This is a genomic window from uncultured Rhodococcus sp. (assembly GCF_963525155.1).
Taxonomy (GTDB): Bacteria; Actinomycetota; Actinomycetes; order Mycobacteriales; family Mycobacteriaceae; genus Rhodococcus_F; species Rhodococcus_F qingshengii.
In genome coordinates this window covers 1-57,187 of the sequence record NZ_CAURKP010000015.1, presented here as the reverse complement: position 1 = coordinate 57,187, position 57,187 = coordinate 1, and the positions used below count along the sequence as shown (strand labels likewise).

The window sequence follows — 57,187 nt, the reverse complement described above, 5'->3', positions numbered from 1 at the left end:
GTCCTTCCCGCCGCTGGTGATGACCGACATCCTGACGGCTTCGCTCGAACTGTTCGACGAGAATGGTTACCACGGCACGACGGTGCGCCAGATTGCCAATCGTGTCGGGGTAACCGTTCCCGCGCTCTACTATCACCACGCGAACAAAGAGGCAGTTCTCGTCGCTTTGTTCGAGGTCTCGATGAGTGAGCTGAATACCAGAACCGAAGCGGCAGAAGCGGAGGCCGGCGAAAATCCGGTACGACGCTTCGCCTTGGTGGTGGAGGCGATTGTTCTCTATATGACCCACCGGTCGCGGCATGCTGCGTTGGACACCGAGATCCGGCATGTCTCACCGGAAAGTCGAAGTCGGTACGCCGCCAGTCGTAAGCGGCTCGAGTTGCTGATGCGCAGGATCGTCGACGACGGTGTGGCATCGGGAGATTTCGCGGTCACCGATACCGAAGAGACCGTCCGGGCAATACTCGGTATGGCGCAGTCACTGCCGCGTTGGTTCCAGACCGGCGGTCCGATGTCACCGTCGCAATTGGCGGAGAAGTACGTCGATATCGCTTTTCACACGGTCGGATATCGGCCGTAACGTGCATCGCTCGTGAACGACGGGGGGCAACAGGCCGAAAACCTGTTGCCCACCTTCAGTATTCATACTTCGGCATTCACTCGGTGTCAGAGTCGCGTAACTTCGAGTCCGCCCTCGTGGTAGTCGGCGCGAAGGCGTTTCTTGTCGAACTTGCCGACGCTCGTCTTCGGGACTTCCTGGACCACGGCCCAGTTCTCGGGCAGCTGCCACTTGGCAACCTTGTCCGAAAGGTACTGTTGCAGTTCGGACATGGTGGTTTCGGAACCGGCGCGAAGGACAACCGCAACCAACGGGCGCTCGTCCCACTTCTCGTCCGGCACGCCGATGACGGCAGCTTCGGTGACGTCGGGGTGACCCATGACGGCGTTCTCGAGGTCGACCGAGGAGATCCATTCGCCGCCGGACTTGATGATGTCCTTGGAGCGGTCGGACAGGCTCAGGAAGCCGTCGGCCGTGATGGATCCGACGTCACCGGTCTTGAGCCAGCCGTCGTTGAACTTGTCTTCCGCGTCGACGCCGTAGTACGACCCGGTGATCCAAGGGCCGCGCACTTCGAGCTCACCGACGGAAACTCCGTCGTGTGCAACAACTTTGCCGTCGTCGTCGATGAGTCGTGCCTCGACGGATGCCGGGAAGCGGCCCTGAGAGTAGCGGTACTTCCACATCGCGTCGCCGGTGACACCGGCCGGCGGGCGGGCAACGGATCCGAGCGGGGAGGTTTCGGTCATGCCCCAGGCATGCAGGACCGAGACGTTGTGATCGGCTTCGAATGCGTGCATGAGGGCCGGCGGTACCGCGGACCCACCGATCAGAACCTCGCGCATCGAGGAGATGTCCTGCGGGTTCTGCTCGAGGTAGAGGTGCAGGCCCTGCCAGATGGTGGGGACGGCTGCGGCGAACGTCGGCTTCTCGCTGGCGATGATCGCAGCCAACGGGGCAGGCTGGAGGAAGCGGTCGGGCATGATCAGCGAAGCACCGATCATGAATGCGGCGTAGGGAAGTCCCCACGACATGGCGTGGAACTGAGGCACCACGGCGAGTGCACGATCGCCCTGCGCGAGGTTGGGGCCGTCGCTCATGCAGACCTGCATGGAGTGCAGGTAGATCGAACGGTGGGAGTAGACGACGCCCTTGGGGTCACCTGTGGTGCCGGACGTGTAACACATTGCGGCAGCGCTCAGTTCGTCAACCTCGGGCCAGTCGAACTCGGTGGGCTGATCGGCGATCAAGCCCTCGTAGGTGTGAACCTGCACTCCCTCGGGAGCTTCGAGTCCTGCAGTGGAGGAGCCGGTGACGACGATGTGCTTGACGGTGGTCAGCGACGGAAGCTGCGGAGAGAGAAGCGGAATCAGAGACGGGTCGACGATGATCACGCGGTCCTCGGCGTGATTGGCGACATGGATCAACTGCTCGGGGAACAGACGAATGTTCAGGGTGTGGAGCACAGCGCCCATCGAGGGGATCGCCAGGTACGCCTCGAGGTGCTCGGAGTTGTTCCACATGAACGTGGCGACTCGCTCGTCGCCCTCGACGCCGAGCCCGCGCAGGGCGTGCGCAAGCTGAGCACAGCGCTTGCCGACGTCAGCGTAGGACACACGGCGCGGGCCGGACTCGGTCCACGTGACAACCTCGGAGGCGCCGTGAACGGAGGCACCGTGGCGGAGAAGTTGAGCAATGGAGAGGGGGGCGTCTTGCATGGTGCTCAGCATGGGCTGCTCCTGTGTGGTGTGTGAGACCGGTGCTTTTGCCCACGGGTCGTCACAAACGATGTGCTGTGGCTGCCAGATTAGTCACAGCCCCGAAGTGCTCGCTAGTGACCCACTGCACTGGCGAAGAACCACGCTATGAGTAGCGCTCCCGGATCGACTACTCCGCGAGCGGCTTCGCCCACATAACTTGCACGTCCGCGGTTCGCGAGCATGGTTTCGGTCGACTCCGCCCCGGCCGCTGCGGCTTCCGCTGCGCTCGCCAGCGCAGCATCTCGATCGGCTTCCGAGCTCACGGATTGCTCCAACGACTCGACCGCCGGAACTATCGCGTCGACCATCGTCTTGTCGCCGACGCGTGCGCCGCCGAGCGAGGTGATGTTGTCGAGTCCCGCTCGCGCTGCAGCCGCGATCGCGCCGAGGTCGAGTTCGGAGTCCGCCGAGTCTGCGGCAACGCGGAAGAAATGCCGGAACCAGATGCCGAACAATGCGCCGGAGGTGCCACCGGCGTGGCCGAGGTACGCCTGTGAGACTGCATCGAATATCGTTGCGGTGGAGTACGTGTCACGGATCGCCGAGATGTCGAGTTGATCCAGTGCGGCCACCATGTTGGTCCCGAAATCGCCGTCGCCCGCTCGTCGGTCGAGATCGGTCAGTGCCGGTTCCTGATCCAGTACCTTCTCGGCCCAGTCTGCAATCCAGCTTCCGACGAAGCTGCTTTCGGCGGTGCGTGAGGTGTCGGGTGTGAATGTGGGACCGAAAGATTCGCGCGTGCCCATGCCGGGGTACTCACGCGCTATAGCATTCGGCCAGGCGGGCGCTTTTGTTGGTGCGTCCCATAATTCGAGGATTTCTTTGTCTGTGCGAACAAGGGTGATGGACGCGCCTGCCATGTTCAATGCAGTGACGAAGGTTCCGATCAGTGTCCGCTCGATGTGAATTCCCTGTTCGTCCAGATAATCTCCGAGTTCGGCGAACAGTAGTTGCAACTCCAGCGGGTGGGTGGCGCCGAGACCGTTGACGACGGCGATGACGCGGTCACCTTCGGCGAGGCTCAGGGACTTGATGATCGGGTCCGTCAGCCGCCGCACCAATTCCGGTGCGGGCAGGGCGTCCACGCGTTCTGTGCCGCGTTCGCCGTGGATGCCGATACCGAGTTCCATCTGACCCGCCGGCAAGTCGAACGACGGCTCGTCAGCCCCCGGCAAAGTGCATGGGCGAAGGGCGACGGCCATGCTCCGAGCGGAGTGCGCGACGTGTTGTCCGATCCGGGTCACCTCGGCCAGGTCGTCGCCGCGGGCGGCGGATGCGCCGCAGACCTTCTCCACCACGATGGTTGCCGCAGTACCGCGTCGCCCCGGGCCACTGCCGTCTGGGCGTTCGGTCGCGACGTCGTCGTCGACCAGGACGACGTCCGTATCGATCTTGTCCTCGCGTAGCAACTCTCGGGCGATACCGAAGTTCATCACGTCGCCGGTGTAGTTCTTCACGATGTGAAGGACGCCGCCGCCGGCGTCGGCAGCCTTGGATCCCTCGTGGATCTGAAGTGCATTGGGTGAGCTGAAGACCAATCCGGGGCAGACGGCTGTGAGCATTCCTTCGCCGATGAATCCGGCGTGCATGGGTTCGTGGCCTGAACCGCCGCCGGAGACGAGCGCGACCCGTCCGCGGGGAAGTGGCCTTGCGCGTGTGAGGTACCCAGGGTCGGGATTCCACGCGATGTCGTCGGTGGATGCGATCAAACCACGGAGTGCGTCGGGAACAAATGTCTTTGCGCTGCGCATGAACATCACTTCAGAGTAGGTCTAACGTCGACTTCGGGCACGGATCACGATCGACGAGAGGTGGACGGCGTGAAATTGGGGTTGGTACTTGCCGGCGGCGGCGTTGCGGGAATCGCCTGGGAAACAGGTTTTCTGTTGGGCCTTCAGGACAAATCACCGGACACTGCCGCTGCGCTGCTGACGGCGGACGTGTTGATCGGCACTTCCGCAGGTTCCACGGTGAGCGCTCAGATAGCGAGCGGCGTGACACTGCAAGAACTTTTCGACGCACAAACAGCGGAGGCGACCGGCGAAATCGACCCGAAGGTCGATGTCGAGGTACTCGGTCAGATGTTCGTCGACGCGATCGCAGGATCGCAGGACCGGGCCGAGCAGCTCCGTTTGCTCGGCGAAGCAGCGATGAGAGCCGATACCGTCGAACCTGCCTTGCGTCGCGCGGTCATCGAGGCGAGGCTGCCCAATCGGTTGTGGCCCGACCGGGAGTTGCGCATCCCGGCGATCAACGCACAGACCGGTGAGTTGAGGGTGTTCGGCAACGATGACGGCGTAGAACTGATCGACGCAGTCGGAGCAAGTTGCGCCGTACCAGGGGTGTGGCCGGTAGTCGTGATCGAGGGCGAGCGGTACATGGACGGCGGAATGGCGAGTGGCTCGAATGTTCATCTGGCTGCCGACTGCGATGTGGTCGTGGTTCTTTCACCCGCAGCCGACCCCGCCCCGAATCTTCTGGGCGGCAGTCTACGAGAGGAAATCGACGTGATGACGCCCTTGCCCGTGCTGCCTGTCTTCGCCGACGACGCCGTCGTCGAAGCGATCGGAACGAACTCGCTTTCACCGACAACCAGGCGCCCCGCAGCCGAACTCGGCCGCGAACAGGGCCGTCGAACCGCCGACGAGATCGCCGCGTTTCTGGTGACGGCATGAGTACCGCACGGATTGCTGTCGTCCTGCGCCCGGAACAGCCCCCGGAGGACCTGGTCAGCCATGCGAAGTATGCCGACGAGTGCGGTATCGGTGAGGTCTGGTTGTGGGAAGACTGCTTCTTCGGCGGAGGAATAGCCACTGCTGCAGCTGTATTGGCTGCAAGTGAGCGTCTGGGAGTAGCGATTGGCGTGCTGCCGACCCCGATGCGCAACACCGCGATCACGGCGATGGAGATTTCGGCGCTGGCCAGAGTTCATCCGGATCGACTGCGGGTTGGCTTCGGTCACGGCGTTCAGAGTTGGATGCGGCAGATCGGGGCCAAAGCCGAATCGCCGTTGACTCTCCTGCGGGAGCAGTTCAGAGCAGTCGAGCGGCTACTGCGCGGTGAGTCGGTGACGGTGTCCGGTCGATACGTGAATCTCACGGACGTCACGCTGGCGTGGCCACCGGAGACGGTGCCGCAGTTGCTCGTCGGCGCCACGGGGCCAAAGACTTTGGCGCTCAGTGGCGAGTTGGCGCAGGGCACCGTGCTCTCGGGTGGGACGACCCCGGACGGCGTGCGTCGGGCGATCGCTCACATCGGGGCGTCGGATCACGAGGTCGTCGTCTACGTCATCTGTGCTTTCGGTTCCGGCGGTCGTGAGCGCGCCCTTGCCGAGGCCGCAGCGTCCGGTAGCGAGTCGCCGGAGGATGCGATTGCCGTGGGCAACGCGGCCGAAGTCGCGGCAGCAGCACGGCGATGGGTTGCAGCAGGTGCACCCACCGTGGTACTCCAACCGACTGTTGACGAGCCGGATGTCCGCGAGTTCATTCGCTTTGTCGCGCAGGAGGTTCAACCCCTGGTGGCGTAGTTCAGAAGGTTACTCTGGACAGAACCGCGTCGATGTCGGCAGTGCTCACGTCGCGATGTGTCACGAACCGAACCTTCCCGGCAACGGTGACCGCGCCGACATCGACAGCGGCGAGCTGAGCAACGGTGACCGACGGATCGGCTGTCGCGGCCAGAACGATGTTGGTGGCAGGTTCGTCGACGGCCCAACCGCGTTCACGAAGCCCCGACGCGAGGCGCTGCGCGTTGTCGTGATCGTCGGAGAGGCGAGCTTGTGAGCGCAACGCGACGATGCCGGCTGCGGCCAGCACTCCGCCCTGACGAACGCCGCCGCCGAGCATCTTGCGGATCCTTCGGGCTTCGGTGATCAATTCGGGTGATGCGGCGAGTATCGAGCCGACCGGCGCACCGAGTCCCTTACTCAGGCACACCTGAACGGTATCGGCGCCGGAAGTCAATTCGGTGGGCGAAACATCGAGTGCAGCAGCGGCATTCCAGAGACGGGCGCCGTCGAGGTGAATCTTCAAGCCGCGTGATCGCGCTGCGTCGACCAGCTTCGTCCATTCGGTCGGATTCATGACGGCACCGCCGGCGAAGTTATGAGTGTTCTCGAGACAGAGCAGCGTGGTGTTCAACGCGAAGTACGGGCCGGGGGAGCCCGCCGCCTTCACGACAGTCTTGGGGGTGGGACGTCCGGGTCCGCCGTCGTGCGGCAACGCCATCGGCATTCCCTGGGCGAGCCAGGCAGCGGTGCCCAATTCGAAGCCCAAGACGTGAGAGTGTTCCGGTGCCAGAAACTGATCGCCGCGGTGAAGGTGCAGCATCAGCGCAATCAGGTTGCCCATCGATCCGCTCGGCACCCACAGTGCCGCCGGTAAACCCAGAGTGTGCGCCACCTCTTCCTCGAGCGCCGCCATGGTCGGGTCGTGATCGAGGACGTCGTCACCGACCTCGGCGTCGGCCATCGCCTTCCGCATCTCCGCATCAGGCTTGGTGACGGTGTCCGAGCGTAGGTCGATGTACGACGAAGTCATGGCTCATTCGATCAAGCCGCGTGTTCCGGCGTCAAACCGCGGTATTTCCAGGACGGCTCTTCCGGCCTGATAAATCGATATCGCTGAGGATGCCTTCCGTGTGATGATGAGCGCCGGCAATCGCCGGTGACGAGAACAAGAAGTGGAAGGGGACAGGCATGCGCGACTGGAAGCAAGCGTTGCACCTGCGCGGGCACTCACCCCGCGGTATTTCCCATCCCGCATTCGGGGAACAGAGCGGCGCTGGATATATGCCGTTCCCCATTTCTTGCATTTGCTCCTGACCCGCCTTCGTGTCGAGGAGTTTCACTCCTCGACACGAACTGAGAACTCTCATGCGGAACCCGAACCGCGCACTTGCTCACAGTTGGATGAACCGCCCCGTCCGGGTACTCAACGCCACGTACGAGTACCTCGGTGAAGTGAGCGCCGATCGTGCGGTCGTCCTGATCGCCACCGGCTCCGCGCAGTCCACCGAAGACGTGACCCCGATATTTCCGGTGCGCTCCAAGCACGTCGAAATCCCACTGCCGAGGACGATCCTGCTCGCCGAGTACGTGTACGTTGCTCACCGGGTGACGGTCACCGATTCCAGTCGGGCCACTTTTGCCGGTGTCTTCGACCGGGACGGTCGTCGATGTGCGTACTGCGCCGCCCGGGCAACGACCATCGACCATGTCCAGCCGCGGAGCCGTAACGGGCCCAACACGTGGGGAAATCTGGTGGCGTGCTGCAGTTCCTGCAATCAGCGCAAGGCGGATCGCACTCCGGCCGAGGCCGGTATGCGTCTGCTGTGGGAGCCGAAGGCACCTCGGCGCATCGAGAAAGTGCAGCAGGAGATCTGGCGTGAATTGAGTCGGACGTGACAGTCGAAGGGAGCCAGTGATGTGCGCTGACGAAATCTCCAATTTGGCTGAGCTTTTGCCGATCTCGGACGACCGGACGTGGTGGCAGGCGGAATGCCGAGGAGACCCCGAGCCGGACCGGTGGTTTCCCTTTCCGTCCGAGGGATACGACTACGCGACCGACGTGTGCAACAGGTGCCCGATTGCGGAATCGTGTCGCGAATTCGCCTCTGCCACTGGCCAGACCGGAATCTGGGGAGGAGTGAAGTTCGAGCAGGGCAGGATCGTCGCGGCGTGAGGGATCAGATTCCCGGCTCCGCGGCGATCGTACCGGCCGATACCGCCCGGCACAGAGCGTCGTGGTCACGTTCGGTTTGATCGGCGTAGAGCCGAGCAAACCGGGTGAGGGCGGTATCGACCGCGTCCGAGGTTCCCAGGTAACCGGAAATCAGTGACGCGCCGCTGGTTCGTGCATGCCCCTTGGCCAGTAGGCGGCCGCAGATCGCGACGTAATCGGTCAGCGCTGCGGCGTCGATATTGTTCAGGTCCACAGAACCTTTCATGTTCCGGAACTGACGGACGTAGTACTGGCGGTCGTCCACGGTGCACCAACCGAGCAGTGGATCACTGACCGTCTGGAGAGCTTGCTGGTATTCCGCGACGCGTCGTCCTTGGTGGTCGTGCCAGGCCGAGTCGCCGTGCACGAAGGGCGCAACTACGGATCGGCGAGCCTGTTTGAGCTGCAAGAAGATGACGTCGTCCGGGATGCTCCCTTCGCACAGGGCGACATAGGCGCGCAGAGCGACACTCCCGACTCCGACAACCCGGTGCGCGACGTCGATGACGTTGTATCCCGAGACGACTCGGCGCCAGTGTGGTGCAAGGGTTTCGAGATACTCGTCCAGACCCTCCAGGAGGAAGTCGGTGTCCTGCGGCGTGAGTCGTGTTGTGAGCGGCGGGTTCTCGACCAACTGGCGCCGTCCGTGATCCTCGACGGTGAACCGCGGCACCGCATGGTCACTCGTACGCCGCCGGGCGCGCTCCGCGGCGCGCCTGATCTCGGCCAGCAACCCAGGATCTGTGACGTGGTCGGTGAGTCCGTCGAGATCGACCCGGTCGAAGGAGCGATCGAACAGTGGACGCTCGGACAGCTTCGCCAAGTGGAGGCGATACGCGGACACACACGAGGTTGTTGCTGTTTCGCATTGAGCTTCGGTGAGACCGTTCTGCCGACCGGCCACCCAGATGCTCGCAGCCAGCCTTCGTAGATCCCATTCCCAGGGGCCGGGATGTGCTTCGTCGAAATCGTTGAGGTCTATGACAAGTTCGCGTTCCGGAGATCCGTAGAACCCGAAGTTTCCGACGTGCGCATCTCCACAGATGACGGGAGTGATGCCGGTGGACGGCAGCTGCGCCATGTCCTCTGCCATCAATCCCGCGGTACCGCGCAGGAATCCGTATGGCGAAGCGACCATTCGCCCCACACGGATCGGAACCAACCAGTCGAGTCTTCCCTCGTGTGCCGTGTTGACCTGATCGACCGGGTCACGTCGATCGGGTGGGGGCGTCCAGTCGCCGAGCGACGATCGCGCCACTCGCTTGCGCAGGCCTTTCCCGATCTTGCGACGCTCACTGCGGGGCGTCTGACGCGCCCGCAAAGTCGCCCTGCCGTCCGGTTCGTTCTCGAGAGCCAGCTGACCGGCAGGCCTGTTCAGCGGGTCCATGTCGGGCTCTCTTTCGTCGGGCGTGCGAAACTCGCGCTCGATCTTATGCCCGCCGGATTGTGCGCCGCGCGACGAGTTCCCTAACTACCCGCCTGGGCAATCAACTCGACAGCGCGGTCGGCGCACAGTTCCGGATCCGGCATTCTCCCGATACCGAGGCATTCGACAACGGCGAACGACGCATCCGGTGTGGTTTCCACGCCGAGCGCCCACCCGAAGTAGTGATTCCAGGCGAGTACGGCTCGGTGGCCACTGTGCTGCGGAATCTCGCTGCCCAGAACGAGTACTGCGTCGAACGCGGGGCCGTCGCACCAGATGACCGATTCGGCGAAGGTGGAGCTGGCGACGGCGACTACGTACCTGTGACAAGTCGATTCACTCGGAATGGCGATGTGTGCCCGCATGGTCGCTCCTCCGGCTCGGTTGCGATCGGAGGGTTCCCCGTTGCCGGCGCCGAAAAAACGCTTGTCAGATTACGTCCCGGCCACAGATCTACGACGCAGACGGTGCCTGAGATGTTTTTGTGCTGCCCGCGCGACCGAGCGAGTCGAGAGATACTGTTCGGCCGGTATCAACCGGGAACCGAACAAGTAGAACCTTCGGGCTTCGTCGTGGTCGTGGGTGGCCGCGGAGATGAGCAGACGTTCGATCGCGGTGAACTTTCGCCCACCGGCGTAACCACTCATGTAGTCGATGTGATTCGTCATACTCGCTCTGGCGCTACGGTATTCGGTCAATGCAGCGTTCACGTTCCGATGTGAGTCGAGTGTGTCTGCCGGCGTCTCCGTCAGCATGTGCGCGGTCGCATCGACCAGCATCTGAGCGGTCTCGAGTGCCCACGAGCATCCGATACCCCACAACGGGTCGTTGGTTGCCGCAGCGTCGCCGATGAGTGCGAACCCGTTACCTACGGGTTCGGTGAGGGTTGTGGAGAAGTGTTTGGTACCAACGATCTTCCCGACGATGTGCTCTCGCCGAACAAGCGGAGCGCCGGGTAATGCGTTGGCGTACTCGAGGAAAGCAGTAGACAGGTCGTCAGCGAACGAGCCGAGCTTGTCGAGGGCAGGGAAGACGACCAGCACGCTGATTCCGCCGTCGTTGGGGAGCAGATAGGCGACGTCGGGATCCATGAACCACGACAATGACGTTTCTCCGCCGGGTCGTTCGAGTCCGGAGAGTTGGGCGAAATAGCTGAAACGCCCGTTGGATGCAGTCACGGAGTCGCAACGAGCGGATCGTGCGACGGTCGAATCCTTGCCGTCTGCTCCGACGGTCAATCGTGCTCCGACAGTGAAGGCCGAACCCTGTTCGGTGCCGTAGACGCCTGCAGTAGTGCCGTTCTCGGTCAGTAGTCCGGAAACGCGATGCCCGAGAAGAAGGTCGACGTTCGGGTAGTCGTTCGCGAGTTGGCGCAGTAGGGGGTCGAGAGTTTCCCTTCGGACGTTGAACCCAGGTGGCGGTGAGTTCTCTGCGGCATCAGGGGTGATCATTCCCCACGGGGTCCAGAATGTCGGAACGGTTTCCACCATTCCCAGGGCGAGCAGTTTTTCCGTGGCGCCGAGTCGTTGCAAGATCGGGGCACCGCACGGTTGCAGGTGGTGAGTGCACAGGACTTTGTGCGCTCGGATGTCGGAGCGAGCGTCGAGAAGCGCTATCCGCAGACCTTGCTGGGCGTACATGATTGCGGCCGCGCATCCCGCGATGCTCGCGCCGACAATCACAACGTCATACTTTTCCCGTGCCTTCGAAGTCACTCGATCAGCTTAATGCATAAGGTTATAACTTAAATATGACTGGATTCAGTCATCGTGTTCGGGCGTTAAGTCCCGAACTGCGGCCCGGATGGACTGTTCACGAAGTTCGTTCTCTCTGCGCAGTTCACGACGCCGACGCCCGGCCTCGAATCGCTGCCTCGCGATTGTTCCGGTCGGCCGGAGTTGGGGTACCTCAGCCGGTTTCCCGTCGCTTCCCATCGCCACCATCGTGAAATAGCAACTATTGGTGTGTCGAGATTTTCCGAGAAGAATGTCTTCGGTTTCGACTCGAATTCCGATTTCCATCGAGGTGCGCCCGGTGTAATTGACGGAAGCGCTGAACGTGACGAGTTCGCCGACATGCACCGGTTCGCGGAACACCACACGATCCACCGACAGGGTCACGACGTACGTCTGGGCGTATCGACTCGCGCACGCATAGGCGACCTGGTCGAGAAACTTCAGAATCGTTCCGCCGTGAACGTTGCCCGAAAAATTGGACATGTCCGGCGTCATGAGGACGGTCATGGACAAGGTTTGTTTCGATGCTTGCTGCGATGCTTGCTTCAGTTCGGGCAGGGAGTTCGATTCGGACATCGAGCGGGCCTCTTCGGGTCGGTGGACGGTGAAGAGACCGTATCCGGCCAAGAGGGTTACCCGCGCGTTCGGAAGAGCGCGGTGTCAGAGTTCGGGACAGTGCCAACGTGGAGGATGTATTCGCTGGTGGCGACGGGGCCGGCCGCGCTCGACCTGAGATAGGGCTCGAGCGTCGAGCGGAGGTGCGCTGACATCGAAGCCCAATTCCCTGTGCTTCGAACGGCCTCGCGAAAGGTCTTCAACGCCGGTGCCTGGTCGCACAGTTCCTCGACGGGATCCGATCCGGCTGGTAGTTGCCACTCGAGCAGGTGGGAGGCCGAGCTCACCGACTCCAATCCGGCTGCTGCCTTCTCGAATTCGCTCGAGCTCGACCATGTCGTCGGTAGTGGTGTGATGCCATTCCACGCCGAGGCGGCCTCCCGGCGGAGTGCTGCTGCCCACCCGTTCTCCGACCACGTTGCGGCGCAGATCTTTCCGCCTGGCCGGGTCACCCGCATCATCTCTGCGAGGGCAATCGAGGGGTCGGGACAGAAGATGATCCCGAAGATGCTGACGCAGGCGTCGGCACTCGAATTCGGCCAGGGTAAAGACTGCGCATCGCCGATCGTGAAGGTGGGTTGGGTAGTGCCGGGGTGGGGAATCCAGCGTTCGCGTGCGACCTCGAGCTGGCTGGCGGAGAGGTCGAGTGCGTGGACCGTCATGCCTGACTGAGCCGCCGGGAGCGCAAAGTTCCCGGTTCCGGCGCAGACGTCGTACACCGTGCTCACATGCCCGATCGAGCGCAGTGCCTCCGTCGATGCCGGTGAGAGTTGCTCGGCAAGAGGCGAATAGGTCGTACCGTTCCAGTTTCCCCGATTCACGCCAAGCTCCTTTCGACGGCGTCGATGACCGTGTCGAGCGCTGCGCCTGCCGCGTGCGCTGCTTCGTCGGGGTTGCGTTCCTCGATGGCTGCGATCAAGGGTCGGTGCTCGTCGACGTGGAAACCTTGACCGACACTGACTGCGGACAGCGAATCCGTCACGGCGGCAAGGACTCCCCGGTAGACGTCGATCAGTGCGGAATTGTGGGACGCCTCGACGATCGAAAGGTGCAGGGCCATGCCGGCTTCGACAGTGAAGCCGCCGACGTGACCGGGGTGGGCATTCCAGGCTGCATGTATCCGCGCGAGATCTTCGGGGGTGTGGCGCTGCGCTGCAAGTCGCGCGGCTTCGACCTCGAGTCCGCGTCGCAGGCTCAGTACGTCGAGAACGTCACCTCTGGCGAGCCTGCGCCCGAGTAGTCCTTCGACCGGCGACGCCGCCATGACGTACACGCCGCCACCGTGACGTACGGACAGAACTCCGGCGTGTGCAAGCGCCCGTACCGCTTCGCGCATGGTGTTTCGGGCGACTCCCAATTCCTCGACCAGTGCGGTCTCCGGCGGGAGTTTCGATCCGACGGGCCATCGACCGGTCGAGATCGCCTCCTCGATCGCCGCGGCGACGATGTCTACCTTGCGTCCGGAATCGGCCATGTATGTCACCTCGGATAAGTGGGTCAATGACTTGATCGAGGTTAGCGTGCCCGACCAAGTGGGTCAATGACTCGGAAATTACCCGCGTACGTCCAGGCTGCGGGCGTAGTGCTCCTTGAATACCTCGAGATGTGCCCAAGATTCCAAGCCGCTGACACCGTCGATCCCGCGGATTCGTTCGGACAGCGCATGCAGGTCGCTCGAGGAGTTGGCGGCAACCGTCGCGATCACGTCGTATCGTCCGAGGGTCCGGGCGAGGAATTCGATTCCGGGCAGCGACTCGATCTCCGATACCGCGTTGTCGTCCCGTGAGCCCAGATTGACGCCGATGCCCATCGCCAGCGTTCGGCCACCACCTCGCCGCTTGACGACAGCGCCGACGCGCAGTGCCGTGCTCGCGATCAGATGATTGACCCGGTTGCGCACGGCGCTCGGCGACAGTCCGGTGTGTTCGGCCAGCTCGAGAAAGGGCATTCGCCCGTTGCGCTCGAGCAGTTCGATCAACGCGACATCTGTCGAGTCGAGTCGGATATCGGCTTGTAAAGCGGTCTCGGGCATGAAGATTCCCTTGATGACGTCGACGTAGACCAGCGTGCTCACGGATCGAACGCCACGTTGTGAGCGGAGTTCGGCGATGGCACGGTACAGATCGTCGTGACTGGGTACCCGAAGTTCCGCAATCACGTTGTACTGCCCGCTGACTGCCGAGATGTAGACGGCGGCCTCGGATGCGATCAACGCGTCCAGCACCGGGGTCATCGGTCCGGACACTGCGATCGAGACGTGTGCAAGCGCCTTCAATCCGAGAAGTTCGGGGTGTGCGACGGCGACTACGGACACCGTTCCCGAGTCGAGTAGCGCCTGCACTCTGGTGGACACCGCCGCTCGTGGGGCGTCGACCGCCACGGACAGTTCGCGGTACGTCGCTCGCCCGTTGCGCTGAAGTGCGGCAATGAGCTTGGAATCGAGATCGAGCGTCATGGTTGCCCCAACTTTTCCAGAGATTTTTCTGTATGAGCTTCCTATTAGAACAGTCGCATGTGGCCATGGATGATGTGGATAAGTGCAGAAATGCTCGAAAACTCATACAAAAAAGTTGTATACCGCCTGGTCGGAAACTTTGATGCATTGCATAGCTCCAGGTCAGGGCGTAGTTTTCGCTCAACACGCAGTGACCTGCACCACCATCTCGACGAAGGACCACCATGCGCAAGTTGCACACGCACGAAGCCTCGCCTCTCGACGCCACCGCCACGATCTTCACCGGCGCCAAGATTCACACCGTTGACGACAGCACGGTGGGAGCCGAAGCGTTCCTGGTGTTCGGAAACCGCTTTGCAGCGGTGGGAACGCTCGAGGAATGCCGCACCGAGGCGCGTCGGCTGAGCACTCGCACAACCGCGGTGGTCGAACTCGACGGCGCCACCGTCGTCCCCGGCTTCGTCGATCCACATGCACACCCGTTGATGTACGGGCAGATGCTCAGCTGGGTGGACTGTGGGCCGGAGAAGGCACATTCCATCCCCGGAATCATTGCGCTACTTCAGGAAGCGGCGCTCACAGCACCTGCGGGCGTCCCGATTCGCGGATACGGCTACGAGCACCGCAACCTGATCGAAGGGCGTCACCCGCTCAAGGAAGAGCTCGATCAGGTGGCCACCGATCGCGAGGTCTACCTCATGAACGCGAGCGGTCACGGCGGCGTCGTCAACTCCTTCACTTTCGACAAGCACGGTATCGACGCGAGCACCGAGAATCCGGCCGGTGGCGAGTTCTTCCGAGATGAAGACGGCGAACTAACCGGTGAGCTCTCCGACGCCGCGTGCAACATTCTCACCGGCGTCAACGGAGTGAAGGTCGGCCATCACGGCCCCAACTTCCATCTCGAGGACGAGCCGGAAGAGCACCTTCGCCAGCTGTCGGTCGCTCAGGACAAGTTCCTGGCCGGTGGCGTCACCACCATCGGTGACTGCCAGGTGACCCGGCGTGAATTCGACATGTACCTGCGTCTGGCCGAGCAGGATCAGCTCAAGACCCGCGTCAGCATGTACATGCTCAGCCACCTCCTCGATCACGTCATCGACACGGGAATGCACGGAGCCTTCGGCAATTCGCGGCTCGCGTTCGGCGGCATCAAGTTCTACGCCGACGGCACACTCGGAGGCTGGACCGCATACTTCCCCGACGGCTACGTGGGCGACCCGTGCCGCACCGGGCAGCTCTACCACGAGCCGGCGGACTACTCGGAGCTGATTGCCAAGGCACATTCGGTGGGTCTGCAGACCGCCACGCACGCTCAGTCACCGACCGCCATCGACATGGTGCTCGACGCCATCGAAGCAGCGCAGAAGGCTCACCCCGACGCCGACGCTCGTCACCGCATCGAGCATTGCGGACTCCCGACGGCCGAGCAGATCGCAAGGATGAACCTGGCCGGTGTCTACCCGGTGAACCAGCCACAGCACTACTACAACTGGGGCGAGGGCGTGACCGCTGCGATCGGCACTCCGGGCGAGCGGTTCAACCCGCTCGGCGAGTTCATCGCTGCCGAAGTTCCCGTGACCATCAGCTCCGACGCCCCCGTCGCAGAGCCGAAGCCGCTCGAAGCAATTCAGGCAGCCGTTACTCGTGTGACGCGTCAGGGCCATCAGCTCGGCTCCGATACACTCCGCATCACCGCCGACCAGGCATTGCAGGCTCACACCCTCAACGGTGCGCGTGCGCTGGGCCGCGAAGCAGAGCTGGGCAGCATCTCGGTCGGCAAGCGGGCCGACTTCGTCATTCTGGGCGCGGATCCCCTCGAGGTTCCGGCCGACGCGATTGCGCAGATCGAGGTCCGAGAGACCTGGATCGACGGCGAACTCGCACATTCAGGTCATAACCACCTATTGTCGAGCACTTCGACCACCGAGGAAAAGTAATGAACCGAGAGCAACAGATCGTGAAGGCCCGCAAGGCGGGATTTGCAGCCTTCGTCGGTACAACTATCGAGTGGTACGACTTCTACGTGTATGCCACGGCAGCAGCCCTGGTGTTCGGTGACATCTTCTTCCCACCCGGAACCGACCGCCTGACCGGCGTTGCGGCGGCGTTCGCGACATATGCCGTCGGTTTCTTCGCTCGCCCGCTCGGCGGAATCGTGTTCGGCCATGTCGGTGACAAGATGGGCAGGCGCACCGCACTCGTCGTCACGCTGACTCTGATGGGTGCAGGCACCTTCCTCATCGGCATGTTGCCCACTTACGCGTCGATCGGGTTCTGGGCGCCGCTGCTGCTGGTTCTGCTCCGTTTCGTCCAGGGCTTCGCCGTCGGTGGCGAATGGGGCGGCGCGGTCCTGATGGCCGTCGAGCATGCTCCCGAGGACAAGAAGACTTTCTACGGCGGTTTCGCCCAGCTCGGCAATCCTGCGGGTGCTCTTCTGGCCACCGGTTTCTTCAGCATTCTCTCCACCTTCGGCGACGACGCTCTGCGCGAGTGGGCTTGGCGTCTGCCGTTCCTCTGCTCTGCGCTGCTGATTCTGGTGGGCTTGGTCGTTCGCCTCAAGGTCGAAGAGTCTCCGGTGTTCGAGTCTGAGGTGAAGTCCGCGGACGTACCGGAAATGCTGCCGCTCAAGTACGCGCTGGTGACCAACTGGCGCCCGATCGTCCTGGGCATCGGCATTCTGCCCGTCGCAGTCGGCGGCTACTACCTCGTGACGACGTTCATCACGGCGTACGCAACCGATCCCGATGTCGGTTTGTCCGAGACGTTGATTCTCAACGCGCTCAGTGTTGCTGCCGTGGTCGAGTTGATCGCGACTCTCGGAGTGGCGTGGCTCGGCGACAAGGTGGGACGCGTCCGCGTCGTCATCTGGGGTCTTGCTGCGGTCGCCATACTCGCAGCGCCGCAGTTCCTGGTGCTGAAGTCCGGATCCGTGTTCCTGATCTTCCTGACCTTCGCTGTCATGCGACTGGTGCTGGCAGCCACGTACGGTCCGATCGCCGCCGTACTGTCGCAGATGTTCAAGCCCCAGGCTCGTTACACGAGCATCTCGTTGGCGTACCAGGGCGCAGGCGCGATCTTCGGCGGACTGTCCCCGCTGGTGTCGACGCTGATGTACAAGGCAACCGGCAGCATCTGGCCGGTCATCGCACTGCTGATCGGCATGTGCATCCTGAGCATCGTCTGCCTGCTCTTCGCTCCGCAGCACGTGGACGAAGCGACCGATACCGACGGCGTTCCGCAGAACCAGAACCCGCAGGGCCTGAACAAGGAATCCGCTTCTGCCTGACAAGTGAAAACACGAAGCTGGGGCAGTACACGATTTCCGTGTACTGCCCCAGTTGTCGTTTCAGGTCAGTTGTCGTTCAGTGCCTGTTACGCGCCGACGAGATGGCGATGAAAATGATCGCTGCGGCGGTGCGCCTGGCTGAGATTTCTGATCTCACGCAGCCAGAAGTGAGACGCCAGCGCGTTGTTGCTTCCATAGCCGGTGCCGGACGTGTCCTCGTCGATCAGGGCGACAAGCGCTTTGATCAGGCTGGTGACCTTGAGGTTGTTGGTCTGAGAATGTCGGACTAACAGCTCGGCGGCTTCGTCGGTGCTGCAACGGTAGAGGGTGCAGACGATTTCGATGGCGCGCTCGCGGATCCGGCCCGAAGTAGTCGGGATCCGTAGACCGTTTGTCGAGTTGCCGTTCGCCTGGTTGTTCGTGTCGTTGGGGTGAATCATGGTGTTGATCAAGGTATTCCTTTGAACCGCATGGGTTTTGGGCCCGTGCGGTGTGTAGCGCATGTTGATACTGGTGCAGTCGGTACGCGATTGGCGGCGGACTCCGTCGGAGTCTTCGGCCTGGTCAACAATCTGCGGGACTGATGAAAGTGCGTAGTGATCAAAGGCGCGGGTTTGCACCGAACTGGAAGTCTGCCCCTGGAACGAATACTGGAACTGTTGTCCCGGGCGAAGCGACCGGCTGCCTGACTGACGGCTGCCCTCTGATAACCCCACCGTACGTCATGGAGTTGGTTTCAGCTAATCCTTTTGCGGGCGATCGTGCTCACAGTAGGCGGTTTCACCTGCTCAGGGAGTGTTTACGTGGTCGATTATTGCTTGCTTGGTGATAGCCCAGGCGTCGGTCGTCGGGTTGCCGAAGTCGCCGTGGCCGACGCCGGGTAGTTCGATCAGATCGACCACGTCGCCTGCTGCTCGGGCGGCACGGGCATAGCGCCGACTCTGTTCGACCGACACGACCTTGTCTCCGAGTCCGTGGATCACCGTGACGGGGAGGCCGGTGGGGAGGTGCTCGATCGGTGATGCGATGCGGTAGCGATCGGGATGATCGGTAGGCATGCCGCCCAGAAGATTTCGAACAAATCGATCTTTGCCCGCGGTTGCGGCGAGCGTCATGTCGAAGACGCCGGCCATGATCGTCGTCGAGCGAACCGGCACCGAGAGGTTTGGTTCCGGGGCGTCTGCACCCTGTTGGGATCGCGATGCGACCCAGGCGGCAAGTTGTCCACCCGCGGAGTAGCCGGCGATGTGTACACGGCTCAAATCCAGTCGCCCGGAGGCCTTTTCCTGAACGATGCCGGCCAGGGCGTTGGTGGCCGTAACGGTATCGGAGAGCGTGGTCGGCCACCCACCCTGACCGCCGACGCGTCTGTATTCGATGTTCCAGACCGCAATTCCGTACGGGGTCAGGGTTTTTGCCCACGCGCCCGCGTACTCGAGATTGCTCTTCTGGGCCCATCCACCGCCGTGGACGAGTACGACGACCGGCAGGTCACCGTCCGATCCTTCTGGAAGATACAGATCGCCGAAAGTGTCTGCGGCGGCGGCGTAGGCGATGCGGACCGGAGCGACGTCGCGGTCGAGGCCGGTCGCACTGCTGACAGATGCGAGGAGGGCGAGTGTACAGACGAGCACTACGGCGAGATACCCGGCCAAGCGGTCGCGGGAGCGGTGCGCGATGACCTGATTCCTCTCGGCAGGCGACGGACGATAATTCGTAAATCAGTCTATCGGTGCCAGGTGAATTTATGGTGTGAGCGAATGGGCCGTGCTCGCGCGCACGCGGAGTTCGCTACGCGTATAGCTCTGAACTGCGGGTTCGTCACCGTTGACCAGAGCCAACAGCGCATGCACGGCAGCTGCCGCCTGTTCTTGGGGGAAGAAGTCGAATGCGGTGATCGGGGGCTGGGAAACCAGCAGGGCGGGTTCGTCACTGTCCTGTGCAATCAAGACGTCACCGGGAATCGACAGCCCGAGATCGAGGGCCGCTCGCGCCGCTGCCGGGGCGCAACCGAGAATCAACGACAGGATCGCGTCAGGCGGAGTCGAGGAGTCGAGGGCCTCGCGGGTGGCCGCATACGCGGCGCCGATGAGGCCTTCGACGGTGCTGGCGCCCGGAAACGACGTCAAATCCTCGCTGGTGCGTGGTGCCACTCCCCGGGCGCGGCACCACTCGAAGTAAGCGAAAGTCGTTGCGCGGGTCCACTCCGAATGCATTCCGGGAGTGAGGACGAGAATGTCCCTTGCGCCACGTTCGGCGAGGTGGTTCAGAAGAGTTTCCGTGGTGGAGACGAGGTCCGGCGAGGTGGAGTATCCGAACTGCCCGGAGTGTCCAGGACCCACTGCGACAGAGGGGATTCCGATCTTCTGCAGAACCTCGACGCGTGGGTCGACGACCATCGGGTCGACGACCAGTACGCCGTCCATCTCGATGCGCCGCAGTCCGTTCGGATCTTTCATCGACGGCAGTAGTAGGAGTGAGTGATCGGCGTGGAATGCAGCCTGGGTCGCGGCGGTCGCCACACGCCCGTACCAGTCGAAATTGAGGTACTCGGCCGATGACAGTTGGTCGGGAGCGGGGAGCATCAGCCCGAGGGTAGCAGTCCGACCCGACCTGAGATTCTGGGCCGACCGATTGGCACGGTATCCAAGGCGGTCGGCAACCTCTTGAACCCGAGCGCGAGTGGCCGCGTCGACCCGGCCCTTGCCGTTGAGTGCATAGGAGACCGTGGACACCGCGACGCCGGCGGCGCTCGCGACATCGCGAAGCGTAGGAGTGTTCGGCGTGGACATCGGGGTCGTTCCTCTACTCGCTGGTCGGTTTCTACCCAAGAGTAACGCCCGAACAAACGGCGCTGCTGCAGTTGGTGGACCGTTGCCCGAAGAAGGCGAATGCCGAATCGTTTCATCGCAGCTATTGACACTGCTGAAACGATTGGGCACGCTCATGGAACGCCAGTCGAAGGCCGAATGATTTTCCTGGACACACATGGCGCACTCGTTCCAGTCCAAGCGCATAATTGCGATAACGCACGGAGTCACTCCATGACCGACAACACCGACCCGCGAAGGGTGGGCACAGCTCCCGACCCGCATCCGCCCGGAGTCACTCCGGGGCTTCGTAGGGGGACGATCGACAGCAGACATCTGGTCTTCTTCGTCATCGCCGCAGCGGCGCCGCTGACGATCCTTGTGGGATTCGCGCCACTGGGTCTGATGGTTTCCGGCGCTGCGCTTCCGGTGGGGTACGTCGTTCCCGGGATCGTCTACCTACTGTTCGCCGTCGGCTTCACGGCGATGAGCAGGCATATCCGTGGTGCGGGTGCGTTCTACGCCTACATCACCGAAGGGCTCGGAAAGACAGTCGGCGCGGGGTCCTCCGTAGTGGCCTACGTCGGGTACCTCGGCGGCCAGATCGGGTTCGTCGTCGCATGCGGCATCTTCACCTCGTCCACCTTGGACAGTCTGTTCGGCATATCCGTGCCCGTCTACGCATGTGCACTGACAATTGCTGTTCTGGTCGCTGTCGTGGGATACAACCGGGTGGACATCGGCGCCAAGGTGCTTGCAGTGCTTATGGCACTCGAGCTCGGCGTGCTTGCCGTCTTCTGCATTGCGGTCCTTGTCGAAGGCGGACACGAAGGGCTCTCGCTGACCAGTTTCTCGCCCTCCACCTTCCTGACCGCCGGCTTGGCCAGCGTCTTTGTTCTGACCTTCACGTCGTTTGTCGGTTTCGAGCAAACAGCGATCTACAGCGAGGAGGTCGTCGATTCCAAGCGCACGGTCTCCCGCGCGACGTACACGGCGGTGATCGTCCTGGCGGTTGTCTATTCCTTCTGCGCCTGGGTGATCGTGCAGGCTGTTGGACCGAGTCGGATGGTCGACTTCCTCGGCGGTGATCCCTCGGAGCTGATCTTCGACCTCAACAGTGAATTCGCCGGAGAGACGATGACCGACGTCATGCACCTGCTCATCGTGACAAGCTTTTTCGCGGGGTGCCTGGCACTCCACAATGCGTGTAGTCGCTATCTACTGGCCATGGGCCGTGCGCGAATCTTGCCCGTGGTTCTGGCGAAGGTGTCACCGACGACTGGTACGCCCAGCGTCGCCGGAATTGTTCAGGGCGTTCTGGTGTTCGTCGCGATCGCAGGATTTGCGCTGACCCCGGCAGATCCGTACACGGAGGTTGTTCTGTGGACGAATACCCCCACCATCATCGCCGTACTTGCTCTGCAGATCCTGACCTCGATTGCCGTGGTCCGATTCTTCTCGACGGGAGCTAGGGGAGAAGGCTTGTGGCAGAGGCTGATCGCGCCCTCGCTCGCTGCCGTTGCGCTCGTCGTGGCTCTCGGATTCCTGCAAGTGAACATGGGCACCGTGACTGGGTTGACCACAGCTCGGAATCTGTTGTTCGTGGTGCCACTGGTCGCTGCTTTCGCAGTGGGGGTCGTTCGGAGCCTGTGGGTTCGTAACCACTCGATCGAGGTGCTGTCGGTATGAGCGAATACGCATGGTCGGTCCCCGGAGGGTTGGTCGAACGTCCCGGAATTGTTCCGGGCGCTCCAGAGATATGGGTCTATGCGGACAGGTTCTCGTACTTCGGTGGTGACACCGTCTCGATCCGAGTGCATACCACCGCAGAAGAATACGACCTCGAAATTGTTCGAGACGGCGCCCGGCCGCAACAGGTCGCGCAATACTTCGGTCTGTCGGGCAAGCAGCAGCAGACGCCTGCCGATGCGTACGCAGTGGGCTGCGACTGGTCGGAATCCCTTGCTGTCGAGATAGATCCGAAGTGGACGTCCGGCATGTACTTGGTTTTGGTCCGGATGCTCCACGAAGGGGTGACTATTGAGCGGGAGGGCTTCTTCGTCGTCAAGGCGCGCGAACCCGAGCATGCCGACTTCGTACTCATTCACACCACCAGCACGATGTTGGCTTACAACGACTGGGGTGGGGCAAACCACTACCGAGGTGTTCCGGACGGCTCCGGCGATGTGCCGACACCGATTTCCTCGACGCAGCGTCCTGTCGCGCGGGGGATGTTGCGCAAACCCGAGGGCGCAGCACGCAACATCCACACCGACACACCGGGAATCGGATGGATACCCCGTCACCCGCCGTACGAATGGGCGTGGGTGAACGGCTACTCGCGTCACCATGCGGACGCCTTCTGGGCCACTTACGAGCGGCCGTTCACGGTCTGGGCGGAAGAGCAGGGGTTCCGCGTCCACCATGTGACCCAACACGATCTGCATAACGATCCGTCGGCGCTGCAGGGATATTCATGCGCAGTTGTCGTCGGTCACGACGAGTACTGGTCCTGGGAGATGCGTGACTGCATAGACGATTTCGTCGAAGAGGGTGGTGGTCTGGCGCGATTCGGTGGGAACTTCCTGTGGCAGGTACGCCTCGAAAACGACGCACAAGTCTGTTACAAGAATCCGTTCGACGATCCGATGCGAGAAGTCGACCCGACCCGGGTGACGACGGCGTGGGATTCGCCCGAGGTTGCCCGACCGGGAGCGTGGACGATGGGATTGACCGGCATGGCCGGTGTCTACAATCGTTACGGTGCAACAACTCCCAGGTCTTCGGGTGGTTTCACGGTATACCGGCCGGATCATTGGGCGTTGAACGGAACCGACCTGTACTACGGAGACAACTTCGGGATCGCCCCGATCTGTGTTGCCGGATTCGAGATGGACGGCGTGGATTTCACGTTCCGGAAGGGCCAGCCGTATGCGACCGGCGTCGACGGCGCTCCCGAGGATCTGGAGATCATCGCGATGGCGCCGGCAGTTTCGGGTTCGCGGGACAAATGGAACGGGAAAGTTCCGATCGGTGCGCCTTTCGCCGAAGTGCAGGGAATCATCGAATGCTTCTACGGCAGTGAGCCTCCAGATCACCTTCGTGATCTCGAATACGGATCGGGAATGGTCGCCTGTCACAAGCGAGGTCTCGGCTCCGTGTTCAACGCAGGTTCCACCGAATGGGTGAACGGGCTGATCCATCACGATCCGTTCACCGAACGAATAACTGCAAACGTACTGAATCTGTTTGCTGCACGAATTTCCAGCTCCAACACGAAGGAAAAATGACATGAGTGTCAACGACATTCGAACGTTCGGGCCAGGGCAGGGGACGCGGTTCATCCCGGAGTGGGGTGACGACGCGAGCCCGAACTGGTCGGAATCCGAATGGAGGTCATTCGGAGATCCGAACGGGGAATACTTCGGCGGTGGTTGGGAGGGCGAGCCCGGCACGCTCTTGTGCGACCCGTATCCGTACGACGAGGTCTGCATCATGATCAGCGGCCGGGTGGCGCTGATCGACCTCGATGGAAACCGTCGCGAATTCTCTTCTGGGGAAGCATTTTTCGTGCCGCAGTCGTTTCGCGGTACCTGGGAGACGGTTGAGCCGTCGAAGAAGTTCTTCGTCGCGCTCCCCGGATCGCGCTCATGACGGTGGAAACTTCGATGACTGTCGCAGCGTTTGGTCACGTGATCAACGGAACGTGCGAGAGCCCGGCAGGTAGACTTTCCGTGCTGGTCGATCCGGTGACCGACAATCCATATGCCCGTGCTGCCGTCGGTTCCGCCGATGACGTCGATCGAGCCTGCCGTTCGTCCGAGAAGGCTGCGCGGTCCTGGCGCCGGTCCACCCCTGCGCGCCGTCAGGAGTTGCTGCTGGCCCTTGCGGACGCGCTGGAAGCAAACGCGAAATATTTCCTCGAGGTCGAATGCCGCAGTACTGGAAAGCCTCTCAGGCAGGTGCGAGACGACGAGATCCCGCAGTGTGTTGACTTTCTGCGGTACTTCGCGGGTATTGCCCGCTCTCTGCCGGGCGTTGCCGCAATGGAGTACACGGAGGGTGCTACGTCTTATGTCAGACGTGAACCCATTGGCGTGATCGGTGCGATCGCTCCTTGGAACTACCCGTTGATGATGGCGGTCTGGAAGATCGCGCCGGCACTCGCGACGGGAAACACCCTCGTGCTCAAGCCGGCCGAGGAGACGCCGGAAACCGCGGTGATGCTGGGAGTGCTTGCAGCGCAGATCTATCCGCCCGGGGTGTTGAACGTAGTGTGCGGCGATCGCGATACCGGAGCCGCGCTCGTCGCTCATCCGGTTCCTCGGATGATTGCGCTGACGGGATCGACGAGAGCGGGTATTTCGGTCGCAAAGGCCGCGTCGGAAGACGTCAAGCTGTTGCATCTCGAACTCGGAGGCAAGGCACCCGCCGTTGTTTTCGCCGACGCGGACCTCGACGGCGCAGTCACGGGGATTGTTGCCGGAGCCTTTTACAACAGCGGTCAAGATTGCACCGCTGCGACGAGAATTCTCGTTCAAGAGGAGGTTGCGGAGGAGTTCACCGAGAAGTTGACGGCTGCGGCCGCGGACTTGAGGTTGGGAGGACCGGAATCGGGCGATTGTCTCGGCCCCCTGGTCAGCCGCGCTCACCGTGATCGAGTGGCGGAGTTGGTAGAGAGACGCTCAGCAAATACGAACGTATGTATTGGCGGGGGAAAGCCAGCTGGACCTGGGTTTTTCTATCTGCCGACTGTTATTTCCGGGGTGCAGCAGGAAGACGAGTTGGTCCAGGAAGAGATATTCGGGCCGGTTGTCACCGTACAGTCGTTCTCCACCGAGGCTGAAGCGATCGAACTTGCGAACGGGACCAAGTACGCTCTCGCGTCGAGCGTGTGGACGTCCGACCACGGCACCGCGATGAGGATGACGGCCGAACTGGACTTCGGCTGCGTCTGGGTGGGAGCCCACGGAATGCTCGCCGCTGAGATGCCTCACGGTGGCTTCGCCGGGTCGGGTTACGGCAAGGATCTGTCGGAGCTCGCACTGGCGGAGTACACGAGGGCCAAGCACGTCATGCATGTGACGAGCGTCTGACTCCTCGGCAATATACAACGACGGCCATCTGCCCGCGCTGCGGGCCGGTGGCCGTCGTCGTGTCTCGGTGGACCTGCAAGCTACTGTTTAAATATGTTGCAGTGCAACGTATGTGGAGACAGTTTTCGTTGATCTGCGTCGCGAATGCCGGTAAAGTGACGTGTGCAACATTGCGCACTTCGGCGCACATTCAACCCCACTTTCAATTCTGACTCCAGGAGACTGCCATGGGTTCATCCGACACCGATCTCAAAGCGCTCGACAGCGTTATCACCGTCGCCGGTGCATTGGCGGCGATATTCGGCGATATTCGGCGGAATCGCCGGAGTTGCCGGGCTGGCAACTTTTCTCGGAACCGGCGGCAGTTCTTAGGTTTTCAGCTGACATCACTGAGTCTCGGACCGTTCGATTCTGACGATCAGATCCGCGCGTGACCTGACTGCGCTGATCAACTCGGCGTTCGGCTGATCTACCCGTTTCACCCACTCGGCAGCCGCTTCGGAACTCTTTCCGAAGCGGCTGTGGCGTTTCACCAAGCGCTTCGTCCGAGTTTCCTCCGGAACGTCGAGATACCAGACCTCGTCGAGTGCTGCTCGCACTTCCTGCCATCCACCACTGGGTAGGAGGAGATAGTTCCCCTCGGTGACTATCAGCGGTGTACATGGGTCGACGGCCGTTGTGCTGCCTATCGATTCGTCGAACTCGCGATCGAAGACCGGAGCATAGACCGTCGAGTTCGAGGCTCGGAGTCGGCGTAGTAGAGCCGCGTAGCCGCCGACGTCGAAGGTGTCCGGTGCACCTTTGCGTTCATGCCTGCCGAGTCGGTCGAGTTCCCGATTGGCAAGATGAAAGCCGTCCATCTCGACGATGGAGCAACGAGAACCCAATTTCCGCACAATTGCCTGTGACGCCGTCGATTTTCCGGCTCCCGGTGCGCCCGTGATGCCGAGGATTCTCCGACCGTCGTCGGTGATCAGGGAAGCAGCGCGTGAAGCAAGTTGGTCGAGCGTCAGCGAGACGGTCGGCGGTGAGGTCGTCACGTGTTGCTCCGATCAGTCCGAAGGGCCGGTGCATCGAGAGTACGCCGGAGGCTTTCGGCCATTGACAGTCTGAATGGACTGTGAAACTGTGAGCCATGCCACTCGAGAAGTTGGAGGTGAGACCGTGACCCTGCGCGATGCGCAGCGCGAAGCGACGCGCCACCGGATTCTCGATGCGGCAACGGATTTACTGATAGCGGACGGTTATTCATCTCTGACGACGCAGTCGGTGCAAACCGCTGCCGGAGTCAGTCGGGGCGCTCTGCTGCACCACTTTCCGAACATGCAGGAGCTCACTGCGGCGTTGGTGTCGAACATCGTCGTACGGAACGAGGTGGCGGTAAGAGCTGCCATGTCTCGGCAGGATTCGTCGGTAGACACGATCGAGAACTCGATCTCCGCTCTGTATTCGGCGTTGACTCAGCCGCCATTTCAAGCGGAACTCGAACTGTGGTCCGCAGCGCGGACGGATCCGGTGTTGGCCGAGGTGCTCCGGGAATCGGAGCGAATCGCCGGACGGGATCTGCGGCGAGTTGTCCACGACGCTTTCGGTCCCGAAATTGTTGCTTCCGAGAACTATTCGCAGATTGCAGATCTGACGGTGCTGATGCTCCGTGGTTTGGCGCTGTCCCGGGCAGTGCAGAAGAGCGACGCGTCTGCGCGTCGTTCGATCAGTCAATGGGCAGGCGTCGTTCGCCTGCTCCTCACCCAGAACTAGCGCAACTCGTTCCGAGCGAGGCGCGCTCTGTCGACAGGACCGATGATGACGGATTTTGCGACCCTGAAGTACGAGACGTCCGGTGGTAAAGCGTATATCACGCTCAACCGCCCCGATCGGCTCAACGCGATCGACGACCGGATGCCGTCGGACATTCGAAACGCGGTGGCAGCAGCCAATGACGACGACGAGGTCCGTGTGATCGTCTTGCAAGGTGCGGGCAAGGCGTTTTGTGCCGGGTACGATCTCAAGAAGTTTGCCGAAGGCGACCTTGACGGAAAGTGGAACCAGGGCCCGGTCTGGGACCCCATCAAGGACTTTCGCGGGATGAAGCAGAACACCGACGACTTCTTCACGCTCTGGCGATCGCTCAAGCCGACGATCTGCAAGGTTCAGGGATATGCGATTGCCGGTGGAAGTGACATCGCGCTGTCCTGCGACATGCTGATCATGGCCGACGACGCTCACATCGGATACCCGCCTGCGCGTGTGTGGGGTTGCCCGACGACGGCGATGTGGGTGTACCGGCTCGGCGCCCAGCGTGCCAAGCGAATGCTGTTGACGGGAGACACCATTGACGGTGTCACTGCGGCTGACTGGGGATTGGCGCTCGAAGCGGTGCCGGCCGACGAATTGGACTCGGCGGTGGAAGCGTTGGCGGATCGCATCGCCGGTGTTCCGCTCAATCAGTTGGCCATGCAGAAGATGATGATCAACCAGGCGTACGACAACATGGGATTGCAAGGCACCCAGGTACTGGCAACCCTGTTCGACGGAATTACGCGTCACTCCCCGGAGGGGCGCTGGTTCAAGGATTTCGCCGAGCGCGACGGATTCCATGCCGCGGTTCAGTACCGCGATTCCGGACGCAAGATTCCAGACGGAGGCGGGCCGCTCCCCGCGTCCGACACCCCTCCTCGATAGAAAGTGGATGTGAGATGAGCAGTGTTCTCGAAACGTCGTACTTCCCCGCTGACGTGTCGGACCCGATTGCGGAACAATCGGTGGGCGGGCTGCTGCGAGAGTGCGCCGCGGACTCGCCGAATCTGGTTGCAATCAGAGAAGTAGTTCCGGCGCAATCGCATTCGTTGTCCGGGGCCGCCGAAACCGATCGCACGTGGACCTTCGCGCAACTGCTGGACGAAGCGGAGGGGTGTGCGCACTACCTCTTGTCCCAGTTCGATCGCGGAGACAGGATCACCGTCTGGGCTCCGAACGTTCCGGAGTGGATGATCCTGCAATACGGCGCCGCGCTCGCCGGAATGGTTCTGGTGACTGCCAATCCGGCGTTGGGTGCGGAGGAACTCGCGTACGTCCTGTCGCAGTCCCAGTCCCGCGGGCTCTTCCACACCGGAAAGTTCCGCGGCGGTGACATGGCAGCGGTGGCGTCCGAGGCGATTTCGATTGCGGGAGAGGAGGTTCTGGCAGTCAACTTCGAAGACTGGGATCGTCAGGTTCGAGGTTGGACGGGCGAGCGAGGCGCTCTGCCGGAAGTCTCTCCCGATGACAATGCGCAGATTCAGTACACGTCGGGAACCACCGGTGTGCCCAAGGGTGCTCTGTTGCATCACCGCGGATTGGTCAACAATGCCGATTTTGTGAGTCGGAGAGGCCAATTCCCTGAGCGGGGTTCGGTTGTGTCGGCCATGCCGCTGTTCCACACCGCCGGGTGCGGCATCCTGGTTCTCGGCGCCGCGCAGCGAAGAATGTCCATCGGCCTGATCCAGTACTTCGATCCGACTGCGGTTCTCGATGCGGCGGAACGCTTTCACGCTGACGTGGTCAGTGGAGTGCCGACGATGCTGATCGCGATGATCAACGACGCCAGCTTCGCGAGCCGCGACTTCTCGGCCTGTTCGGTAGTCGTATCCGGCGGGTCGTCGGTCCCGCCCGAACTCGTCAGCACGGTGGAGTCGGCCTTCGGGGCGGGGTTCAGCATCGTCTACGGACAAACCGAGGCCAGCCCCGTCATCACACAGACCAGCCCGGCCGACACCCACGAAGACAAGTCGGAGACGGTCGGACTCGCGTTGCCGCAGGTCGAGGTGAAGATCTCCGACGTCGTGACCGGGGACAGCGTGCCGCTCGGCGAACAAGGCGAGATCTGCGCGCGCGGGTACCTCGTCATGACCGAGTACTTCCGTAATCCGGAGGCTTCGGCCGACACCGTGGACAAGGACGGTTGGTTGCATACCGGCGATTTGGGGACGATGGACGAACGTGGATACGTCCGGGTTACCGGCCGCCTCAAGGACATGATCATCCGCGGCGGTGAGAACATCTATCCGCGTGAGGTCGAGTCCGTGATCTTCACACATCCGAAGATTCTCGACGTGGCGGTCGTGGGTGTGCCCGACGAGGTGTGGGGTGAGCGAGTTGTCGCCGTCATCCGCTGGAAGGACGAGTCCGACCAACCGACCGCCGCTGAACTGGTCGAGTTCTGCACCGAGCGACTGGCGCGCCACAAGGCGCCCAAGGAGTGGTTCAGCGCGGAGGCGTTCCCACTGACAGGGTCGGGCAAGATCCAGAAATATCGAATTGCGAGCCTGGTCGGCGAGGGCGCCTACGGCGTCGTCGGCTGACCCGAGCGCATAGCACGTCGGAGCGATTCTGTCTGGGTTATCCCCGTAAATCGCTTCGACGTGCCCTGTTTATCCTGGTGCCGTGAGTTCAACCTTCGGTGAGACCGGACACAACGCCACCTCCAACCGCATTCGCGCCACAGCGTTTGCGTCGAAGGTGATGTCCGCGTCCGACGCCGTGAAGTTCATCAACCCGGGCGACACCGTCGCGATCAGCGGTTTCGCAAGCGCCGGTACACCAAAGGTTGTCATTCCGGCCCTGGCCGAGCGCATTCACCGGACCCGCGGCAACGGATCGAACTTCACGATCAATCTCCTGACCGGCGCTTCTGTGTCCACCGAGACCGAAAGGCTGCTCGCGGAGGTCGACGGAATCGCGCTGCGCATGCCGTATCAGTCCGAGGCCACCGCACGTCGCCGGATCAACGACGGTCGTATGGACTACGTGGACATCCATCTCTCCCACGTGGCTCAGCAGGTGTGGGAGGGCTACTACGGCAACGTAGACGTCGCGGTGGTCGAGGTCGCCGGTATCACCGAATCAGGGGAACTGATTCCCTCCGCGTCGATTGGCAACAACAAGACCTGGCTGGACGTCGCCGACAGGGTCATCCTCGAAGTCAACTCGTGGGTGCCCGAGGCGATGGAAGGTATTCACGACGTCTATTACGGCACCGCGCTGCCGCCGCATCGCAAGCCGCTCGAGATCATTCGTGTCGAGGACCGGATCGGCCAGACCACGTTCCGAGTGGATCCCACGAAGGTTGTGGCCGTTGTCGAGACCAACTGCCGTGACAGCGCGAGCCCTCTCACTGCACCCGACGCCGTCAGTGAGGCGATCGCCGGCCACGTCCTGGAATTCTTCGACTTCGAGGTGCGCGCCGGACGGATGCCGGCCGATACGTTGCTTCCGCTGCAGGCGGGCATCGGCAATGTCGCCAACGCGGTGCTCGGAGGGCTCGATCGGGGGCCGTATCGCGGCCTGACCTGCTACTCCGAGGTCATCCAGGACGGGATGCTGAAGCTGATCAAGGACGGAACGGTCGCGCATGCGTCTTCGACGGCTTTGGCGCTCACCGAAGAGGGCATCGAAGAACTGACCGCGAACATCGACTTCTACCGCCACCACATCACTCTCCGTCCGCAGGAGATCAGCAACCACCCGGAGGTGGTGCGCAGGCTCGGAATCATCGCCATGAACGGCATGCTCGAGGCCGACATCTACGGCAACGTGAACTCGACGCACGTCATGGGGACGAAGATCATGAACGGAATCGGCGGCTCGGGGGACTTCGCCCGCAACGGCTACGTGTCCATGTTCCTGAGCCCGTCGACGGCCCGCGGCGGTGAGATCTCGGCGATCGTGCCGATGGTTCCGCACGTCGACCACACCGAGCACGACACTCAGGTGTTGGTGACCGAGCAGGGGTTGGCGGATCTGCGCGGTCTGTCGCCGCGGCGACGCGCGCGCCTGATCGTCGACAAGTGTGCTCACCCGGAGTTCCGGCCACTGCTCCACGATTACATCGCTCGCGCCGACGCTCAACCGGGTGCGGGGCAGACGCCGCACATCCTGGGCGAGGCATTCTCGTTCCATCAGCGGTACATCGACACGGGTTCGATGCGCCTTTCGTGACGCCAGGCAATGCTGCCGGCAGTGAGAGAATGCGAGGGTGAGCCGAACCGGGGTACCTGACGACGCCATACGCCGGGTTGCCGCGGCGGGGGCCGATGACGCCGGTGGCCTGCCCGTCGAACTGCTGGGTGATTTCCTCGACGTGCTCAGCGATGCTGTCTGTGAAGGGAAACCGCTGCAGCGTCGCCAGCTGCACCGCTTCCGCGCTCGCGGGGAAGAAGCAGCGCAGCAAGGTGTGGCCCTGCGAGCCCTGCTCGATCTGTATCTCTCCTCGGCCTGGCGTCTGTGGCGTGAACTGCCTGCTGTTATTGCGGCACAATCGGATCCGAATGCCGTCGTCGCGGCCGGCGAAGTGATGCTGCGTGCCGTCGACGATGCCGTCGCCGAACTGGCCGAAGGGTTTCAGTTGGCCAGGCGTTCTCTGGTCCGCTCGCAGGTATCGGCACGCCGCGAGTTCGTCGACGACTTGTTGACCGGCGGCGCTGACGTCGTCGGATTGTTGGATCGCGCTTCAGGATTCGGTCTCCACCTCAGTGGTCCGCATGCCGTGGCGGTAGTGACCGCCGCCCGTGAGTTCACCGACGACAACCCTTTGGTGCGCGCCGTCGAACGTGCCGTTCTGGGTAGCAAGGGTGACGCCGATGCGTTGGTCGCCAGCAAGAGCGGCAAACTGGTGGTCGTTTTCGCGGCGCCGGATCGCGATGCCGTCGACCACGTGCTGGCAGGGATTCGTTCGGCTCTCGGGCCGGGGACCGATGACGACGGGCGAGTGCAGTTGCAGCGGCGTCCTTTGGACGGCACGTGGCAGATCGCTGTCGGGCGCCCTCGAACCACCGCTTCGGGCGTGGTGGCGTCGTACCGGGAGGCGCTGGACGCACTGGACCTGGCGCAGCGCCTGTCGTTGACCGCACCGATCATCGATGCTCGTGACCTGCTGGTCTACCGGGTTCTGGTCAATGACAGACCGGCGGTCACCGACCTGATCCACACCCTTCTCACACCGCTGCTCGAGGCGCGTGGTGGCGCTGGACCGATGATCGACACACTGCTCGCGTACTTTTCCGCCGGCGGCAATACGGCTAAGACCGCCCGAGACCTGCATTTGTCCGTCCGCGCCGTGACGTACCGGTTGGACCGTATTCGTGAACTCACCGGTCAGAACGTCAACGATCCCAACGACAGCTTCGCGCTCCACGCTGCCGTACTGGGTGCGAAGCTGCTCGACTGGCCGGCCACCGAGCTGACCTGATCAGCTTGCGCGGGCGCGTTCTTCGTAGGCAGCACGTGCCGCGGTGTCGACGTCGCCGAGAAACTGCGTCTCGACGCCGAACAGTCGGCTCAATGCCTCGTACGGCCGCCGGGGGAAGAAGCCCTGTGCCTGCACGAGCAGCCCGGACACCCGCGTAATGCGTACGCGTGGGCGCGGTTTGGTGATCAAGCCGACGATGGCTTCGGCGATTTCCTCCGGCTGAACCTCTCGGAATCCCTTCATTCCCGAAGTGCCCGAGGTGAGTTGGGTGTTGGTGAGCGTCGGCAGCACAGACGAGATGTGAACTCCGGTGCCACGAACTTCCTTGCGGACAGAATCGGTGAAGCCCAACACCGCATGCTTGGCGCCGCAGTACGTCGACAAACCGGGGCACGGGAGTTCGCCTGCAAGCGAAGCGATGTTGATGACGTGTCCACGTCCGCGCGGAAGCATCCGCCGTAGTGCGAGCTTGGTTCCCGTGATCACGCCGAGGACGTCGATCTCGATGATGCGTCTGGTCACGGAGTCGTCCTCGTCGACGATCCGTCCGACCGGCATGATGCCCGCATTGTTGACCAGCACGTCGATCGGGCCGAGTTCACCTTCGACGGTGTCGAGGAAGTCGAAGAACGAGGCGGGGTCGGTGACGTCGAGGCGCCCGAACGTGCGGATGCCCAAATCCTTGGCTGCTTGCGCGAGAGTGGCTTCGTCGATGTCGCCGATCGCGACCGTCGCACCCAGGCTGATGAGCCGCTTCGCGGTGGCGTATCCGATGCCCCGGGCGCCGCCGGTGATGACCACTACCTGACCGTCGAAAGGTTTGTTCATTTACTCCAGCGTCTCCAAAGACAGGGGTTGGTTGCAGTGAGATTAATCTGCAGTGAGATGTGATTGTGGACCAGTCGAAACCGGGTTGCTAGGGCTTCTTGGCCGAAGTGAGACGATAGATTTGTGACTAAGTCACAATCAGGGTGACAAGTCGGGGAGGCGCTATGGACACATCGGAGTTGGACGGCTGGATTGCAAATCTCGCACCCATCTATCTCCAGCCGGAGGTGATCGACGGTTTCGTTCAACGCATCGACGACGCCATTGCGGTGGCCAATCCTGAAGTGGCGGCTGACCGGGAGCTACGACGCGATGTGGATGCGAGCACTGCGGCGCAGCTTCGAGTCATCGTGGCCGCGATCGCGGGCGGTTCCCAGGAGGTCACGCCGCCGCCGGAGTCGGTTGCGCTTGCACTCACCGTTGCCAGGCGCGGTATGGATCTTCGAGTCCTGCTCAAGATCTACGGTGCCGGACGCCTCGCGATGCTGGGCTTCGTCGACGAGTCGATAGAAGCACTCCCGATCGGTCCGGAACTCAAGCGCGCACTTCTGGTCCGAGTGTGGGGTTCGGCGATGAGATGGCTGGAAGTGACCACCGAATTGTTGGTGGCAACGTATGCGAAGGAGCGTGAGAGCTTGGCGCGCGGCGCTTTTGCGCGTCGGTCCGAGACGGTGCACGCGATTGTCGCAGGCGAAGCACTTCACTCCGATGAGGTGTCGCAGATTCTCGACTACCCGATGCGGCGCCACCACACTGCGTTTGTTCTCTGGACGGACGACACCGATCCGGCCGCCGACGTATTGGCCCGATTGGACTCGTATGCGCGTTCCTTTGTGGACGAGTCGAACGCCGAGCGCGTGCTGACGCTGCCTTCGGGGGCGCGCGAGGTGTGGTCGTGGGTCGCGCATTTCGACGACCATGAGTGGGCGGCGCTCGATCGTGCTCGGAATTCGGATCTTCGTGTCGCGGTGGGGGCCAGCGGTTACGGAATGGAAGGATTCGCGCGCAGTCACCGCGAGGCTCTCGCCGCGCAGCGCATCGCGGTCCGTTCGACGCGTTCGCCGGGGGTCACCGTCTACGAAGATGTTCAGGTTCCCTGTCTGCTCACCGAAGATCTGGACGAACTGCGTGCGTTGGTGGCTCGGGAATTGAAAGGCCTCGCCGGCGCGGACGGTGTCACGACGCGTATCCGTGACACCGTTCGGGTCTATTACGAGAACAATTGCACTGCAGCCGCTACCGCCGTGGCGCTCGGTCTGCACAAGAACACCGTGCGGTATCGACTCGATCAGGCCGAAAAGCTGTTAGGCCGCAGCGTGGACCAGCGTCGGCTGCCAACAGAGTTGGCGCTCATCGCGCTGGAGAGCTACGGAGCCGCCCTCCTGGCGAACCCGTGACTCGCTACTGCATGTCGACGAGTCCGGGGAGCGAATAGCCGGAGCTGTCATCCCAATCGGCGGGGGTGTCGTCGAGTGAAACGTCCCAGTCTGCGTCGGGAACCGCTCGCCGGAGTTCGGTCAGAGCGTTGAACCAGTAGACGAGCGAAGGGATTACCTCGGTCGGGTCGCTCGAGATCTTTGTCGAACCGTTGAGCAGAGTGTTGGGGATATCCGACGGATAGAGGTCCAGGACCTCGTAGTCGAACGGAAATTCGTCGTTGTGGACGGCGATGAGTCGGTCGACTTCGGCCTTCTCGTCGTCGGTCAGCGGTGTGGTGCGGACGGCGGAGTAGTACAACGAGGTGCTCATGCCTGCCAGGCTAGAACAAGATGCCGTCCAGCGGCGGTTTCGGACGCAACACCCTCAGATTGCATGGTCTCGGCAACTTCAGGTGTGAAAGTCGTCGATATTTCGACCGGGATGGATAGAAGTCGGCAAGGAACACTGGAGAAGACGGCGAGACGGCCGTCCGAACCCAGTGAAGGAGCTCCCCGTGACCGCAGTCATCAGTGCCATTCGGGTAGGTGGTCAGCGATGAACGTTCCCATGTGGGCGTGGGCCGCGTTCGCCGCAGTCATCGTCGTCATGTTGCTCATCGACCTGCTCGCCCACCGCGGCGCGCACGTCATCGGCTTCAAGGAAGCGGCCTGGTGGAGTGCACTCTGGGTCGGTTTGTCTCTCGTATTCGCGGTGGTCGTCACCCTGACCTTGGGGGTGAACTCGGGCGTCGAATTCACCACGGCCTGGCTGTTGGAGAAGAGCCTCTCCGTCGACAACCTCTTCGTGTTCGCCCTGATCTTCGGTTACTTCAAGGTGCCCCGTGAATACCAGCACCGCGTGTTGTTCTTCGGTGTCATCGGCGCCCTGATCTTCCGCGGTATCTTCCTCGCCGCCGGCGTTGCCGTGGTCAGCAAGTTCACGGCCGTGCTGTTCGTCTTCGCCGCCATCCTGCTCTACAGCGCCTACAAGCTGCTCAAGGACGACGACGAGAACTTCGATCCGGGAACCTCGCTGGCGGTTCGCTTGCTGCGCAAGATCATGCCGGTCCGTGAGGAATACGCAGGAACCAAGTTCTTCGTCAAGGAAGCCGGAAAGCGCGTCGCAACACCACTGTTCGCCGTCGTCGTCGCCATCGAAGCTGCCGACCTCGTGTTCGCAGTCGACAGCGTCCCGGCAGTGCTGGCAGTGAGTGACGATCCATTCATCGTCTACTCCAGCAACGCGTTTGCGATCTTGGGTCTGCGTGCCCTGTACTTCCTGCTCTCGGGCCTGCTCGAGAAGTTCCACTACCTGTCCAAGGGTCTGTCGATCATCCTCGCCTTCATCGGCGTGAAGCTGATCATGCAGGCCAGCCACAAGGTGATCAGCACGTCGATCCCCGAGATTCCCTCACTGGTCAGCCTCGCGGTGATCATCGTGGTGTTGGCAGGCTCGATCATCCTGAGTCTCAAGAAGCCGCTACCGGAAGAGCCTGAGGCCGAAGAGGTTGCGACCGGTGACGCACCGATAGACCTCGAGAAGTCAGGTGCTGACGGCAGCATCGAGAAATCCGGCGTCCAGCTCGCAACCGGCGAGCGCGACGACGATGACGACAAGGTAGATGCTCGGCCAAGGGGCTGACGCCTGATCGGCTGAACGAATCGAAAAGGGAGACCGCACAACGACGTGTGGTCTCCCTTCTCGTTCCTCACGACTCTCGCTGCAAAACAGACCACTGATCGGGAAGGTGTGTTCTCACCCGGCCGTGGGCGATCTACCTTGGCGAATGCCCGACGTCCGAGATCAGGAGTGCCCATGACAATTCACGCGGAAGTCGTCACAATGCTGGCCACGCTCAACGCCGCATTCCCGGACGTCACCAGCTACGAGCCGTCGAAGTTACGTGCTCTGCTTCGGAATCGACGAGCCCCGCTGGAGCGGCTTCCCGATATGCGGTCGGTCGAAGATCTCGCAATCGACGGCCCTGGGGGAGATCTGTCGATCCGCGTCTACCGTCCGCACACTTCGTCCGACGCAATTCCGCTGGTCGTCTTCGCTCACGGCGGAGGCTTCGTGTTCTGCGACCTCGACAGCCATGACGAATTCTGCCGTTCCATGGCGCAAGGCGTCGGCGCCGTTGTGGTCTCCGTCGATTATCGTCTGGCCCCTGAACATTCCGCACCGGCAGCACACGACGACGTCTTTGCCGCAGTGGAATGGGCAGCGAAGCACGCGGCAGAGTACGGCGCAGACCCGAGCAAGATCGTGCTTGCCGGCGACAGCGCCGGCGGCAATCTTGCTGCGACAGTTGCCATCGCCGCCCGCGATCGTGGAGGTCCGGAGGTTGCGGCGCAAGTTCTCATCTATCCCGTGATCGACGACGATTTCGACACCGAGTCCTACCGTCTCTACGGCACCGACCACTACAACACGACCACGGCCATGAAGTGGTACTGGGACCAGTATGCGCCCGAGCGCCGAGACGACGTGCGGGTGATACCAACTCGGGCAGAGTCGTTCGCCGATCTTCCAGCCGCCGTTGTCGTGACAGCCGAGCTGGATCCGCCGTGCTCGTCCGGCGACGAGTACGCGAAACTGCTTGCCTCGGCCGGCGTCCCAGTGCAGCATCATCGCTTCGACGGGCTGTTTCACGGTTTCCTCACTATTCCGTCGTTGTCGCTCACGGAACCGGCGCGACAGAAAGTTTGGGCGATGATCCGCGAGGCGTCAGCCGTCACTCGATAGGATTTCTTCGCTCAATTCGCCGAAGGTATGACAGATTCTGTCCCGAACAATGACTTCGGTGCATTCAGGGTCGAACCATCGATCAACGACGCCCCAATGGATCGGATGGTCGAGGTATTGGGTCTGCAGTGACGCGAGATCTGTGAACTCCTGCTCCCACACATGGGTCCACGGTGCTTCGTCACATGCAGATGGTGCGCCGGTCGCCGCGCTCACTCGACTGAGCCGCCAGGCGGCGATTGACGAGATATGCCCGGGCATCTTCAGCAAGTCATTTTCGAAGCGTTCGATTGCGCCCTCGGGGGTATGGGGTGCAACGCGAATCAGCAGCGCTCGGTACACCCCGTTCGGGCCGGTGGCGTGCGAGCGACCCTCGGTGCCCGAAACGTACTCGGCGCAGTGAAAGTGCTCGACGGCGTCATGGTGAAGTCCGGCGTCAACGGCACCGCGAGCGGCCTGCCACGCCGCTTCGTCCTCGAACTGGAGGTGCATGATCAGATCTCCGCCGTTGATGACGCCGGGCAGTGTGGCGGTGACGAGATGACGTGCTGCGCCCGACGATTCCGCCATCGCTTCAATGGTGTTCACCGCATCGGCCCAGCCGTCCGAGCCTGTGCTGTCGGCGGCAAAAACCACCCTTGTGGCGTTATACATCGGCCAGTCCCTCGACGTCGTGGGCAGCGGCAGCCATGGTGCGGCCTCGTTCCGCAATGAGCGGATCCATTGCGTCCCACCATCGCCGAAGAGTGGTGTCACCGCGGCTCGAACGAGTCATCGCCCACCAACCGGCGGTCCCTTCGACGGTCCACGTGATCGTGACGATGTTGGACTCGTCCGCGGACCACAGCGGCGGGCTGACAAGTATGTTGTCGAGAGTCAGGTTGCGGCGACTGGCATTCGGCAGGTAGCCGGCGCGAAATTCGTCGACAAACTTCTGCCCACATCCGGGATTCGTGACTATCCGGTCGATCACGTAGAGCGTCTCACCTGCCATCTGCGCAGGCTACAGTGCGCTTAACCCTATGCGGTACTTCCGATCTCACGCAGCGGGAGGTTGCTGCGCGGAGGCTGGGGAACGTGCCGGGGCCAGACCCAGGCACCCGACCAAACCGACGAGGGCGAAGGCCACGGCGGCGGTCACGAAGGTGACGGTGAAGGCGGATTCGCTGGGTAGAGCGGATACGCCCTCTGGCAGGTTCGCGATGGTCATCGAGGCGAGAATCGTAGTCACCACTGCACTGCCCATGGCGCTGCCGGTGGAACGGGAGATCGAGTTGATGCCGTTGGCTATTCCACTCTGGTGTCGCGGAACGCTCGACATGATGATCGCGGGCATGGCCGCGTAGCCCAGGCTCACGGCGGCGCCGATCACGATGCCGGCCCCGATGACCGACGCGGTGTGCGTGTGGTCGTACGCGAGCCAGGCGAACGGCACCGCACCACAGATGGCGGTGAGTCCCAGGACGAAGCGTGGCCCACGCACTCTGATGAGCCACCCACCGATCGGTGCTGCGATCAGCGAGGCAATCGCACCCGGCAGCAGGAATTCCACCGACGCACGCAGAATGCTGGCGTCGAATCCGTATCCCGTGAGGGCGTGGGGAAGCTGCACGAGATAGGAGATGCCCAGGAAGTTGGCGAACATTCCGAAGCCCAGCATGACCCCCGCCAGATTCGCCATCATCACGGGCCGGTGGACGAACATTCGCATGTCGACCAGTGGTTCGTCGACGATCTTCTCGATCCAGACCCAGACTGCGAACATCACGATCGAGCCCAGGAAAACACCGATGGTCACGGGTGAGAACCAACCCCATTGGTGGCCTTGTGAAATCGACAACAGGAGCAGAAGGAGTGCAGCGCCCAGGCTCAGCGCGCCGATGACGTCGACGCGCCCGCCGCTCTTGTGCTTGGTTGCCGGAACCAGCGTGATGACGGCGACGAGGGCAAGCAACGCGAACCCGGTGGCCATCCAGAAGGCGTTGCGGTAGTCGGCATCCGGAGCCGATGTGAGAAGTCCGGTGGCTACGAGGGCGAGCCCGCTGCCGAATGCGAGAGTTCCGCTGACCAATGCCATCGCGCCGGGAAGCTTGTGTGGGCGGACCTCTTCGCGCAGGACCGACAGAGCCAGCGGGAAGATGGCGGTGGCGGTCCCCTGGAGGACGCGTCCGAGGATGAGAAGTGGCAGATTGTGTGCCAGTGCGGCGACGATCGAACCGATGACCATGACGACCAGAACGCCGACCAGCGTGCGCTTCTTGCCGTGCTGATCGCCGTAGCGGCCCAACAGGGGAGTGAAAACGGCGGCCGACAGCAACGTCGCCGTCGTCACCCAACTGATGCCAGCCGACGATGCGCCCAGGTCGGACTGAATACGCCCCAAAATCGGGACGGGCAGCGTCTGCATCATCGAGACGATCATCGCGGCCAGGCTGAGCGCCCCGATGATGACGGCCTCGCGGCGCGGCGATATTACGACGGATACATCCGGGGTGTCGTGGACCGTTGGCTGCGCAGCGCTGTCGGTCGTCACTGAATTCGTCAAGTGGGTCCTTCTCGGGAATTACAAGAGAAAATGCTTAATGTGGCGAAGTAATTTTCTCTGGATGGTAAGTCCGCGAGATCGATCCCGTCAATGCTGGTCAGTGAGCCCCTGGGGCCAGCTCGGTGTATTCAGGACCAACTCGGCGTGTTTCGGACTAGAAGGGGTAGACCGGGAGTGCGCTCTGCGCAGTCACCCACTGCGTTTCGGTGAAGGCGTCGAGGTTTGCGCCGATACCGCCGACACGGCCACCGTTACCCGAAGACGCCATGCCGCCGAACGGGATGACTGCTTCGTCGCCGACGGTCTGATCGTTGATGTGTACGAGGCCGGTGGGGATCTGTTGAGCGAGTTCGAGTCCGCGCATGGCGTCGGAGGTCAGAATGCCCAGTGACAGTCCGTACTCGGAATCGTTGGCTATGGCGACGGCCTGTTCGACGGTGGCGAAGGAGGTGACCGGTGCGACTGGCCCGAAGACTTCGTCGGCGAAGGCCGGGGCGGTCAGTGGGGTGTCGGCCAGCACGGTGGGTCGGTAGAAGAGATCCTCGTAGGTGCCACCGGCTGCCAGTTTTGCTCCGGCCGCGATGCTTCCGGTGACCAGGGAGTGGATGTGGTCGCGTTGTTTGGCGTCGATGATGGGTCCGAGTGCGACCTGACCGGTGAACGGGTCGCCTACCGGAAGCTTGTCGGCGCGTTCGGCAAGGAGTGCGGTGTAATCGGCGGCGATGCTTTCGTGGACGAGCTGGCGGCCGGTGGTCATGCAGATCTGCCCCTGGTGCATGAAGGATCCGAAAGCGCCTACAGATGCGGCCTTTTCGAGGTCGACGTCGTCCATGACGATCAGTGCGTTGTTTCCCCCGAGTTCGAGGTGTGCTCGTTTGAGATGGCGGCCCGCCAGTTCACCGACTGCGCGTCCTGCCCGGGTCGACCCGGTGAATGCGATGACGCGAACGCTCGGATGAACCACGATTGCCTCACCGGCGTCAGCGCCACCCGGCAGCATGCCGAACACTCCGGCAGGCAGACCGGCTTCTTCGAAGATGCGGGCAAGAACCACACCGCCACAGATCGCCGTGCGCGGATCAGGCTTGAGGATCACCGAATTGCCCAGTGCCAGTGCGGGAGCGACTGCACGGATCGACAGAATGATCGGGAAGTTGAACGGTGCGATGACGCCGACGGTGCCGACGGGGACGCGACGAGAGAAGCTCAGCCGCGGTTGCTCCGAGCGCAGCACCTCGCCGACGGGGTGTGCGGCCAAAGCTGCTGCGTTGTAGCACTCTTCGGCAGCGGTGTGGGTTTCCAGTCCGGCTTTGGCGGGAATGCTGCCGGCCTCGCGGATTACCCATTCGCCGATTTCGTCGGCGTACCGCTCGAACAGTTGACCGGCGCGGCGTAGAACGGCGGCTCGTTCGGTGTACGGCCTTGCTGCCCAATCCTTCTGAGCGGCAGTAGCTTTTGTTGCAGCGGCTGCCACGTCGTCTGGTGTTGCCATGCCGACCGTCGTCAACTGCTTGCCGGTGGCCGGCTCGACGACAATACGATCGTCGGCGCTACCGCGAACCCATTCGCCGTCGAAGATCTTCGATTCCCACACAGGTTCGCTCAGCAAACGCGTCATGGCCGCTCCTCGGTAAAGGGATGCAACCGCGCGCCGCATCACATGGTTGTGCACCACGTTGCTCCGTGAGGGGAGTCGATCGCCATCGCACTTTCACTCAGTGAAAGACGGATTCATGGCGTCCTTGAGTGCTTGGATCAGATCGGCGAACTCGGTCGAGTGGGTGGCGCCGCTGCGGGTCACCCCCGAGACGGGAATTCGCAAGCGGCCGTGCGATTCTCGCATGAAGCTGATGCCGGCGCGTGGAGATTCGCCTGCGGTGATCGAATACAGGAGGGTCCAGGCGCGCGGGTTGGTGATCACGTCCAGCGTGGCTGTGTGATCGCTCGGAATTGCAGGGCCCAGTTGGACGCGTCGATCTATCTCGCGGAACGCGTCCTCGACCACCTTGTGAATGAGCACCTGGCTTTGGCGCGGCGGCAGGAGCAGGGGGTATGCGGCCAGATCATTGAGGTCGACGCTTTGTTGGCCGGCCAGGGGGTGCCGGCTCGACATGACGACCAGCAGATCTTCGACGCCGAGGTCCAAGGGTTCGAGTCCGGGGCGGTCGACGCCGCCGCGAATCAGCGCGATGTCGGCGTCACCGGAGGCCACGGCGTCCATGCGGTGGGCAAAACTCTTGATGACGAACTCGACGTCCAGGTCCGGATGAAGTTCGCGCACGTGTGCGATGGCGTCCAGCGTCTGAGCGGCGAAGCTCATGTTTCCGGTGATCCGGATCCGGGCTCGTGGGTCGCGTGCGACGGAGTAGGCCATCGTTTCGAGGCTGAGGACTTGCTGCGCGATGGGCACGAGTCGCGATCCTGCCGGGGCAAGGCGAACGGCTCGGGTCGAGCGTTCGAAGAGTGTCGCGCCAAGCTCCTTCTCCAGTCGGGCGACTTGATGGCTGATCGCCGACTGCGAGATGAAGCAGCGCTCGGCAGCGCGACTGAAGCTCAGTTCCTCGCTCACGACGAGGAAGTACTTGAGTTGGCGGAAGTCCATGAGGACAGCTTACTTATGAGCAATCGAGATAACAGTCTTGCGAATACTCCAGCTAGCTGGACCCGACCCATGATCAGTCCATACCGTAATAGTCATACTTTCAATTTGGTTGAGGAGATTTGTTGTGGATAGAACAGCTGCGGGTCGCGCTGACATCGACGCGACTGGACACGAGCAGACTCAGGTAGTCATCGTCGGTTCGGGATTCGGAGCCCTCGCCGCGGCCAAGACCCTCGCGAAGTCCAAGACGCCGTTCGTCCTCATCTCCGCCACCACCGAGCACCTCTTCCAGCCGCTGCTCTACCAGGTGGCGACGGGTGTTCTGTCGGCCGGCGAAGTTGCTCCGCCCATCCGCACGATCCTGCAGAAGTACCCCAACGCCGACGTGCGTCTCGGTCGCGTCGTCGAGGTCAACGCCGAAGAGAACACCGTCGTCTACGAGGCTTCGGGCACCCGCCACACTCTCGGATACCGCTCGCTCATCGCAGCCACCGGTGCCACCCAGGCGTACTTCGGTCATGACGAGTTCGAAAAGGTCACCTACAAGCTCAAGACCGTCGAGGATGCCGAGGTCCTGCGTAAGCAGATCCTGCGTTGCTTCGAAGAGGCTCACACCACCAACGACGCGCTGGTTCGCCGCAACCTGCTCAGCTTCGTTGTCGTCGGTGCAGGCGCGACCGGCGTCGAGCTCGCCGGACAGATCAAGGAACTGGCGCGTCGCTACTTCGCCAAGTCCATCAACAACATCAGCGCCGACGAGGTCACGGTCACCATGGTCGAGGGCGCGGGCGTTGCGCTTCCGGCCTTCGGCGGCAAGCTCAGTGAGTACACACAGGCCTCGCTCGAGAAGTCGGGTGTCGAGGTTGTTCTCAACACCATGGTCACCGCCATCGACGAGCACGGTGTCACCGTCTCTTCGGCAAAGACCAAGGAAGAGAAGCGCATCGACGCCGAGACCGTCATCTGGTCGGCCGGTGTTCGCGCCAACGACTTCGCAGCAGTGCTCGGCGAGGCGACCGGTTGTGAGAGTGACCGTGCAGGTCGTCTGCTCATCAATCCGGACTTGACCGTCGGCGGGTTCGCCAACGTCTTTGCCATCGGCGACATGACTTCGCTGAACGGTCTGCCGGGTCAGTCGCCCGTTGCAATGCAGGGTGGCCGTCACGCAGCGAAGACTGTGAACGGAAAGGTCAAGGCCGGAACGCCTTTCAAATACTTCGACAAGGGCAGCATGTCGATCATCAGCCGATTCAGCGCTGTGTGTCGCGTCCGCAAGGTCGAGTTCAAGGGCACGATCGCCTGGTTCATGTGGCTGGCCGTGCACGTGATGTATCTGGTGGGCTTCCGCAACCGGTATGTCGCTGTGATGTCGTGGTTCGGTTCGTTCATCGGTCACCGTCGTCCGCACTTCCACTACGCGCAGGAGCCGATGAAGATCGAGGCCACGCCGCCGGTGACCGAACGCGAACCGGAATTGGCGCACTCCGCGTAGCTCCGCACCGCCTGAACACGTTTCGCCTGATGTCAGTCACACTGTGTGAATGGCATCAGGCGAGCGTTCGTTGATCGGCCGGGCATTTATCGTGCTCGGTGCCTTCGACGCGAAATCGCCGCGGTTGACGCAGTCGGAGATCAGTCGTCGCAGCGGTTTGCCTCTGCCCACCGTCCATAGACTGTGTGGGCAGTTGGTGGCTGAGGGCGCACTCGAGCGTCGGAGTGACGGCAAGTACCAGGTCGGAGTCCGGTTGTGGGAGATCGGCGCTCTCGCTCCCGGCGCTCACGGCCTACGGCAGGTGGCGTTGCCGTTCCTCGAAGACCTGTACGAGGTCACCCGAGAGAACGTGCAGTTGGTCGTTCGTGAGGGCACCGAGGCTCTGTACCTCGAGCGCTTGTCCTCGCGTAGCGCCGTCACCGTGGTCGGCCGTGCCGGCGGAAGATTGCCGTTGCACGCGTCCAGCGGTGGATTGATTCTCCTCGCGCACGGCGGAACCGAGCTTCTCGACGATGTCCTTCGCGCCGGCCTCGAGTCGTTCACTCCCAAAACCATTACTTCCGAGCGGATTTTGCGAGCAACTCTCGACGAGATCAGGCGCGCCGGATTCGTGGTCTGTCGCGAGTATCTGAACGTCGGAACCCTTGCCGTCGCCGCTCCTGTCCGCGAAGCCGGGGGCAGTGTCGTGGCAGCGGTCTCGACAGTTGTTCCGGTGGAGCAGGATCCGGCTCCTTTACTGCCGGCGTTGGTCGCGGCCGCCCGTGGAATATCACGCGGGCTTGGTAGCGGTGGGTTTCGATAGCTCGTTTCGGTCTTTCACTGAGTGAAATTGCAGCTGTTCAGAGGAGTGATCGTGGTCGAGGGTGGTCTCAATCGTCACTCACCTCAGGAGCTCTCTGTATGTCTTCTTCACGCACCCAGGTCGGAATCGTCGGTGGTGGTCCCGCCGGGTTGATGCTCTCGCATCTGTTGCATCTGAAGGGAATCGATTCGGTTGTCCTGGAATGCCGCACCCGCGAAGAGGTAGAAGGCACCATTCGTGCCGGCGTGCTCGAACAGAACACGGTTGATCTCATGGTCGAGACCGGACTCGGTGATCGACTGAAGCGAGAGGGCCTCGAACATCACGGAATCGAGTTGCGATTCGGTGGACGAGGGCACCGAATCGCGTTCGACGAACTGACCGACGGGCGAGCAGTCACGGTGTATCCGCAACACGAGGTGCTCAAGGATCTGATCGCGCGGCGTCTCGCTGACGGCGGGGACATTCGATTCGGAGTGTCCGACGCGCAAGTACACGATCACGAATCGGATCGCCCGAGTATCACTTTTGTCGACTCGGACGGAAATGATCAGAAGCTCGAGTGCGCCCTGGTGGCCGGTTGCGACGGTTCACGCACCGGAACGCGAAAGCTGATTCCCGAACCGTCGATCCGAACAGATCATTTCCGCCAGTATCCCTTCGCGTGGTTCGGCATCCTGGCCGAGGCGCCGCCGTCGTCCGAAGAACTGATCTATGCCAACCATGAGCGCGGGTTTGCGCTGATCAGCACACGGACGCCCGAGGTACAGCGTCATTACCTTCAGGTCGATCCGGACGACTCCGTGGACAACTGGTCCGACGATCGAATCTGGGACGAGCTGCACATGCGCGTCGACGGTGAGGGGGCGGAGATCAAGGACGGCAAGATCTTTCAGAAGTCGATCCTCCAGTTCCGCAGCTTCGTGTGTGAGCCGATGCAGCACGGCAACCTGTTTCTTGCAGGGGATGCGGCGCACACCGTGCCGCCGACCGGCGCGAAGGGAATGAATCTCGCGATCGCCGACGTCTACGCACTGGCGAAGGCAATGGACGGTTTCTTCACCTCGTCCGACCGAAAGATGCTGGACGGGTACACCGAAACGGTGTTGCCGCGTGTGTGGCGGACGCAGCACTTCTCGTGGTGGATGTCGTCGATGCTCCATCGCTTGCCAGACGACAGCGGTTTCGGGCATCGCCGACAGTTGGCCGAGTTGGACATGGTCACGCGTTCGGTGGCCGGACGAACGCTGATCGCCGAGAACTACGTCGGAACTCCCTTGCATCAGTAGGCCGATTCGCAGGTTGCACGGTGCGAAATCAGGGGGAGTGGGGTGCCAGGTGTCACCAGGACCTCGAAGTTCTTCGTATGTGTCCGCCTGGCGGGAAGCTTCCGAGCCGAAGTAGCGGGAGCTTTGTAACCTCGAACACGTCCTTGTCCAACCGAGGGTGGCTGATGCTTCGACCGCACTGCGGGGGAGTTGTCGTATGACTGAGCGTCGCAAGAAGTGACTGTTCAGGATCCACTGTCTCCCAGGCCGATCGGTGCGAACCGTCGTCGAGCTCATCGAGGCACTTCAGTCGCTCCGGTCAACTGAACAGAGGGATCTTCCGATGAAGTTCAGCCTCGCCGTGGCGATGATTCCCCTCTCTCAACTCGTTGCACTTGCGAAAGTGGCCGAAGAATGCGGCTTTTCTTCGATCACGATGCCCGACTCACTGTTCTTTCCCGAGCGGGGCGCTACCGGGTATCCGTATACCGCTGACGGTGTGCGTATGTGGGACGCGAAGACACCATTTGTAGACCCCATGATTGCCGCGGCCTTCATGGGACCCGGAACGTCGAAGATTCGCTTTTATCCGCAGGTGCTCGAGCTCAGCTCACGCAATCCTCTGCTGCTGGCAAGCCAGGTGGGGTCGGTCGCGAATCTGACAGGAGGCCGCTTCGGTCTCGGGGTCGGTGTGGGCTGGGCGCCAGAGGAATTCGAGTGGTGCGGCGCTTCCCCGAAGGATCGAGGCCCGCGAGTCGACGAGATGCTCGAGGTACTGCGACTGGTTCTAGGCGGCGGTATGGTCGAACATCACGGCAAGTTCTTCGACTTCGACAGGCTGCAGATGAGCCCGGCGCCGATCGATCCCGTCCCCATCTACATCGGAGGACATTCCGCGGCCGCATTGCGCCGTGCAGCGCGCGTGGGTGACGGTTGGACCTCGGCTACAGTCTCTTTCGCTGATCTGCAAGCTCTCATCGCGAGGATCGGCGTCCTGCGGGTCGAGTACGGGCGCGCCGAGTCCCCGTTCGAAATTCAGGCCGTCTGCGCCGATCGCTTCGGTCTCGACGGCTCCTTGGAACTGGCCGATAGCGGAGTGACGGAATCGATCGTCATTCCTTGGGCCATGTACGACCTCGGGTTCGACTGCGACCTGGAAGCGAAGAAAGATGCGGTACGCAGGTTCTCCGAGGAAGTCATCTGCAAATTCTGAAATTCACGTAGCGCGCCCGTGCTGCAATGACCCGTGTGCGGGGATCAATCCGTATGCGGGCGTTGCGGCTCCAACATCCGTTCTCGGAGACTGTCGTAGATGGGAGCCGAACCTGCCAAGGCGGTGACGAAAACCGCTGCGGCCGTGGCCGCAAGCATCGGGACCAGCGTCGACGTCACCGCGGTCATTTCGACCACGATCACGATGCCGGTGAACGGTGCGCGTACTACGGCGCCGAAGAAGGCAGCCATACCGACGGTGGCCATGGTGACCGTGAGCCCGGCGTCCACTCCGGGCACGAAGCTCGACAGTCCGGTGAAGATCGACCCCCAGAGCGCGCCGAGAGCGAGTAAGGGAGCGAACAGTCCGCCGGGAGTTCCAGCGGCATACGAGAGCGGGCCGGTGAAGAACCGAACCACCAAGTACAGCAGCAGGATCGGCAGTACGAAGGTCCTTCCGCCGACGATCATCTGTGCAAGAACGTCGCCGCCCCCACTGGCCAACGGGTCGAGGAACAGCGTCAGGCCGATGACGGCGCCGATCGTTGCGCCGATGACAGTCGGCGGGATCTTGTCGAGTCGTGCCACGATGTCGAGTAGTCCTAGAATCAGGCGGTTGTACGCAATACCCAGTAGCCCCGTGAGGATTCCGAAGACGACGAACAGTGGCAAGAGTGCAAGGTGAGGTGTCGGCACGGTGCCGACCTCGAAATCGGGTTGATCACCGATGACGATCCGTGCACAGCCCACCGCCACTGAAACACCGAAAAGCGTTGGCAGCACGGTGCGCAGCCGGAACGAGTGCGTCACCTCCTCGCAGACGAACAGTGCTCCCGCGATCGGCGCGTTGAATGCGACAGCGAGTCCTGCTCCGGCCGTGGATGTTTGCAGCATGGCGACGTCGGGTTCGGTGAGGCGGGCTCGCCGTCCCGCTTCTGCTCCGATCGCCGCACCCATGTGTACGGTGGGGCCTTCACGGCCGAGAACCAGACCGGAGCCGATCGCCAAGAGGCCGCCGATGAATCTGGCGGGCACGAGATTGATTCCCGGCGGTTTCGCTTCACCACGGGACACCGCCTCGACGTGCTGGATGCCGCTTCCCTTTGCGAGGGGCACTCGTCTGACGATCAGTACGGCAAGTACGGTGCACAGGGCCACCAGGAGGACCGGCACGAGCCACCCGACGTACGGAACGTGATGCGCCCAGTTCACGATCGCCTGACGAAGTTCGTCGGCCCTGATCAGACACCAACGGAACGCGCCGCCGACAAATCCGACCCCGACGCCGGCGACCGCAGCGAGTAGACACAGCAAACCCAGTCCGCGGTTGGAGTCACGCGGTTCGGTGCCGCCATCGTCCTCGGTCATCGTGATCAGCCCTACCTGATGGTCACAACTCTCGACAGGTGAATTGAGCCTTCCTCACCTTGGACGGTAACCCATCCCGATACCGGAAAGTGCTTGTATTGCCGGGTCACAATTCGGTGAGCAGACTGATTCCGAGAACTGTCATCATCACGGCGATCAGAGCGTCGAGAACCCGCCAGGCGCTGGGTTTTGCAAAAAGTGGTGTCAGCAGACGCGCGCCGTAACCGAGGGCGCTGAACCAGACTGCACTTGCAGTGATGGCACCGGCCGCAAACCACCACCGTCCGATCTCGCCGCGACCGTTGGCGATGGAACCCATCAGCACAACGGTGTCGAGATAGACGTGTGGATTCAGCCAGGTGAGTGCCAATGCCATCGTGACGGCGGCAAGCCTCGACCCGTTGCCATGTCGATCCGGCGCCAACGTCTGGGGGTGAAGTGCCCGCTTGGCGGCGAAGAGCGAATAGCTGAGGAGGAAAACGGCGCCGGCGATACGAACGAACGTGATCATCGACGGTGCGTGTTCGAGGAGGGTCCCGATTCCGCTGACGCCCGCGAGGATCAGAATTGCGTCTGACAACGCGCACACTGCGACGATCGGGAGTACGTGCGATCGCGTCAGGCCTTGACGAAGAACAAACGCATTCTGGGCGCCGATTGCGACGATCAAAGACAGTCCGACCCCGAAACCGACGAGGGCCGACGCAGGGTCGTTGGTGCTGAGCATGTCGTCGAGCCTGCCGCTCGGATTTCAGTCAGTCCAGCTAATGATTCTTAGGATGCATCAGAGTAGCTTCAGATTATGTTGGATTTCGAGCAACTGAGGGCATTGCACGCCGCGGTCGACGAGGGAACCTTCGAGGCGGCGGCGCGGAAGTTACACATCACGCCTTCGGCGGTCAGCCAACGAATCAAAGGTCTCGAGACCTCGGTTGGCCGGATTCTGGTGCAGCGCACCAAACCCATCCGGGTCACCGATTCAGGGAGAGAAGTCCTGCGTCTTGCACGTCAGATAGACGCTTTGTCGCGTGACACCGTGCGAGAGCTCGGCCTTGAAAATGGTTCAGGGATGTTTGCACGTGTCTCGATCGCGGTCAATGCCGATTCGCTGTCCACCTGGGTTCTCGGGGCCCTCGCGGAGTTCACGCACGAAGTCGGTTTCGATTTTCATCTCGACGATCAAGACCACACCACCGAACTACTGCGCGACGGTTCGGTCATGGCTGCCGTCACCTCTGTTGCGTCACCGATTCAAGGGTGTACCTCCAGCCGTTTGGGCATCATGCGGTATCGGCCGATGGCGAGTGCGGAGTTCTGCCGTCGTTGGTTCGCAGACGGTGTCACGGCCGCATCCCTTTCGGAGGCGCCGCTGGTTGTGTTCAATCGCAAGGATCTACTGCAGGACCGCTACCTCGATCAAAAGGTCGGCCACCCCGCCGATCCGCCCCGTCATCTTGTTCCTTCATCGGCAGACTTCGCGGACGCCGTCAGGCGGGGATACGGCTGGGGATTGATACCGGACCTGCAGCGCGGCGACGACGATCGCTCCGGCGTGCTGATCGGATTCGATCCGGACTTCGTGGACGACGTTCCGCTGTACTGGCAGCAGTGGAAACTGTCGTCACCTGTCTTGCGCCGGATCTCCGAGGTGGTGACCAGACGCGCCCACGAGGTGTTGCATCAGCCGTCGAGCTGATGTGCACCGCACGTGCGGTGTTGTGCTCGTGCGGTGTTGTGCTCAGGGAACAAAGAACCTGGACAAGTTGATCCCCTGGGACCGTTTCTTCGGCCGCAGGACGCCGATAGTGTTTTGAGTCACACACGAATGAAAGGTGCTGACTCTCGTGGCGAACATCGGATATCTGGCTTGGGATCTTGCAGAGAAGTACGGGCAGAAGCCGTGCTTGCGGGACGACCACGTCGAACTCACGTATGAAGAGTTCGCAGATCGCACAGAAGCTGTTGCCGCGCAATTGGCCGGACTCGGAATCGGCCTCGGTGACGTGGTGGCGATCATGCTGCCCAATCGCGTCGAGTTGCTGATCGCGATCATGGCTGCCTGGCGCATCGGTGCTGCGGCTACACCCATCAATCCGATGTTCACCGCGAACGAAGCGGACTACCAGATCGCGGACTCCGGGGCCGAGTTGGTCATCACCGCCACTGCCGACGCACCCTCGGGCGGCCGCGCAGTGTTGGCCGTCGAGGATCTGGCGACAGTGCCGCCGACCGATCCCCGACCCGGAATCGATGTTGCAGCAGACGATCTGGCGTTGCTCATCTACACCAGCGGCTCCACCGGACGGCCCAAGGGAGTGATGCTCACACATGCCAACCTGCAGTTCATGGCTTCGTCGATGGGCAAGAACATCGGTGTTACCGGCGCGGATCACTGCCTGCTGATTCTGCCGCTGTTCCATGTCAACGCGATCTGCGTCAGCGTCTTGACGCCCTTACTTGTCGGCGGACAGGTGAGTGTCACCGGGAAGTTCTCGGTTTCGAGATTCTTCGACGACGTCGCGCGACTTCGCCCCACGTATTTCTCGGCGGTGCCGGCAATCTACGCGATGCTGACCTCACAGCCGGAAGACTCCTCGATCGACACGTCGTCCTTGAGGTTTGCCGTGTGCGGTGCGGCGCCGATCAGCAAGGAACTCCTCGAACGCGCTGAGCGGCGTTTCGGTTTCGTGATCGTGGAAGGTTACGGACTCACCGAGGGGACCTGTGCGTCGGCCTGCAATCCTGTGGACGGCGTGCGCAAACTCGGTACGGTCGGCCCGGCGTTGCCTGGCCAGCAGATTGCCATTCTTGCCGAGGACGGAACCTTTGCGCCCGCCGGGACTGCCGGAGAGGTGGTCATCAAGGGTGGCAACGTGATGCGTGGCTATCTGGGTAAGCCGGAGGAGACTGCGAAGACCGTCAAGGATGGTTGGTTGCATACCGGTGACGTCGGAGTCCTCGACGAGGACGGCTACCTGACCCTGGTCGATCGCATCAAGGACATGATCATCCGTGGGGGAGAGAACATCTACCCCAAGGAGATCGAAAATTCGCTCGCTACACATCCTTCCGTGCTCGAGGCAGCCGTCATCGGCGCTCCGCACCAGGTCTACGGAGAGGTGCCAGTTGCCTATGTTGTCGCCTACCCCGATGCACCCGTCACCGAAGACGAACTGCTCGAACATGTCACGGCCTTGCTCACCCGAGTAAAGGTGCCAGTGGCGATCTACGTCGTCGATGCGCTTCCCCGAAACCCGGTGGGCAAGATCGACAAACCTGGAATGAGACGAGCTTTGAGCGCAACTCCCGCTCACTAGTCACTTCCCCGTAATACCAGCACAACTCGACGACGTCCGTCGAGTCGATCCGTCATGCCCACATTCCGTATTTCAGGAGCACATCATGGGATTCAAAGAAGGAAACTTCCCTCCCGTCGATCCGGCAACGTTCATGGACAAGCCGTTTCTCGAGCGTCTGCGTGACATGTCCACGCACTGGGTGGATTACGGCTTCGGTACGCCGAAGATGGTCCACACCGTCTACATCATGAAACTGTTGTTCCTCTACCTGGCAGCTGGAACAGCCGTTGCCACTTTGACTTCCGGCCTCTCGTGGTTCGACATCGGATCGTGGTGGAACCAGCCGATCGTCTACCAGAAACTCATCATCTGGACGATGATGCTCGAGATGCTGGGCTTGGCAGGATCCTGGGGACCGCTCGCCGGCCACTTCAAGCCGATGACCGGTGGAGTTCTCTACTGGCTCCGCCCCGGCACCATTCGTCTGCCACCGTGGCCGGGCAAAGTGCCGCTCACCTCGGGTGACACCCGCACGGTGTTCGACGTCTTCATCTATGCCGCCGCAGTCGCCAATCTCCTTGTTGCCGCTGTTCTCCCCGGTGTTCACACCACAGGAATCGATTCGGCAATCGCTGACAATGCCGGACTGGTGCGTCCGACGGTCTTGTACTCCTTCCTGGTACTCATGGTGATTCTCGGGTTGCGGGACAAGGTGCCCTTCATCGCTGCCCGTAGTGAGCAGTACCTGCCGGCGATCTTCTTCTTCACATTCCTGCCGTTCGTCGACATGATCCTGGCGCTCAAACTGCTGATCGTCATGGTGTGGATCGGTGCCGGTGTCTCGAAGTTCGGTCGCCATTTCTCGCTGGTGGTTCCTCCGATGCTCAGCAATACCCCGTGGATCCCGTCGAAGAAGATCAAGCGCGCCCACTACCGGAATTTCCCGGAGGATCTGCGGCCTTCACACCTGGGCGGCGGGGTCGCACACGTGGCCGGAACGATGGTCGAAATCGTCACCCCGTTGATACTGCTGTTCTCGACGAACAAGACACTCACGATCCTCGCCGTGATCCTCATGGTCGGATTCCATCTGTTCATCGCGTCGACCTTCCCGCTTGCCGTCCCACTCGAATGGAATCTTCTGTTCGCCTACGCCTCGGTCTTCCTGTTCCTGGGATTCCCGGCATGGGACGGCTACGGACTCGGCGCCATGTCCTCACCGTGGATTACCGCGGGAATTGTTGCAGCCCTTGCCTTCTTCCCCATTCTCGGAAACCTTCGACCCGATCTGGTGTCCTTCCTGCCGTCGATGCGTCAGTACGCCGGCAACTGGGCATCCGCGACGTGGGCATTCGCGCCGGGCGCTGAAGCCAAGATCGACCAGTTCATCAAGCGTCCGTCGCCGGATACGCGCAATCAGTTGATGACGATGTACCCCGAAGATGTGTCCGATGTCGTTCTGCATCAGCTGTTGGGCTGGCGTTCCATGCACAGCCAGGGGCGTGCGCTGTTCTCTCTGATGATCAGGCACCTCGGCGACGACATCAACACGTACTCACTGCGGGAAGCAGAGTTCATGTGCAACTCCATCGTCGCCTTCAACTTCGGTGACGGGCACCTGCACGACGCGAAGTTGATCGCAGCCATTCAGCGTCGCTGCAATTTCGCACCCGGTGAGTTCCTGGTGACCTGGATCGAATCGCAGCCCATCCACAAGGGAACGCAGGAGTACCAGGTGATCGATGCCGCTCTCGGTGTCATCGAACGAGGTACTTTCAAGGTCGCCGACGCAGTCGCCGAACAGCCGTGGTTGCCGAACGGGCCCATTCCGTTCGACGTTCAGTGGACACTGGACGTACGGGCCGACCACGCGGCAACGGATCCGCAGGTTGTCTCCGAACCGAAGATGCGTACGAGGGTCAGCGGTAGCGAGCAAGAGGTGAGTAAGTGACAAAGGCCGTAGTCGTCGGCAGCGGGCCCAATGGGCTCGCTGCCGCGGTACACCTCGCACGTAGCGGTGTGGACGTGCAGGTGCTCGAGGCTGCCGACCAGATCGGCGGAGGCACCCGCTCCGGTCCGATCGACGTGCCGGGGTTGATCCATGATCACTGCTCGGCGTTTCACCCGATGGGTATCGGCTCGCCGTACCTGTCCAAGCTGGACCTCGAGCGATACGGGCTGATCTGGAGATGGGCAGAGGCGGACTGCGCGCATCCGCTCGACAACGGGGACGCCGGGGTTCTGTACCGCTCGCTGGAGCAGACGGCTGCGGGACTCGGCGCTGACGGGCCTCGATGGCAACGCATGTTCGGTGACTTGTCGACTGGGTTCGATGCGCTGGCGTCCGATCTGATGCGCCCGATCGTCAATGTTCCGCACCATCCGCTGCGGCTCGCAGCTTTCGGTCCGCGAGCGCTGCTTCCGGCAACGGTGACCGCCAAACTGTGGAAGACGGACAAGGGGAAGGCGCTGTTCGGCGGGGTTGCCGCACACGCCTTCTATCCACTCAACCGTCCGGCCACCTCGGCGGTGGGATTGATGATCACTGCTGCTGGTCACCGCTACGGTTGGCCGGTTGCCGAGGGAGGTTCGCGGTCGATCACCGACGCGATGGCTGCGATGCTCCTCGATCACGGCGGCAAGATCGACACCAGCGTTCGGGTTCGTTCGGTCTCCGAGATTCCGGACGCCGATGTTGTTCTGCTGGATGTCAATCCGGGGGGTGCGCTCGAAATTCTGGGCGATCGACTCCCTGGCCGAGTGGCGAGGGCCTATCGAAAGTTCAAGCAGGCTCCCGGAGCATTCAAGGTCGATTTTGCGATCGAAGGTCATGTGCCGTGGACCAATCCGGACTGTGGTCGGGCCGGAACTGTGCATCTGGCAGGTGGTTTCGACGAAATCGTGGCCGCTGAGCGTGAGACGAATTCAGGCCGTATGCCGGACCGGCCGTTCGTGCTCCTAGGTCAGCAATACCTGGCTGATCCCACCCGATCTGCCGGGAACATTCATCCGCTGTATGCCTATGCGCACGTGCCTCACGGTTACGCCGGCGACGCTACGGAGGCGATCATCCGTCAGATCGAGAGGTTTGCGCCAGGATTCCGGGATCAGATCGTCGCGACATCGAGCAGTGGTACAGCTGACCTGGCACAAGACAATCCGAATCAGGTAGGCGGCGACATCATCGGAGGTGCCAACACCGAACTGCAGGTTGTCTTGCGTCCGCGCGTCGCAGTCGATCCGTACAGCACGGGGATCGCGGGCACTTACTTGTGCTCGGCCTCGACCCCGCCGGGTGCCGGAGCACATGGAATGTGCGGGTACAACGCAGCCGAATCGGCTCTGAAGTACCTGCGACGAAAGGGTGCGGAAGTTCTGTGAGTAGTCCATCGCACAAGGAGCGAGGCGCCGGTGCGATGCGGCGCCTCGCCCGAGTGCCTGCAGCCGCGGAGCCGGAAGTGCTTGCGGTGGTTGCCGAGTTGGCACGACGACTCGACGAGCGCAGCGCCGACATCGCGCGTGAGATGGCCTTCATGATGGCTCACGAAATCGACCAATTGGATGCAGACGCCAAATTGCTCGAAATGCTCGAGGCCAGCGTGCAGGGAAACATCACGACGATCATCCACGTATTGGCCAACGACATTCCGATCGATCATCTCCAACCCACCACTGCTGCAGTGGAATACGCTCTGCGTCTGGCGCAGCGGGATGTCCCGTCCAACTCCCTTGTCCGGGCCTATCACATGGGCCAAGGCGATCTGATGCGGATCTGTCACGACGAGATCAGCACACTGGATATTCCGGCGCGACTCACTTTGGCTGTCCTGAAACACACTTCGGACGTGGTCTACAGCTACATCGACTGGATCACGCTCTACGTCTTCGACGCGTACGAGCGGGAACGCAGTCGATGGATGGCAGCGCAGGGAAACCTCCATTCGGCCGCAATCCACGCCCTCCTGTCCGGCGCCAACGCAGATACCGCTGCTTTCGAAGCGGAGACCGGGTACCGCCTCGGTCAGAACCACGTCGCCCTGGTGGTCTGGTCGACGTGGGATGCCGACGTCATGGGCATCAATACGCTGGACCGACTCGTACGTGATCTCGGCGCAGCGGCGGGAGCGGACAAGCCGCCGATCATCACCGCCATCGATCGGCGCACGGTGTGGGCGTGGCTGCCGTTCGGTCGCCGGGTGCCTGCGCCGGATCCGGAGGTTCTCGCGGCGGCAGTGCCGTTGGACGGCGGGGCGCGGGTGGCAATCGGACTGCCGGGGTCAGGGGTCGACGGTTTCAAACGGTCCCACGAACAGGCAACCGCCGCCTATTCGGTTGCTGCCGTCCCGGATACACCGCAGCGACCTGTGGTGAGCTTCGGAGACCGCGGCGTCGCTGTGGTCTCACTTCTGTCCGAGAACATCGATTCGACGAAGTCATGGGTCTGGGAGGTGCTTGGCCCGTTGGCGGAAGATACGCCCTCTGCTGCATCCTTGCGGACGACGTTGAGTGTGTACTTTGCACATGGTGAGAGTCATCTGCACACTGCCAATCACATGAATCTGCACCGGAATACGGTGAAGTATCGCATCAACAAGGCGCTCGGCGATCCAGTTGCTGCCGGCCGAGACAAGTTGGATCTTGCTCTGGCCCTGCAGGTTTGTGAGTTGTTGGGCAGATCGGTCTTGCGCCCGGCCAAATCGTCGTGAGTCGTGGATGCGACACGGCCTGTGGGCTCCGTATCGGGGTTTGATGTCCGATGCGGAGCCTGGCCGTGTTCTGTTGTGCCTGAGGTTCTTCTCAGGTTTTGAAGGTGGTGTTCGCCGGCCTGGGTTGCTGTCCGGGGTCGATCGAGGGTGGTGGGATGAACCAGGGTTTGTTGTCGACTCCTATTCGGATTTCCCATTTCCCGACGAACC

The 57,187-nt window shown here is 62.1% G+C and carries 51 protein-coding genes (1 of these 51 cut by a window edge); 28 read left to right on the top strand and 23 right to left on the bottom strand.

The window, feature by feature from the left end:
• Nucleotides 1–580: the 3' portion of a TetR/AcrR family transcriptional regulator gene (locus RWT78_RS06000; protein ID WP_218747929.1), read on the top strand. It extends 47 nt beyond the left edge of the window; 580 of the gene's 627 nt are visible here — the last part of the coding sequence; its start codon lies beyond the left edge, outside the window; the stop codon is at nt 578–580.
• Between the two features lie 86 nt (nt 581–666).
• Here the strand turns inward: RWT78_RS06000 and RWT78_RS05995 are convergent, their stop codons facing one another.
• Together RWT78_RS05995 and RWT78_RS05990 are read right to left on the bottom strand one after the other, a co-directional pair.
• Nucleotides 667–2,289 carry a long-chain fatty acid--CoA ligase gene (locus tag RWT78_RS05995; protein ID WP_003943212.1) on the bottom strand — a complete coding sequence of 541 codons (1,623 nt, stop codon included), beginning with the start codon at nt 2,287–2,289 and terminating at the stop codon, nt 667–669.
• A gap of 101 nt (nt 2,290–2,390) precedes the next feature.
• Complete coding sequence (locus tag RWT78_RS05990; RefSeq protein WP_314674637.1) at nt 2,391–4,076, bottom strand: dihydroxyacetone kinase family protein; 1,686 nt, start codon at nt 4,074–4,076, stop codon at nt 2,391–2,393.
• A 54-nt stretch (nt 4,077–4,130) separates the two neighbouring features.
• Here RWT78_RS05990 and RWT78_RS05985 point away from each other — a divergent pair, with 54 nt between their 5' ends.
• Nucleotides 4,131–4,994, top strand: a complete 864-nt coding sequence (locus RWT78_RS05985; protein WP_037130530.1) for a patatin-like phospholipase family protein — start codon at nt 4,131–4,133, stop codon at nt 4,992–4,994.
• Complete coding sequence (locus RWT78_RS05980; protein ID WP_314674633.1) at nt 4,991–5,845, top strand: LLM class flavin-dependent oxidoreductase; 855 nt, start codon at nt 4,991–4,993, stop codon at nt 5,843–5,845. The genes RWT78_RS05985 and RWT78_RS05980 overlap by 4 nt, the downstream gene beginning before the upstream one ends.
• A 1-nt stretch (nt 5,846) precedes the next feature.
• Here RWT78_RS05980 and RWT78_RS05975 read toward each other — a convergent pair whose 3' ends face one another.
• Nucleotides 5,847–6,857, bottom strand: a complete 1,011-nt coding sequence (locus tag RWT78_RS05975) for a GntG family PLP-dependent aldolase (RefSeq protein ID WP_314674631.1) — start codon at nt 6,855–6,857, stop codon at nt 5,847–5,849.
• Between the two features lie 335 nt (nt 6,858–7,192).
• Between RWT78_RS05975 and RWT78_RS05970 the strand changes: the two genes are divergently transcribed.
• Nucleotides 7,193–7,723 carry an HNH endonuclease gene (locus RWT78_RS05970; protein ID WP_003942825.1) on the top strand — a complete coding sequence of 177 codons (531 nt, stop codon included), beginning with the start codon at nt 7,193–7,195 and terminating at the stop codon, nt 7,721–7,723.
• Nucleotides 7,724–7,742: 19 nt separating this feature from the next.
• A complete protein-coding gene (locus RWT78_RS05965) occupies nt 7,743–8,000 on the top strand; it encodes a WhiB family transcriptional regulator (protein ID WP_003943196.1) in 258 nt (85 codons plus the stop codon).
• Nucleotides 8,001–8,004: 4 nt separating this feature from the next.
• Here RWT78_RS05965 and RWT78_RS05960 read toward each other — a convergent pair whose 3' ends face one another.
• The 7 genes from RWT78_RS05960 to RWT78_RS05930 form a co-directional block, all read right to left on the bottom strand.
• Nucleotides 8,005–9,426 (bottom strand): DUF2252 domain-containing protein, encoded by a 1,422-nt coding sequence (locus tag RWT78_RS05960; RefSeq protein WP_003943149.1) that lies wholly within the window; start codon nt 9,424–9,426, stop codon nt 8,005–8,007.
• Between the two features lie 80 nt (nt 9,427–9,506).
• Entirely contained in the window at nt 9,507–9,830 is a 324-nt protein-coding gene (locus RWT78_RS05955) for a DUF6292 family protein (RefSeq protein ID WP_003942947.1), read from the bottom strand.
• Between the two features lie 69 nt (nt 9,831–9,899).
• The gene (locus RWT78_RS05950) at nt 9,900–11,180 is read right to left on the bottom strand and encodes an NAD(P)/FAD-dependent oxidoreductase (RefSeq protein WP_003942870.1); all 1,281 of its coding nucleotides are present in this window, start codon (nt 11,178–11,180) and stop codon (nt 9,900–9,902) included.
• A gap of 45 nt (nt 11,181–11,225) precedes the next feature.
• The gene (locus RWT78_RS05945) at nt 11,226–11,708 is read right to left on the bottom strand and encodes an acyl-CoA thioesterase (RefSeq protein WP_029256546.1); all 483 of its coding nucleotides are present in this window, start codon (nt 11,706–11,708) and stop codon (nt 11,226–11,228) included.
• A gap of 125 nt (nt 11,709–11,833) precedes the next feature.
• On the bottom strand, nt 11,834–12,637 hold the full coding sequence (locus RWT78_RS05940; RefSeq protein ID WP_314674623.1) for a class I SAM-dependent methyltransferase: 804 nt from the start codon (nt 12,635–12,637) through the stop codon (nt 11,834–11,836).
• Complete coding sequence (locus RWT78_RS05935; protein WP_314674621.1) at nt 12,634–13,290, bottom strand: FCD domain-containing protein; 657 nt, start codon at nt 13,288–13,290, stop codon at nt 12,634–12,636. Before RWT78_RS05935 ends, RWT78_RS05940 begins: the two co-directional genes overlap by 4 nt.
• A gap of 78 nt (nt 13,291–13,368) precedes the next feature.
• Nucleotides 13,369–14,271 (bottom strand): Lrp/AsnC family transcriptional regulator, encoded by a 903-nt coding sequence (locus tag RWT78_RS05930; protein ID WP_125052243.1) that lies wholly within the window; start codon nt 14,269–14,271, stop codon nt 13,369–13,371.
• 224 nt (nt 14,272–14,495) lie between these two features.
• Between RWT78_RS05930 and RWT78_RS05925 the strand changes: the two genes are divergently transcribed.
• Together RWT78_RS05925 and RWT78_RS05920 are read left to right on the top strand one after the other, a co-directional pair.
• Nucleotides 14,496–16,211 (top strand): amidohydrolase, encoded by a 1,716-nt coding sequence (locus RWT78_RS05925; RefSeq protein ID WP_314674616.1) that lies wholly within the window; start codon nt 14,496–14,498, stop codon nt 16,209–16,211.
• On the top strand, nt 16,211–17,560 hold the full coding sequence (locus RWT78_RS05920; protein ID WP_054831673.1) for an MFS transporter: 1,350 nt from the start codon (nt 16,211–16,213) through the stop codon (nt 17,558–17,560). The genes RWT78_RS05925 and RWT78_RS05920 overlap by 1 nt, the downstream gene beginning before the upstream one ends.
• 86 nt (nt 17,561–17,646) lie before the next feature.
• On the opposite strand, the gene RWT78_RS05915 is transcribed toward RWT78_RS05920, so the two are convergent.
• From RWT78_RS05915 to RWT78_RS05905, 3 genes are all read right to left on the bottom strand, one after another.
• A complete protein-coding gene (locus RWT78_RS05915; protein ID WP_232508961.1) occupies nt 17,647–18,180 on the bottom strand; it encodes an ANTAR domain-containing protein in 534 nt (177 codons plus the stop codon).
• Between the two features lie 168 nt (nt 18,181–18,348).
• A complete protein-coding gene (locus tag RWT78_RS05910) occupies nt 18,349–19,215 on the bottom strand; it encodes an alpha/beta fold hydrolase (protein ID WP_314674612.1) in 867 nt (288 codons plus the stop codon).
• 90 nt (nt 19,216–19,305) lie between these two features.
• Nucleotides 19,306–20,352, bottom strand: a complete 1,047-nt coding sequence (locus RWT78_RS05905) for a LacI family DNA-binding transcriptional regulator (RefSeq protein WP_314674610.1) — start codon at nt 20,350–20,352, stop codon at nt 19,306–19,308.
• A 252-nt stretch (nt 20,353–20,604) separates the two neighbouring features.
• Here RWT78_RS05905 and RWT78_RS05900 point away from each other — a divergent pair, with 252 nt between their 5' ends.
• The 4 genes from RWT78_RS05900 to RWT78_RS05885 are packed head-to-tail and all read left to right on the top strand — an operon-like array spanning nt 20,605 to nt 25,466.
• Entirely contained in the window at nt 20,605–22,059 is a 1,455-nt protein-coding gene (locus RWT78_RS05900) for an APC family permease (protein WP_314674608.1), read from the top strand.
• Nucleotides 22,056–23,660: a N,N-dimethylformamidase beta subunit family domain-containing protein gene (locus RWT78_RS05895; RefSeq protein ID WP_314674606.1), complete on the top strand. Its 1,605-nt coding sequence runs from the start codon at nt 22,056–22,058 to the stop codon at nt 23,658–23,660. Before RWT78_RS05900 ends, RWT78_RS05895 begins: the two co-directional genes overlap by 4 nt.
• Nucleotide 23,661: 1 nt before the next feature.
• On the top strand, nt 23,662–24,024 hold the full coding sequence (locus RWT78_RS05890) for a cupin domain-containing protein (RefSeq protein WP_042921486.1): 363 nt from the start codon (nt 23,662–23,664) through the stop codon (nt 24,022–24,024).
• A complete protein-coding gene (locus tag RWT78_RS05885) occupies nt 24,021–25,466 on the top strand; it encodes an aminobutyraldehyde dehydrogenase (RefSeq protein ID WP_314674603.1) in 1,446 nt (481 codons plus the stop codon). Before RWT78_RS05890 ends, RWT78_RS05885 begins: the two co-directional genes overlap by 4 nt.
• Before the next feature lie 386 nt (nt 25,467–25,852).
• On the opposite strand, the gene RWT78_RS05880 is transcribed toward RWT78_RS05885, so the two are convergent.
• Nucleotides 25,853–26,506, bottom strand: a complete 654-nt coding sequence (locus tag RWT78_RS05880) for a nucleoside/nucleotide kinase family protein (RefSeq protein ID WP_314674601.1) — start codon at nt 26,504–26,506, stop codon at nt 25,853–25,855.
• Between the two features lie 124 nt (nt 26,507–26,630).
• Between RWT78_RS05880 and RWT78_RS05875 the strand changes: the two genes are divergently transcribed.
• From RWT78_RS05875 to RWT78_RS05855, 5 genes are all read left to right on the top strand, one after another.
• Nucleotides 26,631–27,224, top strand: coding sequence for a TetR/AcrR family transcriptional regulator (locus tag RWT78_RS05875; RefSeq protein ID WP_003943069.1), 594 nt, complete (start codon nt 26,631–26,633; stop codon nt 27,222–27,224).
• A gap of 45 nt (nt 27,225–27,269) precedes the next feature.
• Complete coding sequence (locus RWT78_RS05870; RefSeq protein WP_232508963.1) at nt 27,270–28,148, top strand: crotonase/enoyl-CoA hydratase family protein; 879 nt, start codon at nt 27,270–27,272, stop codon at nt 28,146–28,148.
• 14 nt (nt 28,149–28,162) lie between these two features.
• Nucleotides 28,163–29,806: an AMP-binding protein gene (locus RWT78_RS05865; protein WP_314674599.1), complete on the top strand. Its 1,644-nt coding sequence runs from the start codon at nt 28,163–28,165 to the stop codon at nt 29,804–29,806.
• Between the two features lie 82 nt (nt 29,807–29,888).
• Nucleotides 29,889–31,442 carry an acetyl-CoA hydrolase/transferase family protein gene (locus tag RWT78_RS05860; protein ID WP_007730514.1) on the top strand — a complete coding sequence of 518 codons (1,554 nt, stop codon included), beginning with the start codon at nt 29,889–29,891 and terminating at the stop codon, nt 31,440–31,442.
• Nucleotides 31,443–31,479: 37 nt separating this feature from the next.
• Entirely contained in the window at nt 31,480–32,691 is a 1,212-nt protein-coding gene (locus tag RWT78_RS05855) for a CdaR family transcriptional regulator (RefSeq protein ID WP_007730515.1), read from the top strand.
• Here RWT78_RS05855 and RWT78_RS05850 read toward each other — a convergent pair whose 3' ends face one another.
• Nucleotides 32,692–33,519, bottom strand: a complete 828-nt coding sequence (locus RWT78_RS05850; protein WP_314674594.1) for an SDR family oxidoreductase — start codon at nt 33,517–33,519, stop codon at nt 32,692–32,694.
• Nucleotides 33,520–33,683: 164 nt separating this feature from the next.
• Here RWT78_RS05850 and RWT78_RS05845 point away from each other — a divergent pair, with 164 nt between their 5' ends.
• A complete protein-coding gene (locus tag RWT78_RS05845; protein ID WP_276116821.1) occupies nt 33,684–34,916 on the top strand; it encodes a CdaR family transcriptional regulator in 1,233 nt (410 codons plus the stop codon).
• A gap of 4 nt (nt 34,917–34,920) precedes the next feature.
• Here the strand turns inward: RWT78_RS05845 and RWT78_RS05840 are convergent, their stop codons facing one another.
• Nucleotides 34,921–35,268 carry a hypothetical protein gene (locus RWT78_RS05840; protein ID WP_054825100.1) on the bottom strand — a complete coding sequence of 116 codons (348 nt, stop codon included), beginning with the start codon at nt 35,266–35,268 and terminating at the stop codon, nt 34,921–34,923.
• A 225-nt stretch (nt 35,269–35,493) separates the two neighbouring features.
• Here RWT78_RS05840 and RWT78_RS05835 point away from each other — a divergent pair, with 225 nt between their 5' ends.
• Together RWT78_RS05835 and RWT78_RS05830 are read left to right on the top strand one after the other, a co-directional pair.
• The gene (locus RWT78_RS05835) at nt 35,494–36,579 is read left to right on the top strand and encodes a TerC family protein (protein ID WP_003942925.1); all 1,086 of its coding nucleotides are present in this window, start codon (nt 35,494–35,496) and stop codon (nt 36,577–36,579) included.
• Nucleotides 36,580–36,753: 174 nt separating this feature from the next.
• Nucleotides 36,754–37,683, top strand: a complete 930-nt coding sequence (locus RWT78_RS05830; RefSeq protein ID WP_037130536.1) for an alpha/beta hydrolase — start codon at nt 36,754–36,756, stop codon at nt 37,681–37,683.
• Here RWT78_RS05830 and RWT78_RS05825 read toward each other — a convergent pair.
• The 5 genes from RWT78_RS05825 to RWT78_RS05805 form a co-directional block, all read right to left on the bottom strand.
• Nucleotides 37,666–38,337 carry a Dabb family protein gene (locus RWT78_RS05825; RefSeq protein ID WP_037130539.1) on the bottom strand — a complete coding sequence of 224 codons (672 nt, stop codon included), beginning with the start codon at nt 38,335–38,337 and terminating at the stop codon, nt 37,666–37,668. The two genes, RWT78_RS05830 and RWT78_RS05825, sit on opposite strands and share 18 nt — an antisense overlap.
• Nucleotides 38,330–38,677: a hypothetical protein gene (locus RWT78_RS05820; protein ID WP_314674585.1), complete on the bottom strand. Its 348-nt coding sequence runs from the start codon at nt 38,675–38,677 to the stop codon at nt 38,330–38,332. The genes RWT78_RS05825 and RWT78_RS05820 overlap by 8 nt, the downstream gene beginning before the upstream one ends.
• 45 nt (nt 38,678–38,722) lie before the next feature.
• Nucleotides 38,723–40,228, bottom strand: a complete 1,506-nt coding sequence (locus tag RWT78_RS05815) for an MFS transporter (protein WP_232508965.1) — start codon at nt 40,226–40,228, stop codon at nt 38,723–38,725.
• 154 nt (nt 40,229–40,382) lie between these two features.
• Nucleotides 40,383–41,846: a benzaldehyde dehydrogenase gene (locus RWT78_RS05810; RefSeq protein ID WP_314674581.1), complete on the bottom strand. Its 1,464-nt coding sequence runs from the start codon at nt 41,844–41,846 to the stop codon at nt 40,383–40,385.
• Between the two features lie 93 nt (nt 41,847–41,939).
• Nucleotides 41,940–42,830 carry a LysR family transcriptional regulator gene (locus RWT78_RS05805; RefSeq protein ID WP_003943104.1) on the bottom strand — a complete coding sequence of 297 codons (891 nt, stop codon included), beginning with the start codon at nt 42,828–42,830 and terminating at the stop codon, nt 41,940–41,942.
• 124 nt (nt 42,831–42,954) lie between these two features.
• On the opposite strand from RWT78_RS05805, the gene RWT78_RS05800 reads away from it, so the two are divergent.
• The 4 genes from RWT78_RS05800 to RWT78_RS05785 all read left to right on the top strand — a co-directional run bounded on the left by RWT78_RS05800 (nt 42,955) and on the right by RWT78_RS05785 (nt 47,605).
• Nucleotides 42,955–44,322, top strand: coding sequence for an NAD(P)/FAD-dependent oxidoreductase (locus RWT78_RS05800; RefSeq protein ID WP_003942969.1), 1,368 nt, complete (start codon nt 42,955–42,957; stop codon nt 44,320–44,322).
• A 49-nt stretch (nt 44,323–44,371) separates the two neighbouring features.
• Nucleotides 44,372–45,124 (top strand): IclR family transcriptional regulator, encoded by a 753-nt coding sequence (locus RWT78_RS05795; RefSeq protein ID WP_003943227.1) that lies wholly within the window; start codon nt 44,372–44,374, stop codon nt 45,122–45,124.
• 98 nt (nt 45,125–45,222) lie between these two features.
• Nucleotides 45,223–46,413 carry a 4-hydroxybenzoate 3-monooxygenase gene (locus tag RWT78_RS05790; protein WP_218695686.1) on the top strand — a complete coding sequence of 397 codons (1,191 nt, stop codon included), beginning with the start codon at nt 45,223–45,225 and terminating at the stop codon, nt 46,411–46,413.
• Between the two features lie 322 nt (nt 46,414–46,735).
• On the top strand, nt 46,736–47,605 hold the full coding sequence (locus RWT78_RS05785; protein WP_204855279.1) for a TIGR03619 family F420-dependent LLM class oxidoreductase: 870 nt from the start codon (nt 46,736–46,738) through the stop codon (nt 47,603–47,605).
• A 44-nt stretch (nt 47,606–47,649) separates the two neighbouring features.
• Here the strand turns inward: RWT78_RS05785 and RWT78_RS05780 are convergent, their stop codons facing one another.
• A complete protein-coding gene (locus tag RWT78_RS05780; RefSeq protein WP_314674575.1) occupies nt 47,650–48,972 on the bottom strand; it encodes a ClC family H(+)/Cl(-) exchange transporter in 1,323 nt (440 codons plus the stop codon).
• A gap of 106 nt (nt 48,973–49,078) precedes the next feature.
• Nucleotides 49,079–49,699, bottom strand: a complete 621-nt coding sequence (locus RWT78_RS05775; RefSeq protein ID WP_314674574.1) for a LysE/ArgO family amino acid transporter — start codon at nt 49,697–49,699, stop codon at nt 49,079–49,081.
• Between the two features lie 75 nt (nt 49,700–49,774).
• Here RWT78_RS05775 and RWT78_RS05770 point away from each other — a divergent pair, with 75 nt between their 5' ends.
• The 5 genes from RWT78_RS05770 (at nt 49,775) to RWT78_RS05750 (ending at nt 56,977) form a co-directional block, all read left to right on the top strand.
• On the top strand, nt 49,775–50,668 hold the full coding sequence (locus tag RWT78_RS05770; protein ID WP_314674572.1) for a LysR family transcriptional regulator ArgP: 894 nt from the start codon (nt 49,775–49,777) through the stop codon (nt 50,666–50,668).
• Between the two features lie 148 nt (nt 50,669–50,816).
• Nucleotides 50,817–52,289, top strand: coding sequence for a class I adenylate-forming enzyme family protein (locus RWT78_RS05765; protein WP_003942992.1), 1,473 nt, complete (start codon nt 50,817–50,819; stop codon nt 52,287–52,289).
• 85 nt (nt 52,290–52,374) lie between these two features.
• Nucleotides 52,375–54,222: a DUF3556 domain-containing protein gene (locus RWT78_RS05760; protein WP_314674569.1), complete on the top strand. Its 1,848-nt coding sequence runs from the start codon at nt 52,375–52,377 to the stop codon at nt 54,220–54,222.
• Nucleotides 54,219–55,652, top strand: a complete 1,434-nt coding sequence (locus RWT78_RS05755; protein ID WP_314674567.1) for an NAD(P)/FAD-dependent oxidoreductase — start codon at nt 54,219–54,221, stop codon at nt 55,650–55,652. The genes RWT78_RS05760 and RWT78_RS05755 overlap by 4 nt, the downstream gene beginning before the upstream one ends.
• A 35-nt stretch (nt 55,653–55,687) precedes the next feature.
• Nucleotides 55,688–56,977 carry a CdaR family transcriptional regulator gene (locus RWT78_RS05750; RefSeq protein WP_054187007.1) on the top strand — a complete coding sequence of 430 codons (1,290 nt, stop codon included), beginning with the start codon at nt 55,688–55,690 and terminating at the stop codon, nt 56,975–56,977.
• Nucleotides 56,978–57,187 lie beyond the last annotated feature (210 nt).

Excerpts from the sequence above, each read along its gene's own strand:
- RWT78_RS05995 (WP_003943212.1), bottom strand. The coding sequence starts at position 2,289 with ATGCTGAGCACCATGCAAGACGCCCCCCTCTCCATTGCTCAACTTCTC.
- RWT78_RS05990 (WP_314674637.1), bottom strand. The coding sequence starts at position 4,076 with ATGTTCATGCGCAGCGCAAAGACATTTGTTCCCGACGCACTCCGTGGT.
- RWT78_RS05980 (WP_314674633.1), top strand. The coding sequence starts at position 4,991 with ATGAGTACCGCACGGATTGCTGTCGTCCTGCGCCCGGAACAGCCCCCG.
- RWT78_RS05975 (WP_314674631.1), bottom strand. The coding sequence starts at position 6,857 with ATGACTTCGTCGTACATCGACCTACGCTCGGACACCGTCACCAAGCCT.
- RWT78_RS05970 (WP_003942825.1), top strand. The coding sequence starts at position 7,193 with ATGCGGAACCCGAACCGCGCACTTGCTCACAGTTGGATGAACCGCCCC.
- RWT78_RS05965 (WP_003943196.1), top strand. The coding sequence starts at position 7,743 with ATGTGCGCTGACGAAATCTCCAATTTGGCTGAGCTTTTGCCGATCTCG.
- RWT78_RS05960 (WP_003943149.1), bottom strand. The coding sequence starts at position 9,426 with ATGGACCCGCTGAACAGGCCTGCCGGTCAGCTGGCTCTCGAGAACGAA.
- RWT78_RS05955 (WP_003942947.1), bottom strand. The coding sequence starts at position 9,830 with ATGCGGGCACACATCGCCATTCCGAGTGAATCGACTTGTCACAGGTAC.
- RWT78_RS05945 (WP_029256546.1), bottom strand. The coding sequence starts at position 11,708 with ATGACCGTCCTCATGACGCCGGACATGTCCAATTTTTCGGGCAACGTT.
- RWT78_RS05935 (WP_314674621.1), bottom strand. The coding sequence starts at position 13,290 with ATGGCCGATTCCGGACGCAAGGTAGACATCGTCGCCGCGGCGATCGAG.
- RWT78_RS05930 (WP_125052243.1), bottom strand. The coding sequence starts at position 14,271 with ATGACGCTCGATCTCGATTCCAAGCTCATTGCCGCACTTCAGCGCAAC.
- RWT78_RS05925 (WP_314674616.1), top strand. The coding sequence starts at position 14,496 with ATGCGCAAGTTGCACACGCACGAAGCCTCGCCTCTCGACGCCACCGCC.
- RWT78_RS05920 (WP_054831673.1), top strand. The coding sequence starts at position 16,211 with ATGAACCGAGAGCAACAGATCGTGAAGGCCCGCAAGGCGGGATTTGCA.
- RWT78_RS05905 (WP_314674610.1), bottom strand. The coding sequence starts at position 20,352 with ATGTCCACGCCGAACACTCCTACGCTTCGCGATGTCGCGAGCGCCGCC.
- RWT78_RS05900 (WP_314674608.1), top strand. The coding sequence starts at position 20,605 with ATGACCGACAACACCGACCCGCGAAGGGTGGGCACAGCTCCCGACCCG.
- RWT78_RS05895 (WP_314674606.1), top strand. The coding sequence starts at position 22,056 with ATGAGCGAATACGCATGGTCGGTCCCCGGAGGGTTGGTCGAACGTCCC.
- RWT78_RS05890 (WP_042921486.1), top strand. The coding sequence starts at position 23,662 with ATGAGTGTCAACGACATTCGAACGTTCGGGCCAGGGCAGGGGACGCGG.
- RWT78_RS05885 (WP_314674603.1), top strand. The coding sequence starts at position 24,021 with ATGACGGTGGAAACTTCGATGACTGTCGCAGCGTTTGGTCACGTGATC.
- RWT78_RS05870 (WP_232508963.1), top strand. The coding sequence starts at position 27,270 with ATGACGGATTTTGCGACCCTGAAGTACGAGACGTCCGGTGGTAAAGCG.
- RWT78_RS05865 (WP_314674599.1), top strand. The coding sequence starts at position 28,163 with ATGAGCAGTGTTCTCGAAACGTCGTACTTCCCCGCTGACGTGTCGGAC.
- RWT78_RS05850 (WP_314674594.1), bottom strand. The coding sequence starts at position 33,519 with ATGAACAAACCTTTCGACGGTCAGGTAGTGGTCATCACCGGCGGCGCC.
- RWT78_RS05845 (WP_276116821.1), top strand. The coding sequence starts at position 33,684 with ATGGACACATCGGAGTTGGACGGCTGGATTGCAAATCTCGCACCCATC.
- RWT78_RS05840 (WP_054825100.1), bottom strand. The coding sequence starts at position 35,268 with ATGAGCACCTCGTTGTACTACTCCGCCGTCCGCACCACACCGCTGACC.
- RWT78_RS05835 (WP_003942925.1), top strand. The coding sequence starts at position 35,494 with ATGAACGTTCCCATGTGGGCGTGGGCCGCGTTCGCCGCAGTCATCGTC.
- RWT78_RS05830 (WP_037130536.1), top strand. The coding sequence starts at position 36,754 with ATGACAATTCACGCGGAAGTCGTCACAATGCTGGCCACGCTCAACGCC.
- RWT78_RS05825 (WP_037130539.1), bottom strand. The coding sequence starts at position 38,337 with ATGTATAACGCCACAAGGGTGGTTTTTGCCGCCGACAGCACAGGCTCG.
- RWT78_RS05820 (WP_314674585.1), bottom strand. The coding sequence starts at position 38,677 with ATGGCAGGTGAGACGCTCTACGTGATCGACCGGATAGTCACGAATCCC.
- RWT78_RS05810 (WP_314674581.1), bottom strand. The coding sequence starts at position 41,846 with ATGACGCGTTTGCTGAGCGAACCTGTGTGGGAATCGAAGATCTTCGAC.
- RWT78_RS05805 (WP_003943104.1), bottom strand. The coding sequence starts at position 42,830 with ATGGACTTCCGCCAACTCAAGTACTTCCTCGTCGTGAGCGAGGAACTG.
- RWT78_RS05795 (WP_003943227.1), top strand. The coding sequence starts at position 44,372 with ATGGCATCAGGCGAGCGTTCGTTGATCGGCCGGGCATTTATCGTGCTC.
- RWT78_RS05790 (WP_218695686.1), top strand. The coding sequence starts at position 45,223 with ATGTCTTCTTCACGCACCCAGGTCGGAATCGTCGGTGGTGGTCCCGCC.
- RWT78_RS05785 (WP_204855279.1), top strand. The coding sequence starts at position 46,736 with ATGAAGTTCAGCCTCGCCGTGGCGATGATTCCCCTCTCTCAACTCGTT.
- RWT78_RS05780 (WP_314674575.1), bottom strand. The coding sequence starts at position 48,972 with ATGACCGAGGACGATGGCGGCACCGAACCGCGTGACTCCAACCGCGGA.
- RWT78_RS05775 (WP_314674574.1), bottom strand. The coding sequence starts at position 49,699 with ATGCTCAGCACCAACGACCCTGCGTCGGCCCTCGTCGGTTTCGGGGTC.
- RWT78_RS05770 (WP_314674572.1), top strand. The coding sequence starts at position 49,775 with ATGTTGGATTTCGAGCAACTGAGGGCATTGCACGCCGCGGTCGACGAG.
- RWT78_RS05760 (WP_314674569.1), top strand. The coding sequence starts at position 52,375 with ATGGGATTCAAAGAAGGAAACTTCCCTCCCGTCGATCCGGCAACGTTC.
- RWT78_RS05750 (WP_054187007.1), top strand. The coding sequence starts at position 55,688 with ATGCGGCGCCTCGCCCGAGTGCCTGCAGCCGCGGAGCCGGAAGTGCTT.